The organism is Paramesorhizobium endophyticum (genome assembly GCF_014640615.1).
GTDB classification, from domain to species: domain Bacteria; phylum Pseudomonadota; class Alphaproteobacteria; order Rhizobiales; family Rhizobiaceae; genus Paramesorhizobium; species Paramesorhizobium endophyticum.
This window is the reverse complement of record NZ_BMHH01000005.1, coordinates 57,672-112,633: the sequence shown is the minus strand read 5'-3', so window position 1 is coordinate 112,633 and position 54,962 is coordinate 57,672. Positions and strand designations below refer to the sequence as shown.

The window sequence follows — 54,962 nt, the reverse complement described above, 5'->3', positions numbered from 1 at the left end:
GGTCGGGTCCCGGCGCGGGCTATCCCCTGGTGGCGACATTGCCGGGCGGTTATGCGGTGGATATCCGGACATGCGGCGGGGGCTGGTGCAGCGTTCGCGCCGCCGGCATCACCGGCTGGACATCCGCCCGCTATCTCTCGGTGGGAGGAGCGCCTGCTCCCGCGCCCAGCTATTCCACCAGCACCATCATCATCGGCGGCGGCGATTCGTTCTGGGATGACGACGATCCATTCTTCTGGGGTCCGCCGCCCTATTGGCATCGTCCACGGGGCGGCCCGTTCTGGGGTGGGCCGCGCTGGCCGGCGGGGCCTCGCTGGGGACGCCCGACCTATGGCGGTCCCGGCCCGGTCCGTCCGCCCTGGCAGCGCCCGCATTGGGCTGGCGGTACATCGTCACCCGCGGGCCGTCACGGCAGGTAAGTTGATCGAAGCAAAATCCCGCTGGAAACGGCGGGATCGATGCTGCCTGAATGTCACATTAACGGTTCATTGACGTAAAAGCTCAAATTTTAAACATATGTTTTGCCGCCGTTCGCGGCTATGATATTCGCCGGTTCCGGCCTTTGGGGGAGGGGCTTCAACCCGCATCTGCGGAATTTTACGAGTTGAGCCAGATTTTCCGTCCAGAGAACATATTGATGAGAGGGCCCTTGCGAAGAATTGGCATTGTCGCGCTTGTTCTTGCCGCACAGGTGTCCCCGCCCGCGCTTAGCCCCGCCGGCGCCTTCGAACTCTTCGGCATCCACCTTTGGGGGGAGAAGAAGAAGACCGAGGACGATTCGATCACCGATCCGAAGCGCTACAAGGTCCAGGTCGTCGTCACCGGTAACGTCCGCAATCACGATGGCAGCGAGAGCGACGCCAAGGAAACGGTCGAGGGCGCGTCCGGCCTCGTCGCGGATGAAGACAAGCCCGTCTCCGGCGCGGCAGGCCTGCTCGCCAAGGCGAGGGGCGATTACCGCCGCATTCTCGAGGCGCTCTATGGCGATGGCCGCTATGGCGGCACGATCAGCATTACCGTGAATGGCCGTGAGGCGGCGGATATCCCCATCGATGCGGAACTGCCTGCTGAGTCCGCAATAACGATATCGGTCAATCCCGGCTCGCAATTCCTCTTCGCGCGCACCAGCATCCGCGAACTCGCCCCGCCGCCGGCCGACCCGCGCGATGCGGCGAAATTGCCGCAGGACGAAGGTTTCGCGCCGGGCAAGGTGGCGTTTTCGGGTACGATCGTCAAAGCCCAGCTTCTGGCCGTCGAGGGCTGGCGCAGGCAGGGTTTCGCCAAGGCGAAGACCACGAAGGACAGCATCACCGCCGACCATCGCGACAATACGGTCGATGTCGATATTGCCGTCGATCCCGGCCGCCGCGCCTATTACGGCCCGCTGGCGGTCAAGGGCACCGAGCGCATGGACCCGGAATTCGTCGCGCGGCAGACGGGGCTGAAGCCGGGCGAGGTCTATAATCCGCGCGATATCGAACGCGCCAGGAAGCGGTTGAACCGGCTGGAAGTGTTCCGCGCCGCGACGATCACCGAGGCGGAAGAGATCGGGCCGGACGGCTCCCTGCCCATGACGTTGAGCGTGCAGGAACGCCTGCTGCACCGCTTCGGCGTCGGCGGCAGCTATTCCACGCTCGACGGCGCGGGCTTAGAGACCTACTGGATGCACCGTAATCTGTTCGGCAAGGCGGAGCGCCTGCGTTTCGATGCCAAGGTCAGCGGCATCGGATCGACGAAGGACAAAGCCTTCGATCCGAAAAACTACAGCTATCTGGGCGGCGTCACCTTTACCAAGCCCGGCACCTTCACGCCGGACACGGATTTTGTCACCTCGCTCATAGCCCAGCGCGAGGTGCTCGACGCCTATACGCGCACGGCGGTGACCGGGCTGGCAGGCTTTACGCATATCTTCACTGACGAGCTGACCGGCCGCGCCTTCGCCAATATCTCCAAGGCGCGCTTCGACGACGATTATTTCGGCAAGCGCGATTTCCTGACCGCCGGGGTGCTGGGCGGTCTCACCTATGACAGCCGCGACAGCAAGACCGACGCCACCAAGGGCTTTTTCCTCGAAGGCGTGATCGAGCCGTTCTACGAGTTCGAATACGGCAATTTCGCCACGAAATTCACCGCCGAAGGCCGCACCTATTACGGCTTCGGCGAGGATGACCGCATCGTGCTGGCGGGCCGTCTCAAGTTCGGCGCGATCGCCGGGCCGGACATATCGCAACTGCCGCCCGACAAGCTGTTTTTCGCCGGCGGCGGCGGTTCAGTGCGCGGCTATGGCTACCGCAATATCGGCGTCGTCACCTCCACCGGCGATGTGATCGGCGGGCGCTCGCTGGTCGAGACATCGGGCGAGGTGCGCGCGCGGGTGACTGACGATATCGGCCTCGTCGGTTTCGTCGATGCGGGCTATGTCGGCAGGGACACGCTCCCCGACTTCTCGCAGGAGATGAGCGTCGGCGTCGGCGGCGGTATCCGCTACCAGACCGGCCTTGGCCCCATCCGCCTCGATATCGGCGTTCCCCTCAACCGCCGCTCAGGCGATCCGAGTTTGGCATTCTACGTTGGCATAGGACAGGCGTTTTGACCCGATTGTTCGCTCTCATCGCCCTTCTTCTGTTCGCGTTTCCCGCCTTCGCGCAGGAAAATGCACCCGCTGCCCCGCAGCAAAACGCGCCGGCTTTTGCGCAGCAAAATGCCGAAGAAGAAAAATCGTATTTCCTCTCCTTCGTGGAAAACCAGCTTTCCACGCCGAACCGCCGCATCACCATTTCGGGCATTCAGGGCGCGCTGTCATCGGAAGCCACCATCGGTTCCATCACTGTGGCCGACCGCGAAGGCGTGTGGCTTCGCGTCACCAATGCGCGCATCGTCTGGAGCCGCGCCGCGCTGCTGGCCGGGCGGCTCAGCGTCCAGACGCTCGCCGCCGACCGCATCGACGTCATCCGCAAGCCTCTGCCCGACGACAGCCTGCCATCGCCGGAGGCGCGGGGCTTCAGCCTGCCGGAACTGCCGCTTGCCATCAATCTCGACCAATTGAATGTTGCGCATCTGACCTTCGGCAAGGATGTCTTCGGCCTCGCTTCGGAACTCGCAGCCAATGGGCGGTTGAGCCTCGCCGACGGCTCGCTCGACACCGTGCTCGATATTCAGCGGCTCGACGGGCCGGGCGGCCAGCTTCATCTGGCTGCCGCCTACGCCAACAAGACGCGCGAATTGAACCTCAATCTGAAACTGTCGGAGCCCGCCAACGGCATCGTCGCCAATCTCCTGAACATCGAGGGACGTCCACCTGTGGACCTGACGGTGTCCGGGGCCGGTCCGCTCGATAGTCTCGATTTGAACCTCGCGCTCGACGCCGCAAGCAGGCGCGTGCTGACGGGCCTTGTCAGCCTGGACAAGCAAAATGGCGGCCTCGGCTTCCGCAGCGATTTTCGCGGGCCGATTGCCGTGCTCGTCTCGCCCATGTTCCGCGATTTCTTCGGAGCCGAGACGGTGCTCGCCGCCCATGGCCTTGTCAAGGACGGGGGCGGGATGCGCATCGATGGGCTCGACCTGACGAGCGCGGCGCTGAACCTGACCGCCTCCGCCGAAACCGGCGCGGACGGCTTCCTGAACCGCCTGCGCGTCGATGCGCGCCTCGCCGACCCCGCGGGAAAGAAAGTGGTTCTGCCGGTTCCGGGCGGCCAGACGACGGTGGAAAATGCCGCGCTGCATGTGGCCTTTGGCGACCGTCCAACCAATGACTGGACCGGCTCGCTCGATATCGGAAATCTGACCACGGACAGCTTCGCCGCCCGCGCGGTGGCGCTGAAGATGGGCGGCGTCGCGGAAAACCTGAACCTGCCCACGGCGCGGCACATTACCTTCAACGTCAATGGCGATGTCTCAGGCATCACTGCCAAGCGCGCTGATATCGCCAAGGCGCTGGGTGACACCATCCGCCTTACTGCCGATGGTGCTTGGCAGGCGGGAACGCCGGTGCGCCTTGCCAACGCCGAGATTGCGGGCAATGGCCTCAGCGTCGGTCTCAAGGGCAACATCAAGGATTATGTCTTCGACGGAGAAACGAGCGTGAAAGCGGAGAGCATCGCGCCCTTCTCCGCGCTCGCCGGGCGCGATCTCGCGGGCCGTCTCGATTTGAAGGCCAATGGCACGATCAAGCCGCTGTCCGGCGCGTTCGACCTGACGCTCGATGGCGACGCAAACGGAATGCGCGTGAGCAATGAGGTGGTGGACCGCATCATAGCGGGCGAAACGCGCCTGACCGGCGGCGTCGCACGCGACGAGCGCGGCCTTACCGCTCGGGATTTCCGCATCGGCAATCCGCAAAGTGAAATCACAGCCAACGGCACCTTCTCCTCCAAATCCGCCGATTTCGATTTCGGCGTGGCGCTGGCCGATCTGGCGCTGCTTTCCGAGAAGGCATCCGGAAAACTGACTTTGAAGGGAAGCGCCAAGGGGCAGGAAGACAAGATCGCTCTTTCCGCCCATGCCGCCGTACCGCAGGGTACGCTGGCGGGCCGCAAGCTCTCCGAAGGCGCGGTCGATTTCAACGGTACGCTCGACAAGGGCGATCTGAGCGGTGCGGTCAAAGGCCTTGCTTTTTTGAATGGTGAGCGCGTCGATCTCTCCACGCTGCTGGCCCTTGCCAATGGCGAAAAACGCCTCTCCGATCTCGCCTTCACCGCAGGCGGCACGCGCATCACCGGCGGCATCACCCAGGCGGCTGACGGACTCTACCAGGGCAAACTCTCGCTCGACGCGACCGATGTTTCCACCGCCGCGGCGCTGCTTCTGATGGATGCGACAGGCGCGGCCAAGGCCGATATCAGCCTCGATCATCAGGACGGCCGCCAGAACGCCGATATCACCGCCTCGGTGCGCAATCTCAAAGCGGATGAAAACCAGATCGGCACGGCGGATATAGCTGCCAATGTGCGCGACCTCTTCGGCGTTCCCGCCGGAAACGGCACCATCACCGCGCGCGATATGGTTCTCGGCGGGCAGGCAGTCGATAGCCTCGATGCCAAAGCCGCGCAGGCAGGAACGAAAACCGACTTTTCCGCAAACGCCAAGCTGAAGAACGGCACGACCGCCGCTCTGGGGGGCGCGCTGGAGCCGCAGAATGGCGGTTATCTCCTGTCGCTCGGCCATGCCGATCTGCGCCAGGGCGCGCTGGCCGCAAGGCTGGTGCAGCCGGCGACGATCAATGTGAAGGGCCAGAATATTACGCTCGGCGATATTCTGCTCGATGTCGGCGGCGGGCAGGTGTCCTTGAGCGGTGCGATAGCCGATACGCTCGGCCTCTCAATTGCCATCCGCGACCTGCCCCTTGCCATCGCCAACACTTTCCGTCCGGATCTGGAACTGGGCGGCACCGTCAACGGCACCGCCCGGATCGGCGGCACCCGCGCCAATCCCACCGCGACCTTCGATGTCAGCGGCGCGGAACTTGCCGCAAAGCCGCTGCGCGACAACGGCCTCGCGCCGCTTACCTTGCGCGCGGACGGCCGCTATGCCGACAAGGCGGTGGATCTATCCTCCGTCACCATAGACGGCCCGCAGGGCTTCACCCTGTCGGGCAAGGGCCGTGTGCCGCTTTCGGGCTCGGGGCTCGGCGTCGATGTGACCGGCAGCGTGCCGCTCACCCTCGCCAACCGCTTCCTGGCGGACCGTGGCGCGCAGGCATCGGGCACGCTGTCCTTGACCGCCAATGTTTCAGGCAGCTTCGAGAAGCCGTCCGTCCGGGGCATGTTCTCGGCCAATGGCGCGCGGCTCATCGACCCGCAGACGAATGTCGAGCTGCGCAACATCAACGTCATGGGCAGCATGGACGGGCAGACGGTGACGATCCGCAATGCCGCCGCCGCGCTCTCCACCGGTGGCTCGATGAGCGCCAACGGCACTATCTCCCTCGATGCTGCCGCCAATTTCCCCGCCGATCTTCGCCTTACCTTCAACCGCACCCGCTATGCCGATGGCGACATGATCGTCGCGACCTTCAATGGCGGCCTCGCCATCACCGGCCCGCTCCTGCGCGACCCGTTGATTTCGGGGCGCATCGATGTGGAGAAGGCTGAAATCTCCGTGCCGGAAAAGCTGGGCGGCGGCGCGGCCAATATTGATGTGAAGCATATCTTCACGCCGCGCGCCGTGGAGCGCACCCTGGAGCGCGCCAAGGTCGTTAGCCGTGGCGGCGTTCCCAGGCCCACCGCGCGCCCGAGCGTCGTGCGCCTTGATGTGGAAGTCAGTGCGCCGAACCGCATCTTCGTGCGCGGTCGCGGGCTCGATGTGGAACTGGGCGGCTCCGTGCGCCTGACCGGGCCGGTGACCAATATCCGCCCCGTCGGCGGCTTTACACTGCGGCGCGGTCGCCTCGACCTCTTGAGCCAGCGCATCACCTTCGACGAAGGGCAGGTGACGCTGGTGGGGGACCTGAACCCGCAATTGAATTTCGTCGCGCGGGCGGAGCGCAGCGACATCGTCGTCGTCATCACCGTGGCGGGCACGGTGGACGACCCGTCGATCACCTTCTCATCGCAGCCGGAGCTACCGCAGGACGAAGTGCTGGCGCGGCTGATCTTCGACCGCTCGCTCAACGAGCTCTCCGCCTTCCAGATCGCGCAGCTCGCCGCCGCCGCGGCGGAACTGGCGGGCGGTAAGAACACCTCGCTCCTCGGCAGCCTCCGCCGAAGCACCGGCCTCGACGATCTCGATATCGTCACCGATGCGAAAGGCAATGCCGGGGTGCGCGCTGGCCGCTATATCAGGGACAATGTCTATCTCGGCGTGGAAGCGGGCGCGGAAGGCAACACCAAAGCCACGATCAACCTCGATATCACGAAGAACCTCAAAGCCAAGGGCGCCCTCGGCACCACCGATTCGAGCGTGGGTGTGTTCTACGAGAAGGATTATTGATCCCGGTGTGTGGGCCTTCCGGGGGAATAGGGAGTCGCTTAACGCTTGCGGACGAACTCGGTACGCAGGACGAGGCCTTTGATCGCATCGTGGCGGCAGTCGATCTCTTCCGGATTGTCCGTTAGCCGGATCGATTTTATGACCGTGCCCTGCTTCAAGGTCTGGTTGGCGCCTTTGACCTTCAGATCCTTGATGAGGGTGACCGAATCGCCATCCTTGAGAAGGTTTCCGGAAGCGTCCCGCACTTCGGTGCTTGCTTCACCGGCGGCGGCCAGTTCCGAAGCCGGCCGCCACTCTCCCGTCGCTTCGTCGTAAACATAGTCTTCGCCCGACATGGCCGCTTCTCCTGGCAATTCACTGTCGCGCTTATAACAGCCAGGCGGTCCGGCACAAGTCACGGCCCTTAACGCTTCATCAACCACGAATGAGGCAAAGTCGCCTCATTCGTTGTGTTGGGGTTGTGTAGCATCCATGTCGAGAGAACCGGATTATCTGAACCGCCGGGCATTCATTTTCGGGGCCGGGGCGGTGGCGCTCACCGGCGCGGCTGGATGTTCCCAGACTTTTGACATGTCGGGCCTCAATCTCGACACCATGCCGACGGGGGCGATCCGCCCGCAGATCAGCGTGGACAGGGCGATCACCACACCCGATGTCATGTATGCCGCTGTCCAGGAGGGGCCTTACTCCCTGCCTGCCATTCCCTATGAAAAAGTGCCGAAGCAGTTTCGCCGCCAGATCGTTCCCGATCCGACGGGCGAAGCGCCCGGCACCATCGTGGTCAGTCTGAAAGACCGTTTCCTCTATCTGGTGCAGCCGGGTGGGGAAGCCATTCGCTATGGCGTCGGTATCGGCAAGGATGGGTTCCGCTGGTCGGGCCGCGCCAATGTGCAATACAAGAAGCAATGGCCGCGCTGGACGCCGCCGCCGGAGATGATCCAGCGCAAGCCCGAGCTCGAGCAATATCGCAACGGTATGGAGCCGGGCCCGCACAACCCGCTTGGCGCCCGCGCCCTCTACATCTTCCAAAGCGGTGCCGACACCGGCTACCGCATTCATGGCTCGCCGGAATGGTGGTCTATCGGACAGGCAATGTCTTCCGGCTGCGTGCGGCTGATGAACCAGGACATCATCGACCTTTATAACCGCGTGCCCGGCAAGGCGCCCATCGTGGTCGCGTGATCGCGTAGAATTCAGGCGGCGATGCCTTCCGCATAGGTGCGGTTCCGCCCGGCATTCTTGGCGGCGTAAAGGATGCCATCGGCGCGCTTCACCGCGGCCCAGAGATCTTCATCCCTGCGCAATCCGGTGATGCCGAAGCTGCAGGTGATGATCTGCGTCGGCGCGACCTTGTCGAAATGCTCGCTCTGCACCGCCTTGCGGATGCGCTCGGCAATCAGATAGGCGTTTTCCACATTCATCCCGCCCAGGACGAGGACGAACTCCTCGCCGCCGACGCGCGCGACGAGATCGGCGGAACGGATCGATTTCCTGAGGATCTGCGTGAAATGCGCCAGCACCGTATCGCCCACGGCATGCCCATAGGTGTCGTTGATGCTTTTGAAATAATCAAGGTCGCAGACGATGATGCTCACGGCTGATTGCCTGTTCCTGGCCACAAGCAGTGGGGCGTGGGAATCGAGCCCGCGCCGGTTCAGCGCGCCGGTCAGCGGGTCCGTGTCGCGCTCCTCGCGCAAGTGGTCGACAATGTCGGCGCCGGAAATGGTGATGAGTCCCAGCCCCACGGCGACGGTGAAAAGCGCGGCGCAAATCTCGGTCCAGCCCCAGAAGCTTGTGGTGAGGAAGCCGGTCGGCACTGCCTGGGTGGGCAGGTTCTCGATCGGCGCGATGGAGTGGACGGTCAGAAGCGTGCGCAGGAAGAAGTGGACTGCCAACGCCACGATGAGCCAGAAGAGAATGCGGTCCGCGACCGATCCCCGGCGCAGGAAACTGGCCCGCGCGGCGAGATAAAGGAATATAGCGCCCATTCCGAAATTGAGAAAATAGATGCGGGCGGCCAGGCTCCTGTCGACGTACTGGAAATAGGCAAAGGGGATGAGGATGATGAAAAAGGCCGCGAGGTAAAGCGGGGTCGGCAGCGCGCGTCCGGACCGCGCCAGGACGCCTTTCGTCAGGAGAAGGCAGGCTATGATATAGAGCGAGCCCAAAACCATCGAATTATATCCCGCATCGGCGGGAATACGCGCGCTTTGCGCCAGCATCGCAAGGCTGAGGGCAAGGAACGACGCGGCATAGACCAGCAGGAAGTTGCACCTGTAGCCTGCGAGGGACATTCTGCACGCGCCCCAGATGCCCGTGAAGGTCAAGGCGAAAATGGCCAGCAGCGCGGAGGGGACGAAGGTCATCATTTCCTAGCCATGAGGGTAGCCGTCCGCCCCGTCCCGTTTCGGACTTCTCGTCCGCCCCTCCCCGCAATGGAGGAAAGCAAGGGCTGCCCCCGTGTTTTCATTAAAAGTAAAACCGTTCCATGGATTTCGTTTCTGAACAGTCCATGAGAGATTTCATAAATCCCATGTAGGTGTTCCGGGCTGTATTATTCAACAGCCTCACCGGGACTTCACGCGTTCTTTACATTCTCCACAAAAGAAACGCCGGGAGCGATGCCCCCGGCGGTGAATATTGTGTCGATTTAATGGCTGTTATTCGGCGGCTATTCTAAAAACCGGCTTGGCTTCACCGTCCGCGGGAAATTTCGAGGCGACATGGCCCGCCACCATCTCCGCCGTCGCCGCCGAAAGCGTCCAGCCCAGATGCCCATGGCCGGTGTTGTAGAAGACGCGCGGATGCTTGCCCTGTCCGACGCGCGGCATCATGTCCGGCATCATCGGGCGAAGGCCCGCCCAGGGCACGACGCTCGACGTGTTCATGTCCGGGAAGAGATCAGTGCTCCAGTCGATGAGCGGCTTGATGCGGTCGTAGCGGATGTCGCGGTTCTCGCCATTATATTCCGCCGTTCCGGCCACGCGCAGGCGTCCTGCGCCAAGGCGGCTCGTCACGATCTTCGCGTCATCGTCGAGCAGGCTCACCCACGGAGCGGCCTTCTGGCTCTCGGCGTCGTCGAGGCTGATGGTGATCGAATAGCCCTTCACCGGATAGATATTCACCCGGTCGCCCAGCTGCGCGGCAAATTTGCGGCTGCCGACGCCGGCACAGACGACGAGCCCGTCGAAGCGGGTCTTTTCGGCCCTTACGGGTTCGCCCTTGTGCGTGGCTTCCGCCCATTCGACGGTAACGCCGTCATCCGCATGGGTCAGCTGGCGCACATCGGCATTGGCGATGATGGTGACGCCCTTGCGCAGGCAGGCATCCGCCAGGCCGCGCGTGAATTTGTGAATGTCGCCGGTCGAGTCCGACGGAGTGAAGAAACCGCCATAAAGCGGGCCGGTCAGCGCCGGCTCGATATTGCGGATTTCGGAGGCGGAAACGGGGTTGCGCTCCAGCCCGCCCGCCCCAAGCAATTTGTTGACGCGCGCCGCGTGGTCATAGCCCTTGGCGGTGCGGTAGATATGCAGGATACCGCGGCGCTCCAGGTCGAAATCAATCCCCTCCGTCTGGGCGATCTCGAACATATGCTTGCGCGCCTCGATGGCGAGCCGGGTGGTGGCGATCGTGTTCTTCTCGTAATGGGGAATGTTCGCGACGAACTCCGCCATCCAGGAATATTTATGCCAGGAGGGCATGGGGTTCATCAGCAGCGGCGCATCCTTGCGGAACATCCATTTGATGCCCTTGAGCACCGTTGCCCAGCTGTTCCAGACTTCCGCGTTGGAAGCCGAAAGCTGGCCGCCATTGGCAAAGGAGGTTTCCATCGCCGCATAGCGGTTGCGGTCGAAGACGGTCACCTCGTAGCCCTGGCGGACGAGGGCATAAGCGGTCGTAATGCCGGTGATTCCGGCTCCGATAACGGCAATGCGGGTCATGACATGGTTCCCTTGGATGACACCCGGTTTCAGCCTTTGCCGCCCATTTCAGGCGGCGACGAAACCCCATCTGTCACGGAACCTGAGAGCTTGGGCCCGGCGGGAGACCAGGTGTTTCTCACCTGTTTTCCGATCCGCACTCCAACCGGCACATGGATGGCCGGGCGGATGGGCTTTTCTCCTTCGGTGGGCGCCTCGCTTAGAGCATGATCCCGAAAAGTTGCAGACTTTTCGGATAAGATCATGCGGCTAAACTAATCCGCCACTCTCCAGATGTTCACAACCATTCTGGTCCTTTTGCCTGAGAGTTTCCGGGGCGGTTGCTCCGTCGGCGCCGGATTTTACCGGTCTCTCCCAGATGGTCTTATCGAACTCCTTCATCATATCGCAGCCGCTCACGCCGCACAACTCTTTTGCTGCAGCGCGATTTTCGCTAGAGATCATACTTAAGTGGAAAAGGAGAATGTTCATGAAACCGGTTTTTCTGCAATTGCAGTGCGCGCCCGGCAAGACCTATGAGGTGGCCGACACCCTTTTCGAGCGCGAAATCGTCTCCGAGCTTTATTCCACCAGCGGCGAGTTCGACCTCTTGATGAAAATCTATATCGAGGAAGACCAGGATATCGGCAAGTTCATCAACCAGAACATTCTGAATATCCCTGGAATCGTCCGTTCCTTGACGACGCTCACATTCACCGCATTCTGATTCCTGTTACCCTCCTTTGCGGCTATAAATTTATGAAAAGTCACGGGAGTGGTGCGATGCTGGACAGGCCAGACAAAGAAGCATTCGGCGAGGCCGCGACCTTCTCTCCCGAGGAGCGCGCGGCGCTCTATAAGGCCATCTATACACGCCGCGACGTGCGCGACGAGTTTCTGCCCGATCCCATCCCGGATGACGTGCTGAAGCGGCTGCTCGATGCGGCGCATCACGCGCCATCGGTCGGCTTCATGCAGCCGTGGAACTTTATCGTCATCCGTGACGAGCGCCGCCGCGCCCATATCCACTCGCTGTTCACCAAGGCGAATGAAGAGGCCGCGGCAATGTTTCCGCCCGAGCAGCAGGCGCTCTACCGCTCCCTGAAGCTCGAGGGCATCCGCAAGGCGCCGGTCAATCTCTGCATCACCTGCGACCGCACGCGCGGCGGCAAGGTGGTGCTGGGCCGCACCCATAACCCGCAGATGGACCTCTACAGCACCGTCTGCGCCGTCCAGAACCTCTGGCTCGCTGCCCGCGCGGAAGGAATCGGCGTCGGCTGGGTCAGCATCATCGATGACGCCGCCCTGCATGAGGCGCTTTCGATCCCCGCGCATGTCGAAATCATCGCCTATCTCTGTTTGGGTTATGTCGATCACCTCTACCAGCGCCCCGAGCTGGAGGTCAAAGGCTGGCGCAACCGCCTGCCGCTCGAAGAGCTGATCTTCGAGGAGACATGGCAACCAGAATGAAAGAAATCCGCCTGTAGGTTCGGCTTCTCACCGTAAGGGAGCCGACAGGGCGGAATGGAAGCACGCAGGCACATTAGACAGGATAATCGCATCGACTTCGCCTCGATTCTGGCCGAGGTGGAGCGCCAGCCTGTCGCCGCGCCGGAAAATCCGCGCCCGTTCTCGTTCGATTTCCTCGATGCGCTCCTCCATCTTGCCCCGGCTTGTGAGGGGAGCCGGCAACCGGATTTTCTTCTCGAAGAAGCTTCCCAGCCCGAACCCGATTCGCCCCTTCCCAGTACCGATCCCGAAGAGGTCGCGCGCGAATTGCAGCTCTCGCCTGATATGTCCACCGCGGAGCTTACCCGGGTGCGACGGCGTTTTGCTGCGCTGAATCACCCCGACCGCGTAGCTGCATCGCTGCGCGACAGGGCTTCGGACCGCATGAAGATCGCCAATGCGCTTATTGATAAGGCTTTGGCCGGCGCTCCATCACGCGAAATTTAATTTCGTCGTTCATCTGATTTTTTGCTTTATATTGCATATATGCTAGGAAAGGCCCGAGAGGGGGCGATTTTACGCGTTGCGCGGTGCTGCCCTCTATGAGAGGACAAATCAGACAATTTCCGGCAAGGACTGCACAGGATGCCCGCTTATCGTTCACGTACCACCACCCATGGCCGCAACATGGCCGGCGCGCGCGGCCTTTGGCGCGCCACCGGCATGAAGGATTCCGATTTCGGTAAGCCGATCATCGCGGTGGTGAACTCGTTCACGCAGTTCGTGCCGGGCCATGTGCATCTGAAGGATCTGGGCCAGCTCGTCGCCCGCGAGATCGAGAGTGCCGGCGGCGTCGCCAAGGAGTTCAACACCATCGCGGTCGATGACGGCATCGCCATGGGCCATGACGGCATGCTCTATTCGCTGCCGTCGCGCGAGATCATCGCCGATTCGGTCGAATACATGGTCAATGCGCATTGTGCCGACGCCATGGTCTGCATTTCCAATTGCGACAAGATCACGCCGGGCATGCTGATGGCGGCGCTCAGGCTGAACATCCCCGTGGTCTTCGTCTCCGGCGGCCCGATGGAGGCCGGCAAGGTCGTCTGGGACGACCAGGTGAAGAAGCTCGACCTCGTCGATGCGATGATCGCCGCTGCCGACGATCGCTATACCGACGAACAGGTCAAGGTCATCGAGCGCTCCGCCTGCCCCACCTGCGGCTCCTGCTCCGGCATGTTCACCGCCAATTCGATGAACTGTCTGACCGAGGCGCTCGGCCTCTCTCTCCCCGGCAATGGCTCGACACTCGCCACCCATGCCGATCGCAAGCGCCTCTTCGTTGAGGCGGGGCATCTCATCGTCGATCTCGCCCGCCGCTATTACGAACAGGATGACGAAAGCGTGTTGCCACGCTCTATCGCCAGTTTCGCTGCCTTCGAAAACGCCATGACGCTCGACATCGCCATGGGCGGTTCCACGAACACCGTGCTACATCTCCTCGCCGCCGCCCATGAGGGCGAGGTCGATTTTACCATGTCGGATATCGACCGCCTGTCGCGCCGCGTTCCCGTGCTCTGCAAGGTCGCTCCCGCCATCGCCAATGTCCACATGGAGGATGTCCACCACGCCGGCGGCATCATGGGCATTCTGGGTGAGCTCGACCGCGCCGGGCTGCTGGACACCTCCGTCGGCTCCGTCCATGCGAAGACGCTGGGCGACGCGCTCGACCGCTGGGATGTGAAGCGCACGCAGAACCCGATGGTGCATGATTTCTACCGCGCCGCCCCCGGCGGCGTGCCGACGCAGGTGGCTTTCAGCCAGGACCGCCGTTTCGACAGCGTCGATGTCGACCGCGAAAAGGGCGTCATCCGCGACCTCGATCATGCCTATTCCAGGGATGGCGGACTTGCCGTGCTCTACGGCAATCTGGCCGAGGATGGCTGCATCGTGAAGACGGCGGGCGTCGACGAATCGATCCTGAAATTCTCCGGCCCCGCCCGCATTTTCGAAAGCCAGGATTCGGCGGTGCTTGGCATCCTCAACGGCAAGATCGTGCCTGGTGATATCGTGCTCATCCGCTATGAAGGCCCGCGCGGCGGCCCCGGCATGCAGGAGATGCTCTATCCGACGAGCTATCTGAAGTCGAAGGGCCTCGGCAAGGCCTGTGCCCTCATCACCGACGGCCGTTTCTCCGGCGGCTCCTCCGGCCTCTCCATCGGCCACGTCTCGCCGGAAGCGGCGGAAGGCGGCACGATCGGCCTCGTCGAGGAAGGCGATATCATCGAGATCGACATCCCCAACCGCAAGATACACCTGGCCGTGGACGACACCGAACTCGCCCGCCGCCGTGAGGCGATGGAAGCCAAGGGCGACAAGGCCTGGAAGCCCGCCGAAGAGCGCAAACGCAAGGTAACGACGGCGTTGCGCGCCTATGCGGCGATGGCGACAAGCGCCGCGAAGGGCGCTGTGCGGCAGGTGCCTTGAGCTCGGCGCAGCCTCACTTTGCTAAAGAGTGGCTAATCGCTCGTGAAGTTCTGTGAGGCTATCAATAATTGCATCTGCCCGAGAGATATCCATAAGTTGGGATTGGATGGGGGCCCAAGGCCCTCGCCTGATGAATATAGTGTGAAGCCCCGCTTTAGACGCGGGGATCACATCATTATCCAGGCGGTCGCCCACATAGACTATCTCTGACGGATGTACGTTGGCTTCGGAGATCATACGCTCAAAAAATGCCACTGATGGCTTCTCGACGCCCCAGCTCATCGAGGAAGCAATAATCTGAGCGCGTACGCCGCATTTTGCCAATGCGCGCTCGGTTTCCTCTGGCTGGTTTCCCGCGATCCCTACTATGTAACCATCTGCTGCGAGCCGCTTCAAGGTTGGAACGGCATCCTCATAAAGATCATCTGGGCGAATTGAGTAATCCAAGCCACGGCGTTTCCGCTCGGCTTTTGCTTTCTCATAGTCGAAAGCTTTGTCAAAATAAGTAAAGACCTCGCGGTGGTGGCCGCCTCTTTGGATCACGGCTCCAAGTGCCGCCGCGAAACAGAATTTAGGAACGTCTAGCCAATCAGCCCATTCGTCCCATTGTCGTGTTTCATTTACAAGCGTTTCGCCTACATCGAAGAACACGGCTCTGATCAAGCAGGCCTCCCATTCTAATTCGAAGGGCAAGTTCAGCAATCAAACTTGGCCGCGTGGCGCAATGGCCTTTTCTATAATAGGCATCAACTCGTCCCGTATCGACGCCGGATCGAACGGCCCGACATGCTTGTAAATGATCTTCCCATCCCTCCCGACGAGGAAAGTTTCCGGCACGCCATAGACGCCCCATTCAATGGCGGCGCGGCCTGTTGTGTCGGCCCCGACAGCTGAAAATGGATTGCCAAGCTGGGTCAGGAAGCTGCGGGCGTTTTCCGGCTTGTCTTTGTAATTGAGGCCAACGAGGCGGATGCGGTCATCCTTCGCCAGTTCCATCAGCAGCGGGTGCTCGACGCGGCAGGGCACACACCAGGACGCCCAGACATTCACCAGCGTTACCTGCCCCGAAAAACTCGCGGGGTCGAGGCCCGGCGTCGGCTTGCCATCCATTGCGAGGCCTTCCAGCGGTGGCAGGGTCATTGCCGGGGCGGGCTTGCCGATCAGCACGGAAGGGATGACGCTTTCGTCTTTTCCTGAAAGAAGCTGCGCTGTGAAAACCGCCGCCAGCGCCAGAAAGATGGCGAGCGGCAGCAGCGCCAGCAGGACACGGCGGCGCGGGGCAGGGGATGCAGCACTGTCGCTCATGGCTCAACCGCCTTCTGCGAGCGCCGGCGGATGCCCTGCGCTTCCAGCCGTTTCAATTCCGTGCGCTGCGAGCGCTGGTCGATAAGCAGCCACGCGACGAGGCCCAGAAGCACCGCCAGCGAAATGCCATAGGAGAGGAGGACGAAGGTGAGGTGGCTCATGCGGCTACCGCCTCGTTCTGGTCGGCCTTGCGCGCCGCGATGCGCCGCATAGCGATGACGCGCCTGCGCCAGATTTCATTGCGCATCGCCATCATGTGCAGCGTGAAGAACAGGAGCGTGAAGCCCGCCGCCATCACCAGCAGCGGCCAGAGCAGCGTCGGGTCGATGGTCGAGCCGCCCGTGCGGAACACCGAGGCTGGCTGGTGCAGCGTGTTCCACCAATCGACCGAGAATTTGATGATGGGGATGTTGATGAAGCCCACAAGGGTCAGCACCGCCGCCGCCCTTGCCGATTTCGCCGGATCGTCCAGTGCCCGCGACAGCGCGATGATGCCGAGATACATGAGAAACAGCACGAAGACCGAGGTGAGCCGCGCGTCCCACACCCACCATGTTCCCCACATCGGCTTGCCCCATAGCGCGCCTGTCATGAGCGCCAGCGCGGTGAAAGCCGCGCCGATGGGCGCCGCCGCCTTGGCCGAGACATCGGCGAGCGGATGCCGCCACACCAGCGTGCCGAGGCCCGAGGCCGCCATCAGCGTGTAGCACATCATCGAAAGCCAGGCGAACGGCACATGGATGAACATGATCTTGACGGTCATGCCCTGCTGGTAATCGTCTGGCGCGTTGACCGACATATAGAGCCCGATCGCCAGCACCAGCGCGGAAAGCCCCGCCAGCCAAGGCAGAAGCGTCCCCGCCAGCGCCAGGAAGCGCGTGGGGTTGGCAAGGTCGAGCAGTCTCAAGGGCTGGCTAGCAGTGTCTGACATGGATAATTACATAACCTTGCCGGGCAAATCCGGCAATTGACTTGTATTAAAACCATTCCAAATCTCGTCAGTCCGTCGAGAGTTTCAACGCCGCAGCCGCAGCCACCGGACCGATCACCGCGAAGAACAGCGTGATGGCTGAGAGGATAAGGAATGGCGCGAGAAACGGCACGCCCTCGGTCGTCGCGCCATAGGCGGCGGAAACGCCGAAGATCAACACCGGAACCGTCAGCGGCAGCACGATCACCGAGACAAGCAGTCCGCCGCGCGGCAGCGACACCGCCAGCGCCGCCCCCACCGCGCCGATAAGCGTGATGGCCGGGGTGCCCGCAAGCAGGGTCAGAGCCGTCGCACCGATGGCCTCGGGCGCCATGTTCATGAAGAGACCGAGCAGCGGAGCGGCGATGACGAGCGGCAGGACGGTCGCGGTCCAGTGTGCGAGGCATTTGATGAGGACCGTGATGCCGAGCATATACCGGTCGCCGTTCATGACGAGTAGATCGAGCGAGCCATCGTCTCGGTCCGCTTGGAAAAGCCGGTCGAGCCCGAGCAGCGCGGCAAGCAGCGCGCCGACCCAAAGCATCGCCGGTCCGATGCGGGAAAGTAGATTAAGGTCCGGCCCGACGCCGAACGGCATCACGGTAATGACGGCGAGGAAGAACAGAATGCCCACCAGCGCCCCGCCGCCCGCGCGCAAAGCCAGTCGGAAATCGCGGAGGAAGAGGGCGGTCATTGGAGGTCTCTCCGCCTGCGGAGGCAATGGTCGATGCAGTGCGCTGGAACACCCCCCTCTGCCCTGCCGGGCATCTCCCCCCCAAGGGGGGAGATTAGCCATTCATCGACGGTCGGTATCAATCGCAGATTTTGCAGGATGGATTCGGCATGTAATATTGGCCAATCTCCCCCCTTGTGGGGGAGATGCCCGGCAGGGCAGAGGGGGGTGATTCCAGCTACCACTGACTTCCCCCCATCCTCAACTCCCCTGCCCCCTCCAGCCCCAGCGGCAGATGCGTCGCCGCAACGATGATCCCTCCCGCGTCGAGATGTCCCCGCATCAGCCCCGCAAAGCGTCCTTCCGAAACCTTGTCCAGCCCCGCAGTCGGCTCGTCCAGCAGCCAGACAGGACGATAACTCACCAGCAATTTGGCAATCGATATGCGCCGTTTCTGCCCCGTCGAGAGATAGCCGAAGGGCAGATGATCCGTACCATCAAGCCCCACCGTCTCCAGTGCATCGTCGATATCCATCCGCGCCTCGCCGTTGAACGCCTGCCAGAAGGCGAGATTTTCCCGCACGCTCAAGGCATCCTTCATCGCGTTCTTGTGCCCCAGATAATGGCAGGCGGATTGTACATCGGCAAACGCCTCGCCGCCCTCCAGCCGCACCTCGCCAGAAGCAGGCGCCAGCAGCCCGGCGATGATTCGCAGAAGCGTCGATTTTCCCGCCCCGTTCGGCCCGGTTACGACGAGCGCACTGCCCGCTTCGATCACAAAGTCGAGATCGGCAAAGATGGTCTCGCCGCTGCGCTCGGCGCTCAATTTCAGGGCTTCAAGCCGCATTTTCCCTCCGGATAAGCCAGACAATTGGCCGAAAATGATGCCGCAACAATTCGCCGCAATCGCTGATTTCGCGCAATAACAATCTGGAACAGTTTTAGGAAACGCTCTATATAGCGGCTACCATGCCAGCGGTCGGTGTGGGAACCCATTTTTGGCCGATCTCAAATGTTCGCTTTTTCGGAAGCGGGCAGCGGGACGGACAGCGGAAATGACTGCACCCGCACCTTGAGCCGCGTCCTTGAAACGTGAGCATTAGGCGTTCGTCTCGGGTTTCGGCCCAGCAGCATAAGGACGAATGTTCGTGTCACATATCGACAGCTTCAAATGCCGAAGGACCCTCAAGGTAGGGGACAAGGAATATGTCTATTACAGCCTGACCGAGGCCGAAAAGAACGGTCTGGAGGGCATTTCCCGGCTTCCATTCTCGATGAAGGTTCTGCTTGAGAACCTGCTGCGCTTCGAGGACGACCGCTCCGTCAAGAAGGCCGACATCGAGAATATCGCGAAGTGGCTTTCCGATCGCGGCAAGGCCGGTGCGGAAATCGCCTATCGTCCGGCCCGCGTGCTGATGCAGGATTTCACCGGCGTTCCCGCCGTGGTCGATCTCGCCGCCATGCGCGATGCGATGGTGTCGCTCGGCGGCGATCCCGAGAAGATCAATCCGCTCGTGCCCGTCGATCTCGTCATCGACCATTCGGTCATCGTCGATGAGTTCGGCAATGCCCAGGCGTTCAAGCGCAATGTCGATCTGGAATACCAGCGCAACGGCGAACGCTACCGCTTCCTCAAATGGGGCCAGCAGGCATTCCGCAATTTCCGCGTCGTGCCGCCGGGCACCGGCATCTGCCATCAGGTGAACCTGGAATATCTGGCGCAAGCCGTCTGGACGAAGGAAGAGGACGGCGTCACCGTCGCCTATCCCGATACCTGCGTCGGCACCGATTCGCACACGACAATGGTCAACGGCCTTGGCGTGCTGGGCTGGGGCGTCGGCGGCATCGAGGCCGAGGCAGCCATGCTGGGCCAGCCCGTCTCCATGCTTCTGCCTGAAGTCATCGGCTTCCGCCTGACCGGCAAGCTCAAGGAGGGCGTCACCGCCACCGATCTGGTGCTGACCGTCACGCAGATGCTGCGCAAGAAGGGCGTCGTCGGCAAGTTCGTCGAGTTCTTCGGCCCCGGCCTTGGCAACATGACGCTCGCCGATCGCGCCACCATCGGCAACATGGCGCCCGAATATGGCGCGACCTGCGGCTTCTTCCCCGTGGATGAAGAAACGCTGAACTACATGCATATGTCGGGCCGCGAGGAAGAGCGCATCGCACTCGTCAAGGCCTATACCCAGGCGCAGGGCATGTGGCGGGAGAGCGATTCCTTCGATCCCGTCTTCACCGATGTTCTCGAACTCGATATGGCTGAAGTCGTGCCGTCAATGGCTGGCCCGAAGCGTCCGGAAGGCCGCATCCCGCTGGAAAACATCGGCTCCGGCTTCGCTAAATCGCTTGAGACGGAATACAAGAAGACCACCGGCCAGGCGACGCGCTACGCCGTCGAGGACGAGGATTACGATCTCGGCCATGGCGACGTCGTCATCGCCGCCATCACGTCCTGCACCAACACCTCCAATCCAAGCGTGCTGATCGCCGCAGGCCTTCTCGCCCGCAATGCGGTCGCCAAGGGCCTCAAGACCAAGCCCTGGGTCAAGACCTCGCTGGCCCCCGGCTCGCAGGTCGTCGCAGCCTATCTGGAAAGCGCCGGGCTGCAGAAGGATCTGGATGCACTCGGCTTCAACCTCGTCGGCTTCGGCTGCACCACCTGTATCGGCAATTCCGGCCCGCTGCCGGCGCCGATCTCCAAGACGATCAACGACAAGGGCCTGATCGCCGCCGCCGTCCTCTCGGGCAACCGTAATTTCGAAGGCCGCGTCTCGCCGGATGTGCAGGCAAACTACCTCGCCTCGCCGCCGCTGGTCGTCGCGCACGCGCTCGCGGGCACGGTGACGAAGGACCTCACCAAGGAGCCGCTCGGCGAAGACCAGAATGGCAACCCGGTGTTCCTTAGGGATATCTGGCCGTCCTCGCAGGAGATCCAGGACTTCATCGCCAGGAACGTCACCCGCAAGCTCTTTGCGGAAAAATATGCCGACGTCTTCAAGGGTGACGAGAACTGGCGGGCGGTTCAGGTTCCAGCAGGGCAGACCTATACCTGGGACGACCAGTCGACCTATGTGCAGAACCCGCCTTACTTTGTCGGCATGGGCAAGGTTCCCGGCAAGATCGAGGATATCAAGGGCGCGCGCGTCCTCGGCCTCTTCGGCGACAAGATCACCACGGACCATATCTCGCCCGCCGGTTCCATCAAGGCGGCTTCGCCTGCCGGCAGCTACCTCATGGAGCATGGCGTCGGTGTGGCGGACTTCAACCAGTACGGCACGCGCCGCGGCAATCATGAGGTCATGATGCGCGGCACCTTCGCCAATATCCGCATCCGCAACTGGATGCTGGGTGAGAACGGGCGCGAGGGCGGCTATACGATCCATTACCCCTCCAAGGAGGAAATGCCGATCTACGACGCCGCCATGGAGTATCGGGCCGAAAGCGTGCCGCTGGTGATCTTCGCCGGCATCGAATACGGCAACGGCTCCTCGCGCGACTGGGCGGCCAAGGGCACCAATCTGCTCGGCGTCCGCGCGGTCATCGCCCAGTCCTTCGAGCGCATCCACCGCTCGAACCTGGTCGGCATGGGCGTCATCCCCTTCGTGCTGGATGAAGGCGTGAGCTGGCAGTCGCTGGGCCTGAAGGGAGACGAGACGGTCGAGATAGACGGCCTCAACGACATCAAGCCGCGCCAGAAGACGATGGCCAAGGTCACCTATGCCGATGGTACGGTGAAGGAAGTGCCGATCTGGTGCCGCATCGATACGCTTGATGAGCTCGACTACATGAAGAACGGCGGCATCCTGCAATACGTCCTGCGCGATCTCGCGGCCTGATCGAGCCATTACAAATCAAAGCGAAGCCGCCGGAGCGATCCGGCGGCTTTATTGTAAATGTAGGCGCCAAGCAGGCACCCCTCATCCGACCGCGCTTCGCGCGGCCGGATGAGGGGTATGTCTGGCGATTCCGTCGAATATAAATGCTCTATTTCCGGATAACCCCAACGTGACTTCCCATTGATCGGCAGGTCGCGTAAAAGTAGATGTCCCCGACAATTTACGTAAGATGGTGAGAGCCGGAGAGAGCCTTGGAACCGATCGTCGACCGATATCCATGGAGCCGATATTTTTCAGTTCCATCCGCGCGCGATTGGAATCTTTTGCTGTTCGCAGGCCTTCTTTCCGTCGCGGCGCAATTCTCCCCGGCCTATGCCCGTGATGCCGATGATGCGGATGTGATTCCGGCTTCGCTTGCCACGCGCGGCGTGGTGGAGCTTTTCACCAGCCAGGGCTGCGTTTCCTGCCCTCCGGCCGATGCCACATTGAACGAGCTCGCCAAGCGCACGGATCTCGTGGCGCTCGCTTTCCATGTCGATTACTGGGATTATCTTGGCTGGCGCGATACGCTCGCCACGCCGGAGAACACGGCGCGACAGAATGCCTATCGCAACGCGATGAAGGCCCGGATGATCTATACCCCGCAGGTGATTCTCAATGGCCGGACCGAGCTCAACGGCAATGACGCGAAGAGCATAAAATCAGGCATTGCGAGGCTGGCCGGCGGTCCTGGCGGCCTGAGCGTGCCTGTGAGGATCGCGAGGCAGGACGGCCAGCGCCTCGTCATCGAGGCCGGCGCGGGCAAAAAGCCGGACACGCCGGTCCATCTCCTCGTCGCCTATTTTGACGACAAGATAACCGTGCCGATCAAGGCCGGTGAGAATGGCGGACGCTCGGTCACGTACCGCAACGCGGTCCGCGATATCGAGACGATCGGCATGTGGGACGGCAAACCGCTGCGCGTGGAAATTCCCGCTTCGGAACTGACGAAAAAGAAGGCGTCCGGCTGCGCCGTGCTGCTGCAGGAAGTCGGTTATGACAACCGCCTGGGAAGCATTTTGGGCGCGGCCATGCTGCGGCGTCGGCCCGACAAGCTTTTCGAATGAATGGGTTGTTGCGAGACAAAAAAGAGGCCGGCGCTTTGCCAGCCTAAAGCTTCGTCGCTGTTGCCGTTGCGGATGGTGAAAAGCTGAGTGGTTTTCACCATCCTGAATGCTGCTGGTTCGGTCCGGACAGCCCATTGGGCGGGGGGCTTGGGGTTGGGCATGTCCAGACCGAACCGTCTCAGGCAACGAGGGGATGTTGCTGGCATAATCGGGCTGCAATGCGAACGGCAAAAGGCGAAAATGTGGCGGTCCGTAACCTATCGAAACAGGATGTATCGTTTCGTGAGATGAAGCTTAATTTTAACGAAAGGTTTCGTTTTGGCTTGAAAAGCGGGCCCGAAGGTTTCACCTTTCAGTCATCGAACTGTCATGCGAGCCTGGGTGAGAAAACGCGATGGATGGCGGAAACAGACCGGACAGCGAAGCTTCGACCGTTTCCATCGACGCGGCAAGGGCGCGGAGGCATAGTCAGCCGGTGACGTTCAACCGGCGCGAACTGGACAGGATCCTGCGCGTTTACGGCCAGATGGTCGCCTCGGGCGAATGGCGCGACTATGCCATCGATCACTTGAGCGACCGCGCCGTTTTCTCCATCTTTCGTCGCGCGAGCGAGGTTCCGTTTTTCCGCATCGAGAAGAACCCGAAGCTGGCGCAGCGCCAGGGCGCCTGGTCGGTCATCGCCGCCAGCGGGCTCATCCTGAAGCGCGGCCACGAACTGGAGCGGGTATTGCGCGTGTTCGACAAGAGCTTGCGGGTGGTGCAAACATAGCGCCCTCCTTCCCCCTTGCGGGGAAGGTGTCTGCGGAGCAGACGGATGGGGGTGGCTACGCTTGCGCTACGGTTTTCGAAGCAAGCGCAAACGTCACCACCCCCACCCGACCCTTCGGGCCACCCTCCCCGCAAGGGGGAGGGATGGGTACATTCCCCTGAAAACAAAAAGGGCAGCGTTTCCGCCGCCCTTTCTTCGATCACTGTTCCCAGGATCAGTTCCGGTTGTTGCCCATGAACTGCAGCAGGAACATGAACATGTTGATGAAGTCGAGATAGAGCCTCAGTGCGCCCATCACGATCTTGCGGCCCATCGTATCGGACGAGTCGCCCTCGAAATACATCTCCTTGATCGACTGCGTGTCATAGGCCGTCAGCCCGGCGAAGATGAGGACGCCAAGGACGGAAACGGCGAATTGCAGCGCGGTCGAACCGAGGAAGATGTTCACGATGGAAGCGAGGATGAGGCCGAAGACGCCCATCATCAGGAACGAGCCCATAGCGGAAAGATCGCGCTTGGTCGTATAGCCGTAGAGCGACAGCGCGCCGAAGGAGGCGGCGGTCACGAAGAACGTCCGCACGATGCTCTGGCCGGTGAAGACCAGAAAGATCGACGAAAGCGACAGGCCGACCAGGGCTGCATAGACCCAGAAGGTCGCCCGCGCCGCGCCGACGCTCAAATTCTCGATGCGGAAGCTCAGGAAGAACACGGCAACCAGCGGAGCCAGCATGATCACCCAGCGCAACGGGCTGGCGTAAAGAAGCTGGGCGAAGGCCGGGTTCGACTGGGCGAGGACCGACGTGCCGAGAGCCGCGACGCCGGTGAGGGCGAGGCCCAGGGCCATCATGTTGTAGACGCCCAGCATATAGCTGCGAAGACCCTGGTCTATGCCAGCGTCTACACGGACGCCAGCCGGGCTTCTGGCTTGCATGTTTCGATAGTCAACCATGGTTTTCCTCTTGCGTTGTCCCGTCCGGTGTCGGGGGCGCTCCCCAGGCGCCGCTGCCGGGACGACAGCATGCCTGCCCAAGATTATGGGGATTGTTACCCTTTTTCACAAGTGCCCCGCGTCTGGGACGCGATCATGCGGTTAAAAAAGACCGTTTTGTACTGATTCGCAGGCATGATTTGCGTCTTCATCACGGGTTTCGCAGCACCGAAGCCGCCTTATGGCCCAGAACCCGCCATGTGCCGAGCAGGCCGAAGCCGACCGTAAGCACCAGCGCCACCGCCACCGTCATCAGCGCCACATCGGGCAGGAACCGCGCCTGCAATTGCATGACGCGCGCCACCACATACCATCCGGCGACGCCGCCCGCGATGAGCGCGAAGACCGCCGTCGCCAGCCCCAGCATCAGATATTCCAGCGAAAACGCCTTGATCAACGTCCGCCGCGTGGCTCCCAGCGTCTTCAGCACCACCGCGTCATGAATGCGCGCCCGGTTGCCCGCAGCGAGCGCCCCGCCAAGCACCAGCACCGACGCGCCGAGCGCCACGGCCGCCGCCGCGCGGATGGCGGTTGCAAGCTGGCCCACCAGATCATTGGCGACATCGATGGCGTCCTTGACACGCACCGAGGTGACGGCGGGAAAGGCGCGCGTCACGGTGCGCAGAACCTCCGCCTCGCGCTCCGGCGAGGCGCTGGGCTCCGTCAGGGTCGCCAGCCATGCATGAGGCGCGCCCGCGAAGCTGTTGGGCGAGAACACCATGACGAAATTGATCGCCAGCGATTCCCATTGCACCTGCCGGAAACTGGCGATTTTCGCCGTGATGTTGCGCCCGAGCACATTGACGGTCACGGTATCGCCGAGCTTGAGGCCCAGCTCCTTCGCTTCCTGGGCGGAGAAGGAGACGAGCGGCTCGCCGGAATAATCCTTAGGCCACCATTGCCCTTCGCTCAGCGTCGAGTTCTCGGGAATATTCTGCGCATAGGTGATGCCCCTGTCGCCCCGCAGCACCCATGCACCCTCCGGCGGAATGGTGAGCTTGGAGACATCGGTGCCGTTGAGCGCCACGATGCGCCCGCGCAGCATCGGCGCGCTGACGATCTTGCTGCCAGGCGCCGCCTCCTGCAGCAGCTTTCTGAAATTATCGATCTCCGCGCTTTGTATATCCACGAAGAAGAAATTGGGCGCGTGCTCCGGGATGCTCTCCGAAATCTGCCGGCGCAGATTGCCATCGATGAGCGTCAGCGCCACCAGTAGCGTCAGCCCGAGGCCGAGCGACAGTATTACCGAGGGCGTCAGCGCGCCGGGGCGGTGGATGTTGCCGATGGCGAGCCTGAGCGCCGTGGAGCGCACACGCGGCGCGCGCCGCGCCAGCCATTGCACGCCCGTCGCGACCGCCCGCAGCACCAGAAAGGCCAGGGCCGTGGAGACGATGAAGATCGTGGCGATCCTTCGGTCATAGGCGAAGTGGATGGCAAGCCCCGCAAGCAGCAGGATCAGCCCTGCCGCCGCGATGAGATAGACCGCCCGCGGCCAGCCGCGCTGGTCGAAGCCCTGCTCGCGGAAAAGCGCGGTCGCGGGAATGTCGCGGGCGCGCCCTAGTGGCAGGATGGCGAAGGCAAGGGTTGTCACTACGCCAAAGACCGTCGCCATGGCCAAAGCGCCGGGATAAATGCCTGCCGCGCTCGCCACCGGCAGAACGGAGGAAAGCGCCGCCGCTGCCGCATAGGGCGCGGCGATGGCCATCACGAGGCCGATGGCGATGCCGATAAGCGCGATGATGAGGATCTGCGTGAGGTAAACGGTAAGCACGAAATTGGCGGGCGCGCCCAGCGATTTGAACGTGGCGATGACGCCGCGCTTGCCGTCGAGATAGGCGCGCACGGCGTTGGCGACGCCCACGCCGCCGACAATCAGCGCCGTGAGCCCCACCAGCGTCAGGAACTGCGAGAAGCGCTCGATATTGGCGGAAAGGGCAGGGGAGGCATTGCTGCGGGTGCGGATGCTCCACCCCGCTTCCGGGAATTTCTGTTGCGCCTGCGTCTCGATGGCTCGAATGTCCGCATCGGTCGCCCCAGCGGGCAGGGCGATCTTGTAGACATGCTCGACAAGGCTGCCGGGCTGGATGAGGCCGGATGCCCTGAGTCCGTCGAGCGAAACCATGAAGCGCGGCGCAAAGCCGAAGCCATCCGAAAGCATGTCCGGCTCGTCCGTGATGATGCCGCGCAGTTCGAACGTCGCTTGTCCCAATTCCACGCGGTCGCCGAGCTTCAGCCCCAGCCGGTCGAGCAGAAGCTGCGTCGTGGCAGCGCCATAGACACCGTTCTTCGCGCCGAAAAGCGCGTCATGCGGCAGCGCCGGTTCGGTCTTGAACGTGCCGAACAGCGGATAGGCCCCATCCACCGCCTTGACCTCCACCAGCGACTGGTCCGAGCCATCGGGAAGCCGCGCCATCGAGCGCATGGATGCGCTGTCGGCGAGCCGCCCGTGCGAGGTGAGGAAGGCGCGCTCCTCTGGCGATACCTCGCGCTGGTTCAGTTCGAACCGCATGTCGCCGCCGAGGATCGATTGGCCTTGTGTTGCAATGGCCCCGCTTATCGCTTGCGCCACGGAATTGACGCCGCCGATGGCCGCGACACCGAGCGCGATGCAGGCGAGGAAGATATAGAAGCCGGAAAGCCCGCCGCGCATTTCGCGCAGAGCGAAGCGGAGGGCCAGAGCAAGTCCAGGAAAAGTGTGAAGCGGTTTTCCGTCTGGACGTGTGGAAATGGGAGAAGGAAGCGCGCTCATCGGCTGGCCGCCACGATACGCTGCGGGGCGGTTTCGCCAGCGCTGTCAGGTTCGATCTGCCCGGAGCGAATGTGGATTTCGCGGTCGCAGCGCGCGGCAAGCGCCGGATCGTGTGTGACGAGCACCAGCGTCAAGCCCTGCTCGCGTTGCGCCTGGAAGAGAAGATCGGCGATTTTCGTGCCTGTGGCCGCGTCGAGATTGCCGGTGGGTTCGTCGGCGATGAGAATCTTGGGCGAAGGCGCGAGCGCTCGCGCAATCGCCACGCGCTGCTGTTCACCGCCCGAAAGTTCGCCCGGATAATGCGACATGCGATGCTCAAGCCCGACGGCCTTCAGCTCCCGCGCCGCGATGTCGAAAGCATCCGCATGGGCCGCCAGCTCCAGCGGCACCGCGGCGTTTTCGAGCGCCGTCATGTTGGGGATCAGGTGGAAGGACTGGAAGACGATGCCGACATTGCGCCCGCGAAAGGCCGCTGCCTCGTCCTCGTTCATGCTGTCGAGCCGCGCGCCGGCTATCGACACCGTGCCGCTATCGATCCGCTCCAGCCCCGCCAACACCATCAGCAGCGTCGATTTGCCCGAGCCGGATGGACCGACAATGCCCACTGATTCCCCCGCCTCGATTGTCAGCGACACGCCTTTGAGAACATGGACCGTCGAAGCGCCGCTCCCCAGGGTCAAATGCACATTGTCGAGAGCGATCACGGGTTCTGTCACGGGCAAGTCTTTCCTATATGTTCGGAACTGTCATGCGGGATGTCGCATGAGGAAGGAATTTGGATATGGGTTGCCGCCGATGAGATTCAAACCAGTACACGCATTTATTGCCGGCATAATGGCCGCATCGTTCGTCCTTTTCAGCATTATCCTCGTGCCGATGGCTGAGGCTCAGACGAGCGCCGCGAAAGCCGGCAAGCCCATCCGCATCATCGGCTTCGGTGATAGCCTCATGGCCGGCTATCAACTGCCGCCGCAGGATGCCTTCCCCGCCCGGCTGGAAGAGGCCTTGAAGAAGGCGGGCTACGATGTGGCGATCGAGAATGCCGGCGTATCCGGCGACACCACGGCCGGCGGTCTCGCCCGGCTCGACTGGTCCATTCCCGATGGCACGGACATTGTCATTCTGGAACTCGGCGCGAATGATGCGCTCCGCGGTATATCGCCTGATATAGCGGCTAAAAATCTCAAGACCATGATCACGCGCTTGAAATCGCGCGGCATCACCATCGTTCTCGCCGGAATGCTCGCCCCGCCCAATATGGGCAAGGCCTATGACGAGCGATTCAACGCCATCTATCCCGCTTTGGCGGATAAATACGTCCTGCCATTCTATCCTTTCTTTCTTGATGGCGTCGCGGCGCAAAAGACCATGGTGCTTGATGATGGAATGCATCCCAACGCGCAAGGCGTGACGCGCATGGTCGAGGGCTTTCTACCCGTCATGGAGAAGGTGCTGAAAGAATTCAAATCGCAGGAAAACTGAGCATCGCTTGTTCACCCTGCCGGTACGCGCTGGAATAAACGGCTTGCTCTTGCCTCCATTCGGTGTTTCGGTAGAGGGGTAGAACGATTCGAGGAGGATGCCATGCCGCGTCTTTTCACTGCCCTCGAAATTCCGCGTGACGCCGCGCTTTCGCTCTCGCTGTTACGAGGCGGCCTTATCGGCGCTCGCTGGATCGATGTCGAGAACTACCACATCACCTTGCGCTTCCTGGGTGACATTGAAGGCCATGTGGCCGACGAGGTCGCCAACGCGCTCGACCGCATCCGCCGTCCGGAATTCATGTTGAGCCTTTCCGGCGTCGGCGCGTTCGGCTCGAAAAAGCCGCACAGCGTCTATGCGGGCGTTGCACCGTCGCCCGATCTCTTTGCCCTGCAGGCGGAGATCGAGCGTATCTGCCAGCGGCTGGGGCTCCCAGCCGATCCGCGCAAGTTCACGCCGCATGTCACGCTCGCCCGGCTGAAAAACGTCCGCGACGAGGATGTGGCGCGCTATCTCTCCTCGCGCGGCAATTTCGCCACCGTGCCGTTCCGGGTCGGGCGCTTCGTGCTGATGTCCTCGCGCGATTCGGTCGGCGGGGGTCCGTATGTCGTTGAGGAGGCATGGCCGCTGCAATCGCGCCGCCAGTCCTCCCCGCGCTATCTGGACGCGCAAAGGACGTTCTGATCAGGCAGCATCTTTGTCTGGCTGAACCGTCAGATGAATGCCGAGGGCTTTGGTCACGCCAAGGAGGGTTGAGAGCTTCGGGTCGCCTTTTTCGCTCAAGGCCTTGTAGAGCGCCTCGCGGGTGACGCCGGCATCCTTCGCCACGGTCGTCATGCCGCGGGCCTTGGCCACAACACCAAGCGCGTGAGTGATATAGGCGGCGTCGCCGGATCCGAACGCATCGGCAATCAGCTCGATCTGGGCTTCACGGCTTCCGAGGAATTCGGAAGCATCGAATGGAATGGTTTCGATAGCCATTCAGACCTCCTTCGCCATTTCGATGGCGCGTTTAATATCGTGCTTCTGTGTGGATTTATCACCGCCGCACAGAAGGATGATAAGCACATTGCCCCGCTTGACGAAGTAGACGCGGTAACCGGGGCCGTGATCAATGCGCATTTCGCCAATGCCGTCGAAGAACTTCACATCGCCCAGCAGGCCCGCTTGCATACGAACGAGACGTTGCGAAATCCGTTCGCGGGCGCGGTTATCTCGCAGGGCGCGAAGCCATTCGAGGAATTCGGCGGTCTGGCGAACTTCGATCATATGTGATCTCTAGTTAACATCAGTGCCGCCGTCAAGAAAATTGTTAACTGCAGGATACGATCCTCTTGTGTGTAACGGCGATGCATCCCATGTTTGATCGGCTTCCATCCGGAGATGAGAATGATGGACAAGGTCAAGATAGGCGAGATTCTGGAGCCCGGCAGCGAGGAAAAGCAGCGCGAGCGGGAGAACCGTGTGCGCAAGGCTTTCTGGAAGACGGTGCGCAAGGCTGCCCGCTACATTCCCTTCATGGAGGAGGTGGTGGCGGCATATTACTGCGCGCTCGACCGGAACACGCCGCGCCGCGTACGTCTGACCCTTATGGCGGCGCTCGCCTATTTCGTGCTGCCGCTCGATTTTATCCCTGATTTTCTGCTGCCCTTCGGCTTCACGGACGATATCGCGGTGCTGATGACGGCCTTGAACGCCGTGCGCTCCCATATCACGCCGGCCCATCGCGAAGCGGCCCGCGCGGCGCTTACGAAGCTGGATTAACCAAACATTAGGGATAGACATCCGGCATTTTACGGAAACACATTCTCGCCGCTTTCTTTTGGAGAACCTAACCGGAGCAAAATCGCTTCAGGGGCTTCTAAAGCTTTTTCGTGTGAGAAAAGCGTGGCGCGTCCGCAAAACTTCACCGTTTCGTAACCCAGATTAAGTCAAATTAATCGGGAATTTGAATGGGAAGGCGCGGATAGCGGCAGCCGTCCCGGATTCGGGTATGAAGCAAACGAAAGAGAACCGGTAGGAACATGCTTGGAAAATCGATCGTCGCGGCTTCTGTGTTCATGATGGGGATGGCGGGCACGGCACTCGCCCAGACCCCGAGCCAGATCAGCCAGTTCAACGCTTGGGGCGCCTACAGCTACCAGTCGGCCAATGGCAAGGTCTGCTATGTCCTGTCCGTGCCGACCCAGAAGACGCCCGCCAGCGTGGACCACGGCGATAATTTCTTCCTCGTCAGCCAGAAGCCCGGCCAGAACGTCTCCTTCGAACCGCAATTCATGGCCGGTTACGAACTGAAGCCGGATGCCAAGGTGACGGTGACTGTCGGCAGCCGCAGCTTCACCATGTTCGTCAACGGCAAATCCGGCTGGATGGAAAACGCCGCCGAGGAGCCGCAACTGATCGCGGCCATGCGCGGCGGCTCGGACATGACCGTCAAGGCCGTCTCCAAGCGCGGCACCAATACCAGCTACACCTATTCGCTGAAGGGCATCTCGGCGGCGTTGGCGGCGATCCAGAAGTGTAAGTAAGCTTTGCATAGCGCAGGCAGGAAGGGCTGGGAATGTTCCCGGCCTTTTTTGCTTTAGCGCCTTCCCTCCCCCTTGCGGGGAGGGTGGCCCGAAGGGTCGGGTGGGGGTGGTGACGCTTGGCGCCACGGTTTTCGAAGCAAGTGCAAACGTCACCACCCCCATCCGCCCGCTAACGCGGGCACCTTCCCCGCAAGGGGGAAGGGGGCGCTGGGGTGACTATCGCGACTTTCCATGATATTAGCCCCGCGCAAGATACCGCCCGTGACTGGCGCGGCAATGGGCGAAGCCCCATATTACTCCGAAATCTCTGGTGCTGAAAGCCGATGTCCATTTCGTTTGACCTGACCGTTCCTGCCGCCCGTAATGCGCTTGGCATGGCTGCCCGGGCCGCGCTTGCGCCCAAGCCTTCGCTGGTGGGGATGACGCGCGCCGAGATGGGCGAGGCGCTGGTCGGCATCGGCGTGCCGGAGCGCCAGGTGAAGATGCGTGTCGCGCAATTGTGGCACTGGCTCTATGTGCGCGGCGTGTCGGATTTCGCCGACATGCTCAACATCTCCAAGGATATGCGTGCGCTTCTCTCGCAGCATTTCTCGATCGGCCGGCCGGAAATCGTCGATGAGCAGATTTCCAATGACGGCACGCGCAAATGGTTGTTTCGGTTTCCCCCGCGTGGCGCCGGCCGCCCCGTCGAAATCGAAACCGTCTATATCCCTGAGGAAGGGCGCGGCACGCTCTGCATTTCGAGCCAGGTCGGCTGCACGCTCACCTGCTCCTTCTGCCATACCGGTACGCAGAAACTGGTGCGCAATCTGACGGCGGAGGAAATCCTCGCCCAGCTTATGGCTGCCCGCGACCGTCTCGGCGACTTCCCTGACAAGGACACGCCCGATGGCGCCATCGTCCCCGCCGAAGGGCGCAAGGTGACGAACATCGTCATGATGGGCATGGGCGAGCCGCTCTATAATTTCGAGGAGGTAAAGAAGGCGCTGCTCATCGCCTCCGATGGCGACGGCCTCTCCCTTTCCAAGCGCCGCATCACGCTTTCCACCTCCGGGGTCGTGCCCGAGATCTACCGCACCGGCGAGGAAATCGGCGTCATGCTCGCCATTTCGCTCCATGCCGTGCGCAACGACCTGCGCGACATGCTGGTGCCGATCAACAAGAAATACCCGCTTGAAGAGCTGATCGCGGCCTGCCGCGCCTATCCCGGCCTCTCGAACGCCCGCCGCATCACCTTCGAATATGTGATGCTGAAGGACGTCAACGACAGCCTTGAGGACGCCAAGGAACTGGTGCGCCTGCTCAAGGGCATCCCGGCCAAGATCAACCTGATCCCCTTCAATCCCTGGCCGGGCACGAACTATCAGTGCTCGGACTGGGAGCAGATCGAGCGTTTCGCCGATTACGTCAACAATGCCGGCTATGCCTCGCCGATCCGCACGCCGCGCGGGCGCGACATTCTCGCTGCCTGCGGCCAGCTGAAATCGGAATCCGAGCGTATGCGCAAGGCGGACCGCCTGGCGCTCGAAGCCATGATGATCGTGGGACACGGCGAGGAATGAGCAAGTCCAGGAAAATTGACGACGGGTTTCCGTTCGGACTTGCGGCCAGTAGAGAATGAGCGAGTTCTTCTATTATATATGGCGCTTTATCCTCGCTTCGTTTGCGTGGCTCGCGGCGGTAATCGTCGCCGCTTTCGTGCTGACCATGCTGCTTTTCGCCTTCGCCAATCACGGCCCCGCCGATGAGACAGCCGTGGAAAACATCATGCAGGTCAGTCTCACCGCGACGCCTTTCACCATTTTCTACGTGGCGACCGGAACCTTCGTCCCTTCGCTTTTCATCATCGTATGGTCCGAATTCGCCCGCCGCCGCGACTGGCTGTTCTACAGCCTCGCCGGTTTGTTGATGGGCGTCGGCATCGTCGCATACCAGCTTGTGCAGAATGCTGAGGCCAGTTCGTCGGACTATGCTCTGTTCACGGCTACGGCCGCCGCCGCCGGCATCATCGGCGGCTCGGTTTACTGGCCGATTGCGGGACGCACCGCCGGGTCGCGGCGGTAATCCCTTACTTCGCCTGCGTCATCAGAATCTTCATCGCAAACGCTGAAAACACCCCGGCGAACAGCCAGTCGGTGATGCGCGTCACGGTCGGGTTCTTCTTGAGCAATCCGGCGAATTTGTCCGCTGCCAGTATCATCGGAATGACGAAGGGCAGGGAAAGAGGGATAAAGGAAAGTCCGAGGAAGAACAGCTTGCCCGGCGCATGCGGATCATGGGCAGAGACGAATTGCGGCAGGAAGGTCATGAAGAACAGGATAATCTTCGGGTTGAGCAGATTGATGCCGAGCCCCGTCGCCCAATTGCGGAAAAGGCTCTGCGTGCCGCCGTCCTTTTTCTCCGGCGAGAAGGCCGAGCCGTTGCGGATCGCCTGAATAGCGAGCCAGATGAGATAACCCGCGCCGACGATTTTCAGCGCGAAGAATGCCTCCGGCGAGGCGACGATCAGCGCCGACAGGCCGAGTGCCACCATTGATGTATGAATGGCAATGCCCGTACAGGCTCCGGCAACGCAGGCTAGCCCCGCCGCTCGTCCTTGGGAAAGCGCCCGTCCGACGAAGAGTGTCATGTCCGGCCCCGGCGTGATCGTCAGGATGAAGGTCGCGATGGCAAACTGGACGAGAACGGGCCAGTCGGGGATGAATGTCAGGCTGGACAGAAAAGGCATCGAAGCGCTCCAAAGAGATATGAGCAGGCTAAAATATTTCGCGGGCAAAGGGAACTCATCTTCACCGCCCTTGCCATGCCCACGCGGCCCCGTTAGCGAGGGGCTTCAATCGGAGAGGAAAAATGCTGCTCATCGTCGGAACCGTCCGCTTGCCGCCCGAAAATTTGCCTGCCGCGCGGCAAGCCATGCGGCGCATGATAGAAGCAAGCCGGGCGGAAGATGGCTGTTTCGACTATTGCTATGCCGAAGATGTGCTCGAGCCCGGCCTCATCCATGTGAAGGAGATGTGGCGGGAGCAGGCCGCGCTGGACCTGCATTTTGCTTCCGCCCATATCGCGGAATGGCGCGCCGCGTGGCCGGAGCTTGGCATCGGCGACCGCGATCTGCGGCTCTACGAAGTCGGCGAACCCAGGGTCACCTGAGGCAACTGTGTCGGAGGCGCAGGCCTACCGACTTGCGCGCAGGCTTCCAACTGCTAAAAGACCTTGAAACTTCCCTCTACCGGACGAAAATCATGAACAAGTGGAAAGACGTCAAAAAGGTCGTGCTCGCCTATTCGGGCGGCCTAGACACCTCGATCATCCTGAAATGGCTGCAGACGGAGCTGGGCGCGGAGGTCGTCACCTTCACCGCCGATCTCGGCCAGGGCGAGGAGTTGGAGCCCGCGCGCAAGAAGGCCGAGATGCTGGGCATCAAGGAAATCTTCATCGAAGACGTGCGCGAGGAGTTCGTGCGCGATTTCGTCTTCCCGATGTTCCGCGCCAATGCCGTCTATGAGGGCGTCTATCTGCTGGGCACTTCCATCGCCCGCCCGCTCATCTCCAAGCATTTGATCGAGATCGCGAAGAAGACCGGCGCCGACGCCATCGCCCATGGCGCGACCGGCAAGGGCAACGACCAGGTCCGCTTCGAGCTTTCGGCCTATGCGCTGAACCCCGATATCAAGATCATCGCCCCCTGGCGCGACTGGAATTTCAAGAGCCGCACCGATCTGCTCGAATTCGCCGAAAAGCACCAGATCCCGGTTGCCAAGGACAAGAAGGGCGAAGCGCCGTTCTCCGTCGACGCGAACCTCCTGCACTCCTCCTCCGAGGGCAAGGTGCTGGAAAACCCCGCCGAAGCCGCGCCCGAATATGTGCACATGCGCACCATTTCGCCCGAGGACGCGCCCGACAAGGCGACGATCATCAAGGTCGGCTTCGAGAAGGGCGACGCGGTGTCGATCAATGGCGAGCGGCTTTCGCCCGCCACGCTTCTGGCCAAGCTCAACGACTATGGCCGGGACAATGGCATCGGCCGTCTCGATCTGGTCGAGAACCGCTTCGTCGGCATGAAATCGCGCGGCGTCTACGAGACGCCCGGTGGAACGATACTGCTCGCCGCTCACCGGGCCATCGAATCGATCACGCTCGACCGCGGCGCGGCGCATCTTAAGGACGAGCTGATGCCGCGCTATGCCGAGCTCATCTATTACGGCTTCTGGTTCTCCCCGGAGCGCGAAATGCTGCAGGTGGCCATCGACAAGAGCCAGGAGAATGTCGAGGGTGAGGTGACGCTGAAGCTCTACAAGGGCAACGTTATGGTCATCGGCCGCGAATCGCCGAAGTCGCTCTATTCGGACAAGCTCGTCACCTTCGAGGACGATCAGGGCGCGTATGATCAGAAAGACGCCGCCGGCTTCATCAAGCTGAACGCCCTGCGTTTGCGGACGCTGGCCGCGCGGGATCGGCGGTAGTTGCCATTGCTGTGAACGTCGGCGGGACAGCGCCCCCCTCTGTCCTGCCGGACATCTCCCCCGCAAGGGGGGAGATTAACTGATATGGATCATGCCGCTCACCTTCCACGTCTGCGATTCATGTCGGCGTCGATGAAGGCACAATCTCCCCCCTAGCGGGGGAGATGCCCGGCAGGGCAGAGGGGGGCGCCTCGCGTCCACATTAAAACATGAGCCGCTCGAAGCTTCGTCTTCACGCCACTCGCCTCAGCCCCGTCAGCATCTTCTCCTCGTCCGGGCGTAAGGTGATCACGCGAACCCCATCCGACGTCACCGCCACCGTATGCTCGAATTGCGCGGAGAGTTTCCCGTCGCGGGTCATCACCGTCCAGCCATCCTCCTCGGTCTTCACCCGCGCCGAGCCCTGGTTCAGCATCGGCTCGATAGTGAAAACCATGCCTTCACGCAATCGAACCCCCGTGCCTGGCTTGCCGAAATGCAGCACCTGCGGCTCCTCATGCATCTGCCGTCCGATGCCGTGACCGCAATATTCTCGGACAACGCTGTAGCTGTTCCGCTTGGCGTGGCGCTCGATGGCGTGGCCGATGTCGCCGAGATAGGCTCCGGGGCGCACGGCGGCAATGCCCTTCCACAGGGCCTCATAGGTCACCCGCACCAGGCGTGAGGCGAAGGGCGCGACATCGCCGATCATATAGGTCTTGCTGGAATCGGCGATGAAGCCGTCCTTCTCCAGCGTGATATCGAAATTGACGATCTCGCCTTCCGCGATGATGTCCTTGTCGGAGGGCATGCCGTGGCAGACGACCTCGTTCTTCGATGAGTTGAGCACATAGGGGTAATCATACTGGCCCTTGCTGGCCGGCCGCGCCTGCAGGGTCCGCGTGATATAATCCTCGACGAGATCGTTCACCTGCATCGTCGTCATGCCGACAAGGTTCGTCCGGTCGAGAAGCGTGAAGACGGATGCCAAAAGCGAGCCCGCCACCGCCATTTTTTCCAGATCGGCTGCCGATTTGATCATGACGGCTGAAGCGGCATGGGCGTGAGATGCACATCGGCAGCCCGCAACTGCATCTGCACGATCTCGTTGAAGGAAAGGTCCGGATTGGCCTGCGCCAGCATGCCGATCTTCATCCAATATTCGGCCTGGGCATTGATGGACCGGCACATGACGTCACTCGCCTTGCGCAGCTCCTCGTGCAATTCGTCGCTGATTTTCACGATGCCCATGGATTTCTCCTTGAAGATTATACGAAACATATATGATTCGTATACGACTTCAAGGAGACGTCTGGTCAGATGATGGCTATCGAATGGAACACCGCGCCATAGTGCAACATAGCGCCGGCAAGGACGAAGCCGTGCCAGATGGCGTTCTGGAAGCGCAGGCGGCGCCAGACATGGAAGATCACGCCGAGCGAGTAGACGATGCCGCCCGCTGCAATCAGCCAGACGACGGCGGGGGAAAGCGAGGCGGTCATCGTGTCGTAGATGAGCACGCCGCTCCACCCCAGCGCCAGATAGAGAACGATGGAAAGCCGGTCGAAGCGGCCCGGCAGGAGGAGTTTCAGCCCCATGCCAATGAGCGCAATCGTCCAGATAGCCGCCAGCAGCACCCAGGACTGCCCGCCCATTTTCATGACAAAGGGGGTATAGGTCCCCGCGATCAGCAGATAGATCATCGCATGGTCGAAGCGGCGCAGGAACCACTTCGTCGGCGTGACGGGCCAGATGTTGTAGACCGCCGACATGCCGAGCGTTGCGACGAGGCTGACAGCGTAGATGATCGCCGCGACGAACAGGTGCGGCGGGTCGACGCGCAGGGAAAAGGCGGTCATGGCGATGGCGCCGATGACGGCCAGCGTCACGCCCACCACATGGATGACGCCATCGGCCCACAATTCGGCGATGTCGTAATCCCAGCGGATCGTTTCGGGTAATTTCAAGCGGTCGCCCATCGCCATCCTCTCGCCCCGACCATGAATCTCCAGACGGGATAAGATCGGGCAGCCTAAACCAGCAGGATGCAGCTATCCTGTTACAAAAGCATGAAGGGCAATTTTGTCAATTGGATGAAAGATTTGTTGCCGAAGCCGTGATCAATTGGGGATAAGCGGGCCGTTCCGGAACGAGCGGCAGCGCGAACGCGGCGGGCAGCACCGGATCGGCGGCGAAAGCCTGCGCTTTCAGCCCGGTTTCCTCCAGCAGCCCCTTGCGCTTGGCATCGTAGTAAAATCCGCGGGAATAGAAGCGGACGGCCTGGTTTTCGTCCCCGTCAGCCACGCGATAGGCGCCCGAGAGGTATTTCACCGCATATTTCAGATTGGTTTCGGCATCGAGCAGGCCGTTTGCCGGGCCGGAATAGCCCATGCTTCGCGCCGTGTTATGGCTGATCTGCATAAGGCCCAGATAAGGCCCGTTGCGCGCGGCAGGATTGAACTTGCTTTCGCGGTGCACGACGCGGCGAACCAGCGTCTCCGGCACCTGATAGGCCGCGGCATATTGGGAAATCAGCCCATCGACGCCCTGCTTCTTCGGAGTCGCTGCTTGTTGCTCGGCGGGTTTTTCGGGCGCGACGGCCACAGGCGTAGCTGCCGGGGCACGCGCGGGCTTGGGCGCTTCCACTTTCGCCGTGGTGCACGCGGCAAGAGCAAGCGAACAGAGGGCAAGAGCCGGAAAAGCAGAAAGATTGATGCGCATTAGACGTCGAAATCGCTACCGAGCCGCTTTTCGAGTTCCACCAGATCGCCCGGCAGCGGCATTCCATTGGCTTTGAGCGCGTTCAGCTTTTCGCGGATGGCTTCGCGGATTTCCGCCGCGCCCTCGGGCTGGTTGACCATTTCCTGGAAAAGCAGCGCGATTTCCGCCTTGATGTCTTCAAATGCCATGGGCGTTCCTCTTGGGGTCCTCTTTTTCTTAACACATTTGCCTGACGTGGCGAAAGCTTAAAGAAACCGCGGAACCAGGAGACTGAAATGGTCCAGGTCGCTCGCGGTGAAAGTCAGCGGGTCGATATTGATGGCTCCTGCCGCGTCGAGCAGGTAGATGGTCATCCACGCAAGCGCCGCGAGCAGGATGAGGGCCAGCGCCACGAGGATGGCAAGGCGTCTTCCCAGCGTCGAGGACGGCTGAAGCTCGGGCGGCGGAGTCTCCATGTCGCCCGCCGGGTCAGTCGTCGTTGCTGGAATTCAGCTCATCGGGCGGCAGGCCCTCGTCTTTGCGGGCCGGGAGATAGCCCTCCTTCACCATCCAGTCCCGCAGGATCATGGCGATCGCCTCCGTCTTGTTGATGCTGCCCTGCTTGCCGGCGATGAAACGGTCGAGAGCGTCCTGCAAATCTTGAGGGAGATGAGTAGTCATGCACAACCTTCCTTCAGAATCGCTCTCTCATTGCAACGAAATCGTGGCAAGAATTGTCCCGGCCGCCTGAATGCGGCCGGGAACTTGTCGTGAGGATCAGGCCGCCTTCGCGGTCTTGAGATTAGAAAGGATGTTCTGCGGCGAGGAAACGCCGTAGGGGTCGGTCTCGCAATTGTCGGAGAAGCCTTCTTCTTCGAACCACTTCTCGATGACGCCATTGTTGACCACGGCGGCATAGCGCCAGGAGCGCATGCCGAAGCCGAGATTGTCCTTGACGACGAGCATGCCCATCTTGCGGGTGAACTCGCCCGAGCCGTCAGGAATAAGCTTGACGTTGTTGAGGTTCTGCGACTTGCCCCAGGCATTCATGACGAAGGCGTCGTTGACCGAGATGCAGTAGATCTCGTCGATGCCTTCCGCCTTGAACTCGTCATAGAGCTTCTCGAAATCGGGCAGCTGATAGGTCGAGCAGGTGGGCGTGAAGGCGCCGGGCAGCGAGAACAGGATGACCCGCTTGTTGGCGAAATAATCGGCCGTCGTCTTGTCTTCCCAGCGATAGGGATTCGGGCCTTCGATGCTTTCGTCACGCACGCGGGTGCGGAACACGACGTCGGGTACTCTTTTCACAATCATGGCGATTCCTTGCATAAACAACGGTCGACCGATGCTCCGTGGGAGGGCGTGCATGCGGTCCTGGTTATTGCTTTGGCGCGCCGGGAGAAGCGCGCCGGTTCGGCCCGCTGTATTAATCATGCAGCAAGTGCGAAGGAAAGGCTCTAAACGCCGCAGCCGTTCCATCAACTCTCTGTGCGGACTACATAATCCGCCGATCGCGACGCCGTGACGGTGAGTTGCGCATTGGGAATATCGTTGGAAAGCGCACGCTCCCGCGCCTCTTCAAGCGTATGGTCATGGTCGAGCCAGCGCTGGATGAGCCGCCGCTCCAGTTCCACAAACGGCACGTCGAGGAAGACCGTCATGTCGAAGAGGCCGTGAAGACGGCGCCACGGCGCCTCATCGAGCAGCAGGTAGTTGCCCTCGACGATGAGGATGCGATGGCGCGCCTCGACAATGGCCCCTCCCGCACGGGCGAGATCGAGCGTCCGGTCGAAGACGGGGATGACGATATCCTCATCCGCCGTCTTGAGCCGCCCCAGCAGCATCTCGAAACCGGCGCAATCGAAGGTCGGCGGCGAGCCCTTGCGGCTGCGCAAGTTCAGCCGGTCGAGAATGGCATTGTCGAGATGAAAGCCATCCATCGGCACGATGGCCGAAGGCCCGTCGCCGCCTTTGTTGAGCGCATCGCGCAATTGTTCGGCCAGCGTCGATTTGCCCGCGCCGGGCGGGCCGGCGATGGCGAGGAGCAGGCGTTCGCCTTCTCTCACCCGCGACAGGATGGCCGCGGGCAGTTGATCTCGGTCGATTCGCTCCATCAGGCCGCGAGACCTTCCGCCGGTGGCTTCATCGCGCCGGTCATCAGCGCCACCGCGTCCGACATGGAATAGTCGGAGGGCTTGATCACGCAGAGCCTCTTTCCGAGGCGGTGGATATGGATGCGGTCCGCCACTTCGAAGACATGCGGCATGTTGTGCGAGATGAGCACGATGGGTAACCCGCGCGCCTTTACATCCTGGATCAAATCGAGCACGCGCCGCGATTCCTTGACGCCAAGCGCCGCGGTCGGCTCATCCATGATGACGACCTTGGAGCCGAAGGCGGCGGCGCGCGCCACCGCAACGCCCTGCCGCTGCCCGCCGGAAAGCGTCTCCACGGATTGGCTGATATTTTGGATCGTCATCAGCCCCAGCTCGGAAAGCTTCTCGCGCGCCGTCCGCTCCATGGCCGGGCGGTCGAGCATGCGGAAGACGCGGCCGAGCACGCCGGGCTTGCGGATCTCGCGGCCCAGGAACATGTTGTCGGCGATGGAGAGGGCAGGGGACAGCGCCAGGTTCTGGTAGACCGTCTCGATGCCCGCCGCCCGCGCATCCATGGGCGAGCGGAAATGGACCGGCTTGCCGTCGAGCTGGATTTCCCCTTCGTCGGGAGTCACCGCGCCCGAAAGCGCCTTGATGAGGCTGGACTTGCCTGCGCCATTGTCGCCGATGACGGCGAGGACTTCACCGGGATAGAGGTCGAAATCGGCATGATCGAGCGCCGTGACCCGGCCATAGCGCTTGACGAGGCCCCTCGCAGAAAGAATGGGTGCGGAAAGGATGGGTTGAGAGGTCATGCCGCTGCCTTTCTGATCCATTGGTCGATTGCGACGGCTGCGATGATGAGGAGGCCGATCATCAGATAGGTCCATTGCGGGTCGGTGCCCCACAGCCGCAGGCCCAGCGCAAACACGCCGACGATGAGCGCGCCGAACATGGTGCCGAGGATCGAGCCGCGCCCGCCGAAGAGCGAGATGCCGCCGATGACAACAGCCGTGATCGATTCGATATTGGCGAATTGTCCCGCTGTCGGCGACACCGAGCCGAGCCGCCCGATCATCGCCCAGCCGGCGAGAGCGCATATGAGGCCGGAGAGCACGTAGACGGAAAGGAGAATGGGCTTCACCCGCACGCCGGAGAGTTCGGCTGCGTCCGGATCGTCGCCGATGGCATAGACATGCCGCCCCCATGCGGTGTGGTTGAGCACATACCAGAGCAGAAGGACGAGCGCGACGAGGACGATGACGCCATAGGTGAACACCGCGCCGCCCACGCGGACATTCTCGCCGAAGAATTGCAGGATCGGCGCGTTGGTACTGATCTCCTGCGCGCGGATGGTCTCGTTGGCCGAATAGAGGAAGTTCGTCGCCAGGATCACCTGCCACATGCCGAGCGTGACGATGAAGGGGGGGAGCCGCAGATAAGCGACGAGGAAGCCGTTGATGAAGCCGCACAGCGCCCCCACCGCGAAACCGCAGAGAATGGCGAGTTCCGGCGGCAGGCCGTAGCGGAAGGTGAACTGCCCCATGACGACGGAGGAGAGCACCATGATCGCCCCGACCGAGAGGTCGATGCCCGCCGTCAGGATCACCAGCGTCTGCGCCACCGCGACAATGCCTGTTATCGCAACCTGCTGGAGAATGAGCGTCAGCGCGAAGGCGGAAAAGAATTTCGAGCCTACCAGCAGGCCGAAAATGACGAGCGACGCCAAAAGCACGATCAGCGGCACGGCGGCGGGATTGCCATGCAGGAACTCCCGCGCCCGCTGCAGGAACGTCTTGTTGCTCCCTTCGAAGGACGCGACCTCCTTCGCGCTGCCGGAGAGCACACGCTCGAATTCTTGGGTTGGTTGGGTCATGGCGGTTCCCTCATATGCAAACGCCCTCCTTCCCCCTTGCGGGGAAGGTGCCCGCGTTAGCGGGCGGATGGGGGTGGTGGTGATAGAGGTGGTTTCGAAAAGCTAAGAACCATGCGGAGACGGATACGCGGCCAAACAATTGGGCTTAAAAGTAACCCGTCGCGCGCTGCCTCTACCGCCCCCACCCGGCCCTTCGGGCCACCCTCCCCGCAAGGGGGAGGGAGTGGTGAAGCGTCACCCCCAGCACTTCGCCAGCGCAGTTTTCGTGTCGATGGAGGGCAGGCCCGGAACCGGCTTGTCGGTCACAAGCTCCACGCCCGTATCCACGAAATTCTTGCCTTCGGTCGGCTTGGGCTTTTCGCCCGTCTCGGCGAATTTCTTGATCGCCTCAATGCCGAGCGCGGCCATCTGCAGCGGATATTGCTGCGCGGTCGCCCCGATGACGCCTTCCTGCACGTTCTTGACACCCGGGCAGCCGCCATCGATCGAAACGATCAGCGTGTCCTTCTCGCGTCCGAGCGCCTTCAGGGCTTCGTAAGCGCCCGCCGCCGCCGGCTCGTTGATGGTGTGGACGACATTGATTTCCGGGTCCTTCTGGAGAAGGTTCTCCATAGCCCGGCGTCCGCCTTCCTCATTGCCGTCCGTCAGGTCGCGCCCGACGATGCGTGCGTCATCCTCATCGCCAAGGCGCTTGTCGTCCTTCGGGTCGATGCCGAAGCCCTTGTCGAAGCCCTGGTCGCGCAGCACGTCCACGCTGGGCTGCGATGCGGTCAGGTTGAGGAAGGCAACCTTGGCGTCCTTCGCCTTGTCGCCCAGCGTCCCGGCAGCCCATTTGCCGACCAGTTCGCCCGCCTTGAAATTGTCGGTGGCGAAGGTGGCGTCGGCAGCGTCCGCCGGTTCCAGCGGCGTGTCGAGCGCGATGACGAGGAGGCCCGCCTGCCGCGCCTTTTCGAGGCTGGGCACAATGCCCTTGGTGTCGGAGGCAGTGATGAGGATGCCCTTCGCGCCATCGGCGATGCAGGTCTCGACCGCAGCGATCTGGCTTTCGGTGTCGCCGTCGATCTTGCCGGCATAGGTCTTGAGATTGACGCCCACCTCCTTGGCCTTCTCAACCGCGCCTTCCTTCATCTTGACGAAGAAGGGGTTGGTGTCGGTCTTGGTGATGAGGCAGGCGCCGGGCTCGGCGGCACTGGCGGGCATGGCGGCTGCGCCGAGCATGAAGGTGGCGAAAGCCGAAGTCAGGATCGTTTTCTGCATGAAGTCCTCCCGAATTATGCGCCGGATCGACCGGCTGAATTGTGTTGGCCATGCGCCGGCTCCGGGCGCATTCCCCGTGAGGGAAACATGCGAAAGCGGGAGCTGTCAATAAATAAATCCGCTTGATTTATTAATCCCGCATGCACAAGTTGAACCCGATGTGGCGATTAGAGCGCTATTCATAGAATCAGAACAGCGCTCTAAGTCTTGTTTACCCGCATGATCTTTTCCGAAAAGTCTGCAACTTTTCGGGATCATGCTCTAGCTCGGAGTGTTTTAGTGGTGGACAGGCCAAAGGCTGATTCTGTGGGAGAAGAACGCAGCCGATTATTTCAGCCGGAATATGCGGTCGATCCTGGTCCCGCCATAGGCCGCGGCTCCAACCAGTCCGGCGTGCGCGCCTATAATGAGCGCCTCGTGCTGTCGCTGGTCCGCCGCCATGGCGCGCTGCCCCGGGCGGAGATTGCGCGACTCACCGGCCTTTCGGCGCAGACCGTCTCGGTCATCATCCGCGGGCTGGAGGAGGATGGGCTGCTGACACGGGGCGAGCGGGTGCGCGGGCGCGTCGGCCAGCCTTCCACCCCGATGCGGCTTGCGGAGGAAGGCGTCTTTTCCTTCGGGCTCAAGATCGGGCGGCGCAGCGCCGAGCTGATCCTGATGGATTTCGTCGGCAATATCCGCATGCGCCTGCATCAGACCTATCGCTGGCCCGTGCCCGATGCGATCAGGGCATTCACCCTCGACGGGATCAGCCATTTCAGCGCTTCGCTCGACATCGCGCAACGCCGCCGTATCGCCGGCCTCGGCGTCGCCGTTCCTTTCGAGCTCTGGAACTGGGTCGAGGAGGTCGGCGCTCCGCAGGAGGATCTGGAAGCCTGGCGCAATGCCGATCTGATCCGCGATTTCACCGCCCATCTGCCCTTTCCGGTCTTCATGCAGAACGACGCCACCGCCGCCTGCGGCGCGGAGCTCACCTTCGGGCGCGGTCCCGATTTTACCGATTTCATCTATTTCTTCATCGGCTCCTTCATCGGCGGCGGCGTGGTGCTGGGCAACGCGCTTTATGCCGGTCGATCAGGCAATGCCGGCGCGGTCGGCTCGATGCCGGTGCCCACCTTCGACGGCAAGCCACGGCAATTGATCGATGCGGCCTCCATCTTCGTGCTGGAGCGCATGTTGCAGGATAAGGGTATCGATACATCCGCCCTCTGGCTGTCGCCGGAGAATTGGGAGGATTTCGGCGCCCCCGTCGATGACTGGATCGCGCTCACCGCCCGCAACCTTGCCCATGCGATCGTCGCGGCGGCGTCGATCATCGATTTCTCCGCCGCCATCATCGATGGCTGGCTTCCCGCATCGGTGCGCCGCCGCATCGTCGATGCGACGCGGCAGGACATCGCTGGGCTGGATTTGCAAGGGATAAACGCGCCTCAGACCGTCGAGGGCAAGGTCGGTGTTCACGCCAAGGCAGTGGGCGGCGCCAGCCTGCCGCTCTTCAACCGCTATCTTTTCGACCAAAGCGTTCTGTTCAAGGTAGCGCCCTGATATCCGCGCCGCACGATTTGTTATTTCAAAACAATAAACTTGATCTATTGTGCCAAGCGACCGGCATGGAAACCGATGCTATCCGCAATAGCTAAAGCATGTCTCCCAAAAGTGGGAACCGGTTTTGGGGTAAAGACATGCGCAAAAACAAAAACTTAAAGCGTGTTCCATGAATGCGATAAAATGCAACACGCTTTAATTGACGTTTTCCCAACCCAGAGGGCCACATGACCGTTCTGACCATCGCCACCAAGCCTTATGACGACCAGAAACCCGGCACCTCGGGCCTGCGCAAGAAGGTGCCCGTCTTCCAGCAGCCGAACTATGTGGAAAATTTCGTCCAGTCCATCTTCGATTCGCTCGAAGGCTTTGAGGGCAAGACGCTGGTGCTGGGCGGTGATGGACGGTACTACAACCGCGACGTCATTCAGAAAGTGCTGAAGATGGCCGCCGCCAATGGCTTCGGACGCGTCATGGTCGGCAAGGGCGGCATTCTATCGACGCCCGCCGCCTCGAACCTCATCCGCAAATATGGCACCTTCGGCGGCATCATCCTTTCGGCAAGCCACAATCCCGGCGGGCCGGACGGCGATTTTGGCATCAAGTACAATATCGGCAATGGCGGCCCCGCGCCCGAAAAACTGACCGAGGCGATATTTGCCCGCTCCAAGGTGATCGACCGCTATTTGACCATCGACGCTGATGATATCGACATCGACCAATTGGGCGAAACGAAGCTCGGCGGCATGACGGTCGAGGTGATCGATCCCGTCACCGATTACGCGGCGCTGATGGAGGAGCTTTTCGATTTCGACGCCATCCGCGCGCTTATACAATCCGGCTTCACCCTGCGCTTCGACGCCATGCACGCCGTCACCGGCCCCTATGCGACGGAGATTTTCGAGCGCCGCCTCGGCGCGCCTGATGGCAGCGTCATCAATTTCGTGCCGCTGCCCGATTTCGGCGGCCATCACCCGGACCCGAATCTCGTCTATGCCAAGGAACTCTACGACCTGATGATGTCGCCGCAAGCGCCGGATTTCGGCGCGGCGTCCGACGGCGACGGCGACCGCAACATGATCATCGGGCGCGGCATCTTCGTCACGCCATCGGACTCGCTGGCAATACTCGCCGCCAACGCGCATCTCGCCCCTGGCTACAAGGCCGGCATCTCCGGTATCGCCCGCTCCATGCCGACGAGCCGCGCCGCCGACCGGGTGGCGGAAAAGCTTGGCATCGGCATGTATGAAACGCCGACCGGCTGGAAATTCTTCGGCAATCTGCTCGATGCCGGCCTGGTAACGATCTGCGGCGAGGAAAGCTCGGGGACGGGGTCGAACCATGTGCGCGAGAAGGACGGGCTCTGGGCTGTGCTGCTCTGGCTCAACATCCTCGCGGTGCGCCGGCAGAGCGTGCGCGAAATCGTCGAGGAGCATTGGCGCACCTATGGCCGCAACTATTACTCCCGCCATGATTACGAGGAACTGGATACCGGCGCGGCCAACAACCTGATCACCGATCTGCGCGGGCGGCTGATGACGCTGGGCGGCACGTCCTATGGCGGCCTCATCGTCGAAAGCGCCGACGACTTCGCCTATCACGATCCGGTCGATCATTCTGTGAGCGAGCACCAGGGCATCCGCGTCTTCTTCAAGGGCGGCTCCCGCATTGTCTACCGCCTGTCCGGCACCGGCACCTCGGGCGCAACCCTCCGCGTCTATATCGAGCGCTACGAGCCGGACCCGGCGCGGCAGAACATCGAAACACAGCAAGCCCTGGCCGATCTGATCAAGGCAGCGGAGAATATCGCCAATATGCGGGAGTGGACCGGACGTAACGCGCCGAGCGTGATTACCTGACGGCCCTCGAGCCTCCGATACCAGAACAGGGCTGTCTCGGTCGTCTTGGGGTTTTCCCCGGTGTAAAGAAGGCGATCGAAGCCGCCGAGGATGAAGCCGCAGGCCTCGTAAAGCCGGCAGGCGGCGACATTATTGCTCTGGGTTTCCAGCATCAGGCCGGGCAGTTTTCGAGCTTCCGCCCATGAACCGGCCTTTTCGAGGAGCGCCCGCCCGACTCCATTGCGGCGGCAATTTGCGTCCACGGCAATATCGTCGATCAGCGCGAAACGGTTCCAGTTTTCGCGAATGAGAACATAGCCCGCCGGACGGCCATCGAGATACGCGATGAAGCCCGCGCTGTCCGACGCATCCAGATAGTCGGATAGCGCCTCCGGCTCCCCGTAACGTTTCGTATAAGGGGTGACGGGGATAAGCTTATGGTGAAATGAGCCCGCCTCGAAGGAGAGGGCGAGCTCGGCATCGACGACGGATGCGCCGTCGACTTGCCCCACCTGCTCCAGATTGTGCCGGTCGAGAGGTTCTATCCTCAGCACCATGCGCGCTGCCTATTCGAACACAATCGCCGGAGCTTGTCTCGTCTGCGTCGCGCGGGCTGCTTCCACGCCCTGCCAGACCTTGGCGGCGATGTCGCGATAGATTTTCGCGTGGACGCCGTCCGGTTCGCTGACAGTGACGGGCGTTCCCGCATCCGATGTCTCGCGAATATCCATGTGCAGCGGCACCTCGCCGAGGAATGGCACGCCGAGGCGCTCCGCTTCTTTCCGCGCGCCGCCATGGCCGAAAATGTCGTAGCGCTTGCCGGTGTCGGGCGCGATGAAATAGCTCATATTCTCGACGATCCCGAGGAGCGGCACATCCACCTTGCGGAACATGTGGAGGCCCTTGCGCGCATCGATAAGCGCGAGGTCCTGCGGCGTCGAGACGATGACGGCGCCGGCGAGCGGCACCTGCTGCGCCATGGTCAGCTGCGCGTCACCCGTTCCGGGCGGCATGTCGACCACGAGCACGTCGAGCTCGCCCCATTCCACCTCGCGCAGCATCTGCGTCAGCGCCGACATCACCATCGGTCCGCGCCAGACCATAGGCGTCTCCTCTTCGACGAGGAAGCCGATCGACATCGCCTTGAGCCCGTAATTCTCCATCGGCTTCATGACGCGCCCGGAAACCGTTTCCGGCTTGCCCGAAATGCCGAGGAGGCGCGGCATGGACGGGCCGTAGACATCAGCGTCGAGAATGCCCACCTTCAGGCCGTTGGCGCTCAATCCCAGCGCCAGATTCACCGCCGTGGTCGATTTGCCGACGCCGCCCTTGCCGGACGCCACCGCGATGATCGCGCCGACGCCGGGAATGCCGGGCTTGGAAGCTGTCTGAGGGCGCGGCACGCGCGGGGGAGGCGTCGCGCCTGATGGTGCGGCCCGCTGCGGAATATGCCGCGCGGCGACGCGGGGAGGAGGGGGAGCGTCGTCGCTGGTCTTCCCGCCCTTCTTTTCCGCCGTCAGCGTCACCAGCGCGCCAGCGACGCCCGGCATCTCCTTCACCGCCCGCTCGGCTGCAGCGCGCAAGGGCTCGAGCGCCTGCGCCCGTTCTGCGGGCACGGTGATGGAAAAGAAGACCTTGCCATCGGCAATGAAAATATCCGAGACGAGGCCGAGCGTGACGATGTCGCTCTGAAAATCCGGCCCGATTACGCTTTTGAGCCGCTCGAGAACCTTTTCGCGCGTTACGCCTGTCATGTTTTGAACCGTTCTTGAATTCCGTGCGCCTGAGATAATGCAGTTCGGCACAAAGGCCAATGGTGCGCCCGGTAAAGAGTTGCGGCATTTTGGGCGCGCATGGCGATTTTCCTCCTCCTGTTTGCGCGAAACCAAACTGCTCGCGTTTGTCGCATTCCAAAGCGCCTGCTCGTGCGTTATCAGCAAGGATGTGAATAAAGGCAGGCCGATGCGCGACATTCTCTTGAACGGGCGGAACATGGTGCGCTTTCTATGCGCTCTTGCGCTCGTTCTCATCGCATTCGCACACAAGCCCATCGATCTCGGACCCGGCAACGGCTATGATTTGGCCGTCTATACCTTGCCTGACGGCACGGTCCCCATTCTCTGCCTGCCCTCGGGCGATGATGACGACCATGGCGGCCATGATAACCATTTCTACGGCCAGGGTTGCGAGGCATGCCGCATCTCCTCGGCAATCGATTGCCCTGTTCCACCGAAAGCTTCCGGCCCGACCATAATCGCAGGTGAAATCGTCGCGCGCGTTGCGGTGGTTCCTGTCATCCGGCGCGATAGCTACCCGCCTTCGGCCCCGCCGCAAGCCCCGCCCTTCGTTTGACCTGACCTGCATTATCCCGGCTCTGCGCGGCTGCTCGCGCATGGCCGCCACGCATCTCCATTTCAGGAAACAGACGATGAAAATGATTCCCTCCGCCGCCTTCGCGGCAACCCTCATGGCCTTCGCCGGCCTGTCCGCCGTCGCTCATGCCCATGCCACGCTCGAAAAAGGCGAGGCCAAGGCAGGCGCCTCCTACAAGGCCGTTCTTCGCGTTCCCCATGGCTGCGACGGCAAGGCGACCACCGCCGTCAGCATCAAGTTGCCGGAAGGTTTCGTCTCGGCCCAGCCCATGCCGAAAGCCGGCTGGAAGGTGGAAACGGTGAAGGGCGATTACCAGAAGAGCTACACGGTCCATGGCAAGGAAGTGCGCTCTGGCGTGGTCGAGGTTCGCTGGACGGATGGCAGCCTGCCGGACGATTTCTATGACGAGTTCGTCGTCGTCGGGCGACTCGCGAATTTCGATAAGGATACGGTGCTCTATTTCCCCGCCACCCAATTGTGCGGATCGGATGCGTCCGTCGCCTGGACGGAAATCCCCGCCGAAGGGCAGAACCCGCACGATCTGAAGAACCCCGCGCCGCAATTAAAGGTTCTCGCTGCCGCTGCTGCCGATGAGCACGCCGGGCACGGCGCTCACGGCGGCGCGGACAAGGCTGTGGTCAAGGCAGGCTCTGTCGAGATTTCCGGTGCGTTCGTCCGCGCCATGGTGCCGGGAGCGAAGGTCGGCGGCGGCTTCGTCAAGCTCGTCAATGGCGGTAGCGAGGCCGACAGGCTCGTCGCCGCAACGTCGCCAGCCGCGAAACGCGTCGAGATCCATGAGATGACCATGGAGAACGACATCATGAAGATGCGCCAGTTGAAGGAGGGCATCGCCGTGCCCGCGGGCGGAACGGTCGAACTGAAGCCCGGCGGCCTCCATATCATGTTCATGGATGTGGTGAAGCCGTTTAGGGAAGGCGAGACCGTGCCTGTCACGCTTGAATTCGAGAAGGCCGGCAAGGTGGACGTGACCTTCAGGGTCGGCCCCGCAGGCGCCTCCTCCTCGGAACACCAGCACTGATGGGCGTCAGGGTCATCCGTTACGGGCTTTGGGCGGCGGTAGCCGCCCTTTGCCTGCTGCTCGCCGCCGTCTATGGCTATGGTAAGTTCCAGCCCTCCGTCAGGCCGGCGGAACTGGGCGCTTCGTTCAACCTCATCGATCATGACGGCAAGCCGATCACCGAGACAGCCTTCGCGGGCCATCCGACCGTGATGTTCTTCGGCTTCACCCATTGCCCGGATGTATGCCCGACGACGCTCTATGAACTCGCGGGTCTTCTCGACAAGCTGGGCGAGCAGGGCAAGGATTTGCGCGCCTTCTTCATCAGCGTCGATCCGGAACGCGACACGCCCGAGATCATGAAGGCCTATACCGGCAATTTCACCAACCGCATCACCGGCATCACCGGCGATCCCACGGAAATCGCCAAGGTGGTCGCGGGATGGAAGGTGTTTGCCCGCAAGGTGCCGCTCGATGATGGCGGCTACACGATGGACCACACCGCTTCGCTCTTCCTGATCGACCGCAATGGCCGGCTGAAGGGCACCATCGCCTTCGAGGAAAACCCCGATACGGCGCTGGAGAAACTCAAGAATCTGGTGGCGGGTTAAATAGCATATGCCGTGGAATGCCCCTCATCCCCTGCCGGACCTTCTCCCCGCACGCGGGGAGAAGGAAGAGGCGGCAACGTCTATGTCCCCCTCTCCCCGTCCTTCACGGGGAGAGGGTAAGGGTGAGGGGCTTACCTCAGCAGTTCATATAATATGACTATAATACTCTAGAATAATTCTAACTTATTGAAATTTAAACACTTTAATAAAATCAGCGTTGACTCCCGGTTGAACTCAGGGCTTTATATGGATGCGCGTGATTGCGCTTTAACCTTTGATGTCTGGGCCTTGAACCCTTTCGATTGGAGGACCTGATGATTGGTCTTGATTCCCACCGCGTCGCGGCGGTGGATGGGCTTTCCTGGCAGCTCGATCTCAAACCGAGCGACCGTCCCGGCTTGAAGCCGGAGATTTCGCGCCTTGGCGGACGCTATTTGCCCCGCTCATGGTGCAATACGCACAAGCCTGCCGGGCAGTGGGTGTGACCTATGCGGCTGCGACCAATTGCCCGCCGGCTTCCCGCATTTTCGCCGATCCTCCGACCGATTTTCGTCAGACTTTGCCGCCTGAATCCTGTGCGACGGCATTGAAGGCGTTTCGCTGTTATTGAACGAAGGAAGACACGAGATGAATTCACGCACCGAAAGACGTCTCGGCATTGCCGCCGCTGCCGCGCTCACCGTGGCGGCGCTTATCGCGCCGGCGCTGGCGGACCGCAGCCCGCACAGGACCGAGTTCTCACAAGCCCATGATATGGCGATGGTGCAGTTCGCTTATGCCGATCAGGGGAATAAGGGAATAAGGGAATAAAGAAGTATGCCGCGGACCTCCGGGCAATATCTCTTTCCCTATTCCCGTACTCACTTATTCCCCTACTCCCCCACCAGAGGAGGATAATTTTTTTAAATTCCACCAAAATAGGTGGTTTATAGCGTTCACGCTTTCTTTCGTCATTGATAGCCTTTGCGAGCATGATCTGGCACAATTCACGCGGCCAAGACAGGGCATCAGCACGGAGATAGCGCAATGGCTCGATACAGTCTGTCCATCCCCTTCGCGGCGCTGCTCGCAGGCGTCGCCGTTTTCGGCGCGGTTCCCGGAGCCTATGCCGACCAGGCCATCCTCAACGTTTCCTACGATCCGACCCGCGAGCTCTACAAAGATTACAACGCCGCTTTCGCCAAGCACTGGAAGGCCGAGACTGGCGAGGACGTGACGATCCGCACCTCCCATGGCGGCTCGGGCAAGCAGGCGCGCTCCGTCATCGACGGCATCGATGCCGATGTGGTGACGCTGGCGCTCGAAAGCGACATCACGGCGATCGTCAAGCAAACCGGCAAGATCGATGCGAACTGGCGCCAGCGCCTGCCCAACAATTCCGCTCCCTACACCTCGACCATCGTGTTCCTTACCCGCAAGGGTAACCCCAAGGGCATCAAGGACTGGGGCGATCTGATCAAGGACGGCGTCGAGGTCATCACGCCGAACCCGAAGACCTCGGGCGGCGCACGCTGGAACTATCTCGCCGCCTGGGCCTGGGCCTACAAGCAATATGGCGGCGATGAAGCGAAGATAAAGCAATATGTGGCCGATCTCTTCAAGCATGTGCCGGTACTCGACACCGGCGCGCGCGGCGCGACCACCACTTTCGTCCAGCGCCAGCTCGGCGACGTGCTGCTGGCCTGGGAGAATGAGGCTTATCTCTCGGTCGCCGAATTCGGGGCCGACGCCTTCGACATCGTCGTGCCGCCGCAATCGATCCTGGCCGAGCCGCCTGTCGCCGTGGTGGACAAGAACGTCGATAGCAAAGGCACGCGCAAGGTGGCGGAGGAATATCTGAAATATCTCTATTCGGAGGAAGGCCAGCGCATCGCCGCGAAGCATTTCTACCGCCCGTCCAAGCCGGAGCTCGTCCCGGCGGAAGAGCGCGCCAAACTTCCGGACTTGACGCTGGTGACGATCGATGATCCCATTTTCGGCGGATGGGCCAAGGCGCAGCCCTATCACTTCGGCGATGGCGGCACCTTCGACCAGATCTACAAGCCCGGCAAATAGTACAATAACAACCGGAGTATTGTGCTCAGTGTTAAATGGTTGCGGTGAAGACAACCGATAAACGAAAAGGGCAGCGGGGAACGAAATGATATGACGACCATTCCTGTCGCATCGCGGGCAGGATGGCAGTGGAAAAGGCCAAGCATCATTCCCGGTTTCGGGCTGACGCTCGGCTTTACGCTTGCCTACCTGACACTCATCATCCTGATCCCGCTCTCCGCACTCGTATGGCGCACGGCGGGGCTCGGCTGGTCCGGCTTCTGGGCCATCGCCACCGATTTGCGCACGCTGCGCGCGCTGGAAACGAGCTTCGGCACGTCGCTGGTCGCGGCGCTCATCAATGCAGTGTTCGGCGTCATTGTCGCCTGGGTGCTGGTGCGCTACCGCTTTCCGGGGCGTCGTTTCATCGACGCGATCGTCGACCTGCCCTTCGCGCTGCCTACCGCCGTCGCCGGCATCGCGCTCACGGCCCTCTACGCCCCCAATGGCTGGATCGGCAGCCTCGTCGCCCCGCTGGACCTGCGCATCGCCTTCACCAAGCTCGGCATCATCGTGGCGCTCACCTTTATCGGACTGCCCTTCGTCGTGCGCACCGTGCAGCCGGTCATGGAGGAGATTAATCGCGAGATCGAGGAAGCGGCGGCAACGCTGGGCGCGAGCCGGTTCCAGACGATCTGGCGCGTGCTCCTGCCGGGTCTGCAACCCGCCATCCTCACAGGCTTCGCGCTCGCCTTTGCCCGTGCCGTCGGCGAATATGGCTCCGTTATCTTCATCGCCGGCAATACGCCATACCAGACGGAAATCGCGCCGCTGCTGATCGTCATCCGGTTAGAGGAATATGATTATGCCGGCGCAACCGCCGTGGCGACGATCATGCTGATCATCGCCTTCGTCATGCTGTTCCTCATCAATCTCATCCAGGCGTGGAGCCGCAGGAGGTATGGCTATGGCGCCTAGTCCTGTGAAGGTGAGGCGGCGCGCAAGCCATCCCGCGCGCCACAGCGCGGTGACGGAAAGCCCCGCTGCGCGCTATGGGCTTATGGCGGTGGCGTTCGTTTTCCTCGTGCTGTTCCTGCTGCTGCCGCTCGTCTCGGTTTTCGTCGAGGCGTTCCGGAAGGGGCCTGGCGAATATATCGCCTCGCTCATCGAGCCGGATGCCCTTGCCGCCATTCGCCTGACCTTGCTGGTGGCGGCCATCGCCGTGCCGCTCAATCTCGTCTTCGGCGTGGCTGCCGCCTGGGCCATCGCTAAATATGAGTTCAAGGGCAAGGCGTTTCTGACCACGCTCATCGACCTGCCGTTTTCGATTTCGCCGGTCATTTCCGGCCTCGTCTTCGTGCTCCTCTTCGGCAGCCACAGTGTGCTCGGCCCCTGGCTCAAGAGCCACGGCATCGAGGTGCTGTTCGCCGTGCCGGGTATCGTGCTGGCGACGATCTTCGTCACCTTTCCCTTCGTCGCGCGCGAGTTGATCCCGCTGATGCAGGAGCAGGGTACGGGCGACGAGGAGGCGGCGCTGTCCCTGGGCGCGAGCGGCTGGCAGACCTTCCGCTATGTCACGCTGCCCAATATCAAATGGGGCCTGCTCTATGGCACGCTTCTCTGCAACGCCCGCGCCATGGGCGAGTTCGGAGCGGTGTCGGTGGTTTCCGGCCACATACGCGGGTTGACCAACACCATGCCGCTGCATGTGGAAATTCTCTATAACGAATATAACTTCGTCGCCGCCTTCGCGGTGGCGTCGCTGCTTGCCCTGCTCGCGCTCGTCACGCTGGTTCTGAAATCGCTTCTGGAGATGCGGTACAGCGCCGAGCTTGCGGCAAGTTGAGTAGCGTGATCCGGCAGATCATGCGCTGAAAAGACATTGAAGGGGAATATTGCATGGAAGTTCGCGTTGTCGATGTGCGCAAGGAGTTCGACCGGTTCCCGGCGCTGCACAATGTTTCGCTCGACATCCATTCGGGC

Annotated in this window: 57 protein-coding genes, 2 pseudogenes and 1 riboswitch (2 of these 60 cut by a window edge); of the genes and pseudogenes, 30 read left to right on the top strand and 29 right to left on the bottom strand. The window is 61.7% G+C overall.

The window, feature by feature from the left end; translation table 11 throughout:
• From IEX53_RS08100 to IEX53_RS08090, 3 genes are all read left to right on the top strand, one after another.
• A protein-coding gene (locus IEX53_RS08100) for an SH3 domain-containing protein (protein WP_188823223.1) crosses the window boundary here: on the top strand, positions 1–419 show its 3' portion. Its footprint begins 106 nt before the window's first position; the window shows 419 of its 525 coding nt (coding positions 107–525); its start codon lies off the left edge, out of view; its stop codon occupies positions 417–419.
• A gap of 218 nt (positions 420–637) precedes the next feature.
• A complete protein-coding gene (locus IEX53_RS08095) occupies positions 638–2,593 on the top strand; it encodes an autotransporter assembly complex protein TamA (protein ID WP_188823221.1) in 1,956 nt (651 codons plus the stop codon).
• A complete protein-coding gene (locus tag IEX53_RS08090) occupies positions 2,590–6,927 on the top strand; it encodes a translocation/assembly module TamB domain-containing protein (protein ID WP_188823219.1) in 4,338 nt (1,445 codons plus the stop codon). Before IEX53_RS08095 ends, IEX53_RS08090 begins: the two co-directional genes overlap by 4 nt.
• Positions 6,928–6,965: 38 nt before the next feature.
• Here IEX53_RS08090 and IEX53_RS08085 read toward each other — a convergent pair whose 3' ends face one another.
• On the bottom strand, positions 6,966–7,262 hold the full coding sequence (locus IEX53_RS08085; protein ID WP_188823217.1) for an alkylphosphonate utilization protein: 297 nt from the start codon (positions 7,260–7,262) through the stop codon (positions 6,966–6,968).
• Positions 7,263–7,398: 136 nt separating this feature from the next.
• Between IEX53_RS08085 and IEX53_RS08080 the strand changes: the two genes are divergently transcribed.
• Complete coding sequence (locus tag IEX53_RS08080) at positions 7,399–8,109, top strand: L,D-transpeptidase (RefSeq protein ID WP_188823215.1); 711 nt, start codon at positions 7,399–7,401, stop codon at positions 8,107–8,109.
• Between the two features lie 11 nt (positions 8,110–8,120).
• Here the strand turns inward: IEX53_RS08080 and IEX53_RS08075 are convergent, their stop codons facing one another.
• Positions 8,121–9,296 carry a GGDEF domain-containing protein gene (locus IEX53_RS08075; protein WP_188823213.1) on the bottom strand — a complete coding sequence of 392 codons (1,176 nt, stop codon included), beginning with the start codon at positions 9,294–9,296 and terminating at the stop codon, positions 8,121–8,123.
• A 291-nt stretch (positions 9,297–9,587) separates the two neighbouring features.
• Complete coding sequence (locus IEX53_RS08070) at positions 9,588–10,868, bottom strand: D-amino acid dehydrogenase (RefSeq protein WP_188823211.1); 1,281 nt, start codon at positions 10,866–10,868, stop codon at positions 9,588–9,590.
• A gap of 279 nt (positions 10,869–11,147) precedes the next feature.
• Positions 11,148–11,235, bottom strand: a riboswitch (glycine riboswitch).
• Between the two features lie 102 nt (positions 11,236–11,337).
• On the opposite strand from IEX53_RS08070, the gene IEX53_RS08065 reads away from it, so the two are divergent.
• The 4 genes from IEX53_RS08065 to ilvD all read left to right on the top strand — a co-directional run bounded on the left by IEX53_RS08065 (position 11,338) and on the right by ilvD (position 14,783).
• Positions 11,338–11,574 (top strand): Lrp/AsnC ligand binding domain-containing protein, encoded by a 237-nt coding sequence (locus tag IEX53_RS08065; protein WP_188823210.1) that lies wholly within the window; start codon positions 11,338–11,340, stop codon positions 11,572–11,574.
• A gap of 56 nt (positions 11,575–11,630) precedes the next feature.
• A complete protein-coding gene (gene bluB / locus IEX53_RS08060; RefSeq protein WP_188823208.1) occupies positions 11,631–12,317 on the top strand; it encodes a 5,6-dimethylbenzimidazole synthase in 687 nt (228 codons plus the stop codon).
• Positions 12,318–12,371: 54 nt separating this feature from the next.
• Positions 12,372–12,803, top strand: coding sequence for a hypothetical protein (locus IEX53_RS08055; protein WP_188823206.1), 432 nt, complete (start codon positions 12,372–12,374; stop codon positions 12,801–12,803).
• Between the two features lie 138 nt (positions 12,804–12,941).
• Positions 12,942–14,783 carry a dihydroxy-acid dehydratase gene (gene ilvD, locus IEX53_RS08050; RefSeq protein WP_188823204.1) on the top strand — a complete coding sequence of 614 codons (1,842 nt, stop codon included), beginning with the start codon at positions 12,942–12,944 and terminating at the stop codon, positions 14,781–14,783.
• Between the two features lie 21 nt (positions 14,784–14,804).
• On the opposite strand, the gene IEX53_RS08045 is transcribed toward ilvD, so the two are convergent.
• The 6 genes from IEX53_RS08045 to ccmA form a co-directional block, all read right to left on the bottom strand.
• Positions 14,805–15,446, bottom strand: a complete 642-nt coding sequence (locus tag IEX53_RS08045; protein ID WP_188823202.1) for an HAD family hydrolase — start codon at positions 15,444–15,446, stop codon at positions 14,805–14,807.
• Positions 15,447–15,485: 39 nt separating this feature from the next.
• Positions 15,486–16,088, bottom strand: a complete 603-nt coding sequence (locus IEX53_RS08040) for a DsbE family thiol:disulfide interchange protein (RefSeq protein WP_188823201.1) — start codon at positions 16,086–16,088, stop codon at positions 15,486–15,488.
• A complete protein-coding gene (gene ccmD, locus IEX53_RS08035) occupies positions 16,085–16,249 on the bottom strand; it encodes a heme exporter protein CcmD (protein ID WP_188823199.1) in 165 nt (54 codons plus the stop codon). The genes IEX53_RS08040 and ccmD overlap by 4 nt, the downstream gene beginning before the upstream one ends.
• Positions 16,246–17,019 (bottom strand): heme ABC transporter permease, encoded by a 774-nt coding sequence (locus IEX53_RS08030; protein ID WP_188823197.1) that lies wholly within the window; start codon positions 17,017–17,019, stop codon positions 16,246–16,248. Before IEX53_RS08030 ends, ccmD begins: the two co-directional genes overlap by 4 nt.
• Positions 17,020–17,086: 67 nt before the next feature.
• Positions 17,087–17,752 carry a heme exporter protein CcmB gene (gene ccmB, locus IEX53_RS08025; RefSeq protein ID WP_188823194.1) on the bottom strand — a complete coding sequence of 222 codons (666 nt, stop codon included), beginning with the start codon at positions 17,750–17,752 and terminating at the stop codon, positions 17,087–17,089.
• A 217-nt stretch (positions 17,753–17,969) separates the two neighbouring features.
• Positions 17,970–18,578 carry a heme ABC exporter ATP-binding protein CcmA gene (gene ccmA, locus IEX53_RS08020; protein WP_188823193.1) on the bottom strand — a complete coding sequence of 203 codons (609 nt, stop codon included), beginning with the start codon at positions 18,576–18,578 and terminating at the stop codon, positions 17,970–17,972.
• Positions 18,579–18,879: 301 nt separating this feature from the next.
• On the opposite strand from ccmA, the gene acnA reads away from it, so the two are divergent.
• The 3 genes from acnA to IEX53_RS08005 all read left to right on the top strand — a co-directional run bounded on the left by acnA (position 18,880) and on the right by IEX53_RS08005 (position 23,442).
• Positions 18,880–21,567: an aconitate hydratase AcnA gene (acnA, locus tag IEX53_RS08015; protein ID WP_188823191.1), complete on the top strand. Its 2,688-nt coding sequence runs from the start codon at positions 18,880–18,882 to the stop codon at positions 21,565–21,567.
• Positions 21,568–21,818: 251 nt separating this feature from the next.
• Positions 21,819–22,673, top strand: a complete 855-nt coding sequence (locus tag IEX53_RS08010; protein ID WP_236016092.1) for a DUF1223 domain-containing protein — start codon at positions 21,819–21,821, stop codon at positions 22,671–22,673.
• Between the two features lie 394 nt (positions 22,674–23,067).
• Positions 23,068–23,442 carry a DUF2794 domain-containing protein gene (locus IEX53_RS08005; protein WP_188823189.1) on the top strand — a complete coding sequence of 125 codons (375 nt, stop codon included), beginning with the start codon at positions 23,068–23,070 and terminating at the stop codon, positions 23,440–23,442.
• 214 nt (positions 23,443–23,656) lie between these two features.
• Here IEX53_RS08005 and IEX53_RS08000 read toward each other — a convergent pair whose 3' ends face one another.
• The 3 genes from IEX53_RS08000 to IEX53_RS07990 all read right to left on the bottom strand — a co-directional run bounded on the left by IEX53_RS08000 (position 23,657) and on the right by IEX53_RS07990 (position 27,895).
• Positions 23,657–24,391, bottom strand: a complete 735-nt coding sequence (locus tag IEX53_RS08000; RefSeq protein WP_188823187.1) for a Bax inhibitor-1/YccA family protein — start codon at positions 24,389–24,391, stop codon at positions 23,657–23,659.
• A 190-nt stretch (positions 24,392–24,581) separates the two neighbouring features.
• Positions 24,582–27,080 carry an ABC transporter permease gene (locus IEX53_RS07995; protein WP_236016102.1) on the bottom strand — a complete coding sequence of 833 codons (2,499 nt, stop codon included), beginning with the start codon at positions 27,078–27,080 and terminating at the stop codon, positions 24,582–24,584.
• A gap of 95 nt (positions 27,081–27,175) precedes the next feature.
• Positions 27,176–27,895: an ABC transporter ATP-binding protein gene (locus tag IEX53_RS07990; RefSeq protein ID WP_188823183.1), complete on the bottom strand. Its 720-nt coding sequence runs from the start codon at positions 27,893–27,895 to the stop codon at positions 27,176–27,178.
• A gap of 118 nt (positions 27,896–28,013) precedes the next feature.
• Between IEX53_RS07990 and IEX53_RS07985 the strand changes: the two genes are divergently transcribed.
• Positions 28,014–28,661, top strand: a complete 648-nt coding sequence (locus IEX53_RS07985) for an arylesterase (RefSeq protein ID WP_373288613.1) — start codon at positions 28,014–28,016, stop codon at positions 28,659–28,661.
• 102 nt (positions 28,662–28,763) lie between these two features.
• A complete protein-coding gene (gene thpR / locus IEX53_RS07980; protein ID WP_188823179.1) occupies positions 28,764–29,345 on the top strand; it encodes an RNA 2',3'-cyclic phosphodiesterase in 582 nt (193 codons plus the stop codon).
• Here the strand turns inward: thpR and IEX53_RS07975 are convergent, their stop codons facing one another.
• Positions 29,346–29,642 carry an addiction module antidote protein gene (locus tag IEX53_RS07975; protein WP_188823177.1) on the bottom strand — a complete coding sequence of 99 codons (297 nt, stop codon included), beginning with the start codon at positions 29,640–29,642 and terminating at the stop codon, positions 29,346–29,348.
• On the bottom strand, positions 29,643–29,930 hold the full coding sequence (locus IEX53_RS07970) for a type II toxin-antitoxin system RelE/ParE family toxin (protein ID WP_188823175.1): 288 nt from the start codon (positions 29,928–29,930) through the stop codon (positions 29,643–29,645).
• A 123-nt stretch (positions 29,931–30,053) separates the two neighbouring features.
• On the opposite strand from IEX53_RS07970, the gene IEX53_RS07965 reads away from it, so the two are divergent.
• From IEX53_RS07965 to IEX53_RS07950, 4 genes are all read left to right on the top strand, one after another.
• On the top strand, positions 30,054–30,425 hold the full coding sequence (locus IEX53_RS07965; RefSeq protein WP_188823497.1) for a YkvA family protein: 372 nt from the start codon (positions 30,054–30,056) through the stop codon (positions 30,423–30,425).
• A gap of 260 nt (positions 30,426–30,685) precedes the next feature.
• Positions 30,686–31,189, top strand: a complete 504-nt coding sequence (locus IEX53_RS07960) for an invasion associated locus B family protein (RefSeq protein ID WP_188823173.1) — start codon at positions 30,686–30,688, stop codon at positions 31,187–31,189.
• Positions 31,190–31,512: 323 nt separating this feature from the next.
• Entirely contained in the window at positions 31,513–32,751 is a 1,239-nt protein-coding gene (gene rlmN, locus IEX53_RS07955) for a dual-specificity RNA methyltransferase RlmN (RefSeq protein WP_188823171.1), read from the top strand.
• 55 nt (positions 32,752–32,806) lie between these two features.
• A complete protein-coding gene (locus IEX53_RS07950; protein ID WP_188823170.1) occupies positions 32,807–33,253 on the top strand; it encodes a hypothetical protein in 447 nt (148 codons plus the stop codon).
• A 4-nt stretch (positions 33,254–33,257) separates the two neighbouring features.
• On the opposite strand, the gene IEX53_RS07945 is transcribed toward IEX53_RS07950, so the two are convergent.
• Entirely contained in the window at positions 33,258–33,917 is a 660-nt protein-coding gene (locus IEX53_RS07945; protein ID WP_188823168.1) for a LysE family translocator, read from the bottom strand.
• 122 nt (positions 33,918–34,039) lie between these two features.
• Here IEX53_RS07945 and IEX53_RS07940 point away from each other — a divergent pair, with 122 nt between their 5' ends.
• On the top strand, positions 34,040–34,339 hold the full coding sequence (locus tag IEX53_RS07940; RefSeq protein WP_188823166.1) for a putative quinol monooxygenase: 300 nt from the start codon (positions 34,040–34,042) through the stop codon (positions 34,337–34,339).
• A gap of 92 nt (positions 34,340–34,431) precedes the next feature.
• Entirely contained in the window at positions 34,432–35,652 is a 1,221-nt protein-coding gene (locus IEX53_RS07935; RefSeq protein WP_188823164.1) for an argininosuccinate synthase, read from the top strand.
• A gap of 232 nt (positions 35,653–35,884) precedes the next feature.
• Here the strand turns inward: IEX53_RS07935 and map are convergent, their stop codons facing one another.
• From map to IEX53_RS07875, 12 genes and pseudogenes are all read right to left on the bottom strand, one after another.
• On the bottom strand, positions 35,885–36,673 hold the full coding sequence (gene map / locus IEX53_RS07930) for a type I methionyl aminopeptidase (protein WP_188823161.1): 789 nt from the start codon (positions 36,671–36,673) through the stop codon (positions 35,885–35,887).
• Entirely contained in the window at positions 36,670–36,882 is a 213-nt protein-coding gene (locus tag IEX53_RS07925; RefSeq protein ID WP_188823159.1) for a ParD-like family protein, read from the bottom strand. Before IEX53_RS07925 ends, map begins: the two co-directional genes overlap by 4 nt.
• Positions 36,883–36,947: 65 nt before the next feature.
• The gene (gene trhA, locus IEX53_RS07920) at positions 36,948–37,610 is read right to left on the bottom strand and encodes a PAQR family membrane homeostasis protein TrhA (protein WP_236016091.1); all 663 of its coding nucleotides are present in this window, start codon (positions 37,608–37,610) and stop codon (positions 36,948–36,950) included.
• A 106-nt stretch (positions 37,611–37,716) separates the two neighbouring features.
• Positions 37,717–38,178, bottom strand: a pseudogene (locus IEX53_RS07915) (transglycosylase SLT domain-containing protein); the annotation flags it as partial.
• Between the two features lie 173 nt (positions 38,179–38,351).
• Positions 38,352–38,540 (bottom strand): hypothetical protein, encoded by a 189-nt coding sequence (locus tag IEX53_RS07910; protein WP_188823153.1) that lies wholly within the window; start codon positions 38,538–38,540, stop codon positions 38,352–38,354.
• 57 nt (positions 38,541–38,597) lie between these two features.
• Positions 38,598–38,807 (bottom strand): hypothetical protein, encoded by a 210-nt coding sequence (locus tag IEX53_RS07905; RefSeq protein WP_188823151.1) that lies wholly within the window; start codon positions 38,805–38,807, stop codon positions 38,598–38,600.
• A gap of 13 nt (positions 38,808–38,820) precedes the next feature.
• Complete coding sequence (locus tag IEX53_RS07900) at positions 38,821–39,012, bottom strand: ribbon-helix-helix domain-containing protein (protein WP_188823150.1); 192 nt, start codon at positions 39,010–39,012, stop codon at positions 38,821–38,823.
• A gap of 96 nt (positions 39,013–39,108) precedes the next feature.
• Positions 39,109–39,645: a peroxiredoxin gene (locus IEX53_RS07895; RefSeq protein ID WP_188823148.1), complete on the bottom strand. Its 537-nt coding sequence runs from the start codon at positions 39,643–39,645 to the stop codon at positions 39,109–39,111.
• Positions 39,646–39,809: 164 nt separating this feature from the next.
• A complete protein-coding gene (locus tag IEX53_RS07890; RefSeq protein ID WP_188823145.1) occupies positions 39,810–40,445 on the bottom strand; it encodes a nucleoside/nucleotide kinase family protein in 636 nt (211 codons plus the stop codon).
• Positions 40,445–41,263, bottom strand: a complete 819-nt coding sequence (locus IEX53_RS07885) for an ATP-binding cassette domain-containing protein (protein WP_188823143.1) — start codon at positions 41,261–41,263, stop codon at positions 40,445–40,447. The genes IEX53_RS07890 and IEX53_RS07885 overlap by 1 nt, the downstream gene beginning before the upstream one ends.
• On the bottom strand, positions 41,239–42,303 hold the full coding sequence (locus tag IEX53_RS07880; protein WP_188823141.1) for an ABC transporter permease: 1,065 nt from the start codon (positions 42,301–42,303) through the stop codon (positions 41,239–41,241). Before IEX53_RS07880 ends, IEX53_RS07885 begins: the two co-directional genes overlap by 25 nt.
• Positions 42,304–42,537: 234 nt before the next feature.
• Positions 42,538–43,560: a sugar ABC transporter substrate-binding protein gene (locus IEX53_RS07875; protein WP_188823140.1), complete on the bottom strand. Its 1,023-nt coding sequence runs from the start codon at positions 43,558–43,560 to the stop codon at positions 42,538–42,540.
• A 366-nt stretch (positions 43,561–43,926) separates the two neighbouring features.
• Between IEX53_RS07875 and IEX53_RS07870 the strand changes: the two genes are divergently transcribed.
• Both IEX53_RS07870 and IEX53_RS07865 read left to right on the top strand, forming a co-directional pair.
• On the top strand, positions 43,927–45,105 hold the full coding sequence (locus IEX53_RS07870; RefSeq protein WP_236016100.1) for an ROK family transcriptional regulator: 1,179 nt from the start codon (positions 43,927–43,929) through the stop codon (positions 45,103–45,105).
• A gap of 227 nt (positions 45,106–45,332) precedes the next feature.
• A complete protein-coding gene (locus tag IEX53_RS07865) occupies positions 45,333–46,964 on the top strand; it encodes an alpha-D-glucose phosphate-specific phosphoglucomutase (RefSeq protein WP_188823136.1) in 1,632 nt (543 codons plus the stop codon).
• 101 nt (positions 46,965–47,065) lie between these two features.
• Here IEX53_RS07865 and IEX53_RS23840 read toward each other — a convergent pair.
• Both IEX53_RS23840 and IEX53_RS07855 read right to left on the bottom strand, forming a co-directional pair.
• A pseudogene (locus IEX53_RS23840) lies at positions 47,066–47,500 on the bottom strand (GNAT family N-acetyltransferase); the annotation flags it as partial.
• A 9-nt stretch (positions 47,501–47,509) separates the two neighbouring features.
• Entirely contained in the window at positions 47,510–48,697 is a 1,188-nt protein-coding gene (locus IEX53_RS07855; RefSeq protein ID WP_188823134.1) for an Mrp/NBP35 family ATP-binding protein, read from the bottom strand.
• 208 nt (positions 48,698–48,905) lie between these two features.
• Between IEX53_RS07855 and IEX53_RS07850 the strand changes: the two genes are divergently transcribed.
• From IEX53_RS07850 to IEX53_RS07810, 9 genes are all read left to right on the top strand, one after another.
• The gene (locus IEX53_RS07850) at positions 48,906–49,295 is read left to right on the top strand and encodes a hypothetical protein (RefSeq protein ID WP_188823132.1); all 390 of its coding nucleotides are present in this window, start codon (positions 48,906–48,908) and stop codon (positions 49,293–49,295) included.
• An 82-nt stretch (positions 49,296–49,377) separates the two neighbouring features.
• Positions 49,378–50,355, top strand: coding sequence for a DUF1775 domain-containing protein (locus IEX53_RS07845; RefSeq protein ID WP_188823495.1), 978 nt, complete (start codon positions 49,378–49,380; stop codon positions 50,353–50,355).
• Entirely contained in the window at positions 50,355–50,945 is a 591-nt protein-coding gene (locus IEX53_RS07840) for an SCO family protein (RefSeq protein ID WP_188823130.1), read from the top strand. The genes IEX53_RS07845 and IEX53_RS07840 overlap by 1 nt, the downstream gene beginning before the upstream one ends.
• A 314-nt stretch (positions 50,946–51,259) precedes the next feature.
• Positions 51,260–51,430, top strand: a complete 171-nt coding sequence (locus tag IEX53_RS07835; protein WP_188823128.1) for a hypothetical protein — start codon at positions 51,260–51,262, stop codon at positions 51,428–51,430.
• A 142-nt stretch (positions 51,431–51,572) separates the two neighbouring features.
• Positions 51,573–51,755, top strand: coding sequence for a hypothetical protein (locus IEX53_RS07830; protein ID WP_188823127.1), 183 nt, complete (start codon positions 51,573–51,575; stop codon positions 51,753–51,755).
• A 216-nt stretch (positions 51,756–51,971) separates the two neighbouring features.
• Positions 51,972–53,000, top strand: a complete 1,029-nt coding sequence (locus IEX53_RS07825; RefSeq protein ID WP_188823125.1) for a sulfate ABC transporter substrate-binding protein — start codon at positions 51,972–51,974, stop codon at positions 52,998–53,000.
• A 90-nt stretch (positions 53,001–53,090) separates the two neighbouring features.
• Positions 53,091–53,957, top strand: coding sequence for a sulfate ABC transporter permease subunit CysT (gene cysT / locus IEX53_RS07820; RefSeq protein WP_188823123.1), 867 nt, complete (start codon positions 53,091–53,093; stop codon positions 53,955–53,957).
• Positions 53,941–54,825 carry a sulfate ABC transporter permease subunit CysW gene (gene cysW / locus IEX53_RS07815; protein WP_373288607.1) on the top strand — a complete coding sequence of 295 codons (885 nt, stop codon included), beginning with the start codon at positions 53,941–53,943 and terminating at the stop codon, positions 54,823–54,825. Before cysT ends, cysW begins: the two co-directional genes overlap by 17 nt.
• A 53-nt stretch (positions 54,826–54,878) precedes the next feature.
• Positions 54,879–54,962, top strand: the beginning of a protein-coding gene (locus IEX53_RS07810; protein ID WP_188823119.1) for a sulfate/molybdate ABC transporter ATP-binding protein. 957 nt of this gene lie beyond the right edge of the window; 84 of the gene's 1,041 nt are visible here — the first part of the coding sequence; its start codon is at positions 54,879–54,881; its stop codon lies beyond the right edge, outside the window.

What these genes read in the sequence shown, in the direction of transcription:
- ccmB (WP_188823194.1), bottom strand. Translation starts at nt 17,752, where the DNA reads ATGACCGCCCTCTTCCTCCGCGATTTCCGACTGGCTTTGCGCGCGGGC.
- IEX53_RS07900 (WP_188823150.1), bottom strand. Translation starts at nt 39,012, where the DNA reads ATGACTACTCATCTCCCTCAAGATTTGCAGGACGCTCTCGACCGTTTC.
- IEX53_RS07905 (WP_188823151.1), bottom strand. Translation starts at nt 38,807, where the DNA reads ATGGAGACTCCGCCGCCCGAGCTTCAGCCGTCCTCGACGCTGGGAAGA.
- IEX53_RS07865 (WP_188823136.1), top strand. Translation starts at nt 45,333, where the DNA reads ATGACCGTTCTGACCATCGCCACCAAGCCTTATGACGACCAGAAACCC.
- cysT (WP_188823123.1), top strand. Translation starts at nt 53,091, where the DNA reads ATGACGACCATTCCTGTCGCATCGCGGGCAGGATGGCAGTGGAAAAGG.
- IEX53_RS08075 (WP_188823213.1), bottom strand. Translation starts at nt 9,296, where the DNA reads ATGATGACCTTCGTCCCCTCCGCGCTGCTGGCCATTTTCGCCTTGACC.
- IEX53_RS08000 (WP_188823187.1), bottom strand. Translation starts at nt 24,391, where the DNA reads ATGGTTGACTATCGAAACATGCAAGCCAGAAGCCCGGCTGGCGTCCGT.
- IEX53_RS07975 (WP_188823177.1), bottom strand. Translation starts at nt 29,642, where the DNA reads ATGGCTATCGAAACCATTCCATTCGATGCTTCCGAATTCCTCGGAAGC.
- IEX53_RS07995 (WP_236016102.1), bottom strand. Translation starts at nt 27,080, where the DNA reads ATGCGCGGCGGGCTTTCCGGCTTCTATATCTTCCTCGCCTGCATCGCG.
- ilvD (WP_188823204.1), top strand. Translation starts at nt 12,942, where the DNA reads ATGCCCGCTTATCGTTCACGTACCACCACCCATGGCCGCAACATGGCC.
- IEX53_RS07855 (WP_188823134.1), bottom strand. Translation starts at nt 48,697, where the DNA reads ATGACAGGCGTAACGCGCGAAAAGGTTCTCGAGCGGCTCAAAAGCGTA.
- IEX53_RS08065 (WP_188823210.1), top strand. Translation starts at nt 11,338, where the DNA reads ATGAAACCGGTTTTTCTGCAATTGCAGTGCGCGCCCGGCAAGACCTAT.
- IEX53_RS07845 (WP_188823495.1), top strand. Translation starts at nt 49,378, where the DNA reads ATGATTCCCTCCGCCGCCTTCGCGGCAACCCTCATGGCCTTCGCCGGC.
- IEX53_RS08040 (WP_188823201.1), bottom strand. Translation starts at nt 16,088, where the DNA reads ATGAGCGACAGTGCTGCATCCCCTGCCCCGCGCCGCCGTGTCCTGCTG.
- IEX53_RS07885 (WP_188823143.1), bottom strand. Translation starts at nt 41,263, where the DNA reads ATGGATCAGAAAGGCAGCGGCATGACCTCTCAACCCATCCTTTCCGCA.
- IEX53_RS07890 (WP_188823145.1), bottom strand. Translation starts at nt 40,445, where the DNA reads ATGGAGCGAATCGACCGAGATCAACTGCCCGCGGCCATCCTGTCGCGG.
- IEX53_RS07850 (WP_188823132.1), top strand. Translation starts at nt 48,906, where the DNA reads ATGCGCGACATTCTCTTGAACGGGCGGAACATGGTGCGCTTTCTATGC.
- IEX53_RS07970 (WP_188823175.1), bottom strand. Translation starts at nt 29,930, where the DNA reads ATGATCGAAGTTCGCCAGACCGCCGAATTCCTCGAATGGCTTCGCGCC.
- map (WP_188823161.1), bottom strand. Translation starts at nt 36,673, where the DNA reads ATGATCAAATCGGCAGCCGATCTGGAAAAAATGGCGGTGGCGGGCTCG.
- IEX53_RS08005 (WP_188823189.1), top strand. Translation starts at nt 23,068, where the DNA reads ATGGATGGCGGAAACAGACCGGACAGCGAAGCTTCGACCGTTTCCATC.
- IEX53_RS08095 (WP_188823221.1), top strand. Translation starts at nt 638, where the DNA reads ATGAGAGGGCCCTTGCGAAGAATTGGCATTGTCGCGCTTGTTCTTGCC.
- IEX53_RS07825 (WP_188823125.1), top strand. Translation starts at nt 51,972, where the DNA reads ATGGCTCGATACAGTCTGTCCATCCCCTTCGCGGCGCTGCTCGCAGGC.
- IEX53_RS07830 (WP_188823127.1), top strand. Translation starts at nt 51,573, where the DNA reads ATGAATTCACGCACCGAAAGACGTCTCGGCATTGCCGCCGCTGCCGCG.
- IEX53_RS07880 (WP_188823141.1), bottom strand. Translation starts at nt 42,303, where the DNA reads ATGACCCAACCAACCCAAGAATTCGAGCGTGTGCTCTCCGGCAGCGCG.
- IEX53_RS08030 (WP_188823197.1), bottom strand. Translation starts at nt 17,019, where the DNA reads ATGTCAGACACTGCTAGCCAGCCCTTGAGACTGCTCGACCTTGCCAAC.
- IEX53_RS08055 (WP_188823206.1), top strand. Translation starts at nt 12,372, where the DNA reads ATGGAAGCACGCAGGCACATTAGACAGGATAATCGCATCGACTTCGCC.
- IEX53_RS07945 (WP_188823168.1), bottom strand. Translation starts at nt 33,917, where the DNA reads ATGCCTTTTCTGTCCAGCCTGACATTCATCCCCGACTGGCCCGTTCTC.
- IEX53_RS07935 (WP_188823164.1), top strand. Translation starts at nt 34,432, where the DNA reads ATGAACAAGTGGAAAGACGTCAAAAAGGTCGTGCTCGCCTATTCGGGC.
- thpR (WP_188823179.1), top strand. Translation starts at nt 28,764, where the DNA reads ATGCCGCGTCTTTTCACTGCCCTCGAAATTCCGCGTGACGCCGCGCTT.
- IEX53_RS08085 (WP_188823217.1), bottom strand. Translation starts at nt 7,262, where the DNA reads ATGTCGGGCGAAGACTATGTTTACGACGAAGCGACGGGAGAGTGGCGG.
- IEX53_RS08070 (WP_188823211.1), bottom strand. Translation starts at nt 10,868, where the DNA reads ATGACCCGCATTGCCGTTATCGGAGCCGGAATCACCGGCATTACGACC.
- IEX53_RS07960 (WP_188823173.1), top strand. Translation starts at nt 30,686, where the DNA reads ATGCTTGGAAAATCGATCGTCGCGGCTTCTGTGTTCATGATGGGGATG.
- IEX53_RS07925 (WP_188823159.1), bottom strand. Translation starts at nt 36,882, where the DNA reads ATGGGCATCGTGAAAATCAGCGACGAATTGCACGAGGAGCTGCGCAAG.
- rlmN (WP_188823171.1), top strand. Translation starts at nt 31,513, where the DNA reads ATGTCCATTTCGTTTGACCTGACCGTTCCTGCCGCCCGTAATGCGCTT.
- IEX53_RS07895 (WP_188823148.1), bottom strand. Translation starts at nt 39,645, where the DNA reads ATGATTGTGAAAAGAGTACCCGACGTCGTGTTCCGCACCCGCGTGCGT.
- bluB (WP_188823208.1), top strand. Translation starts at nt 11,631, where the DNA reads ATGCTGGACAGGCCAGACAAAGAAGCATTCGGCGAGGCCGCGACCTTC.
- IEX53_RS07965 (WP_188823497.1), top strand. Translation starts at nt 30,054, where the DNA reads ATGGACAAGGTCAAGATAGGCGAGATTCTGGAGCCCGGCAGCGAGGAA.
- trhA (WP_236016091.1), bottom strand. Translation starts at nt 37,610, where the DNA reads ATGGGCGACCGCTTGAAATTACCCGAAACGATCCGCTGGGATTACGAC.
- IEX53_RS07940 (WP_188823166.1), top strand. Translation starts at nt 34,040, where the DNA reads ATGCTGCTCATCGTCGGAACCGTCCGCTTGCCGCCCGAAAATTTGCCT.
- IEX53_RS07910 (WP_188823153.1), bottom strand. Translation starts at nt 38,540, where the DNA reads ATGGCATTTGAAGACATCAAGGCGGAAATCGCGCTGCTTTTCCAGGAA.
- IEX53_RS07985 (WP_373288613.1), top strand. Translation starts at nt 28,014, where the DNA reads ATGGCCGCATCGTTCGTCCTTTTCAGCATTATCCTCGTGCCGATGGCT.
- IEX53_RS07835 (WP_188823128.1), top strand. Translation starts at nt 51,260, where the DNA reads ATGATTGGTCTTGATTCCCACCGCGTCGCGGCGGTGGATGGGCTTTCC.
- IEX53_RS07840 (WP_188823130.1), top strand. Translation starts at nt 50,355, where the DNA reads ATGGGCGTCAGGGTCATCCGTTACGGGCTTTGGGCGGCGGTAGCCGCC.
- IEX53_RS08080 (WP_188823215.1), top strand. Translation starts at nt 7,399, where the DNA reads ATGTCGAGAGAACCGGATTATCTGAACCGCCGGGCATTCATTTTCGGG.
- IEX53_RS07950 (WP_188823170.1), top strand. Translation starts at nt 32,807, where the DNA reads ATGAGCGAGTTCTTCTATTATATATGGCGCTTTATCCTCGCTTCGTTT.
- ccmA (WP_188823193.1), bottom strand. Translation starts at nt 18,578, where the DNA reads ATGCGGCTTGAAGCCCTGAAATTGAGCGCCGAGCGCAGCGGCGAGACC.
- cysW (WP_373288607.1), top strand. Translation starts at nt 53,941, where the DNA reads ATGGCTATGGCGCCTAGTCCTGTGAAGGTGAGGCGGCGCGCAAGCCAT.
- IEX53_RS07875 (WP_188823140.1), bottom strand. Translation starts at nt 43,560, where the DNA reads ATGCAGAAAACGATCCTGACTTCGGCTTTCGCCACCTTCATGCTCGGC.
- ccmD (WP_188823199.1), bottom strand. Translation starts at nt 16,249, where the DNA reads ATGAGCCACCTCACCTTCGTCCTCCTCTCCTATGGCATTTCGCTGGCG.